General features: G+C 69.5%; 45 protein-coding genes and 1 pseudogene (1 of these 46 cut by a window edge). 29 read left to right on the top strand and 17 right to left on the bottom strand.

Annotated elements, in window-relative coordinates:
- From ACFUO4_RS38010 to ACFUO4_RS38000, 3 genes are all read left to right on the top strand, one after another.
- Nucleotides 1-876: the 3' portion of an alpha/beta hydrolase gene (locus ACFUO4_RS38010; RefSeq protein ID WP_383493625.1), read on the top strand. Its footprint begins 129 nt before the window's first position; only the last 876 of its 1,005 coding nucleotides appear in the window; the start codon falls outside the window, past its left edge; its stop codon occupies nucleotides 874-876.
- A gap of 35 nt (nucleotides 877-911) precedes the next feature.
- Nucleotides 912-3,191, top strand: coding sequence for an MMPL family transporter (locus ACFUO4_RS38005; RefSeq protein ID WP_079312212.1), 2,280 nt, complete (start codon nucleotides 912-914; stop codon nucleotides 3,189-3,191).
- A 109-nt stretch (nucleotides 3,192-3,300) separates the two neighbouring features.
- Complete coding sequence (locus ACFUO4_RS38000) at nucleotides 3,301-4,914, top strand: AMP-binding protein (protein WP_079312210.1); 1,614 nt, start codon at nucleotides 3,301-3,303, stop codon at nucleotides 4,912-4,914.
- A gap of 499 nt (nucleotides 4,915-5,413) precedes the next feature.
- Here ACFUO4_RS38000 and ACFUO4_RS37995 read toward each other — a convergent pair whose 3' ends face one another.
- Entirely contained in the window at nucleotides 5,414-6,010 is a 597-nt protein-coding gene (locus ACFUO4_RS37995; protein WP_383493622.1) for a TetR-like C-terminal domain-containing protein, read from the bottom strand.
- A gap of 217 nt (nucleotides 6,011-6,227) precedes the next feature.
- Between ACFUO4_RS37995 and ACFUO4_RS37990 the strand changes: the two genes are divergently transcribed.
- The 4 genes from ACFUO4_RS37990 (at nucleotide 6,228) to ACFUO4_RS37975 (ending at nucleotide 11,365) form a co-directional block, all read left to right on the top strand.
- The gene (locus ACFUO4_RS37990; RefSeq protein WP_383493619.1) at nucleotides 6,228-7,472 is read left to right on the top strand and encodes a cytochrome P450; all 1,245 of its coding nucleotides are present in this window, start codon (nucleotides 6,228-6,230) and stop codon (nucleotides 7,470-7,472) included.
- 34 nt (nucleotides 7,473-7,506) lie between these two features.
- Entirely contained in the window at nucleotides 7,507-8,250 is a 744-nt protein-coding gene (locus ACFUO4_RS37985) for a nuclear transport factor 2 family protein (RefSeq protein ID WP_079312206.1), read from the top strand.
- A 225-nt stretch (nucleotides 8,251-8,475) separates the two neighbouring features.
- A complete protein-coding gene (locus ACFUO4_RS37980) occupies nucleotides 8,476-9,384 on the top strand; it encodes a bifunctional transcriptional activator/DNA repair enzyme AdaA (RefSeq protein WP_383493616.1) in 909 nt (302 codons plus the stop codon).
- A 298-nt stretch (nucleotides 9,385-9,682) separates the two neighbouring features.
- Nucleotides 9,683-11,365, top strand: coding sequence for an FAD-binding oxidoreductase (locus tag ACFUO4_RS37975; RefSeq protein ID WP_383493613.1), 1,683 nt, complete (start codon nucleotides 9,683-9,685; stop codon nucleotides 11,363-11,365).
- Between the two features lie 93 nt (nucleotides 11,366-11,458).
- On the opposite strand, the gene ACFUO4_RS37970 is transcribed toward ACFUO4_RS37975, so the two are convergent.
- On the bottom strand, nucleotides 11,459-13,423 hold the full coding sequence (locus ACFUO4_RS37970) for an FAD/NAD(P)-binding domain-containing protein (RefSeq protein ID WP_079309989.1): 1,965 nt from the start codon (nucleotides 13,421-13,423) through the stop codon (nucleotides 11,459-11,461).
- A gap of 336 nt (nucleotides 13,424-13,759) precedes the next feature.
- Here ACFUO4_RS37970 and ACFUO4_RS37965 point away from each other — a divergent pair, with 336 nt between their 5' ends.
- A complete protein-coding gene (locus tag ACFUO4_RS37965; RefSeq protein ID WP_079309988.1) occupies nucleotides 13,760-14,050 on the top strand; it encodes an acyl carrier protein in 291 nt (96 codons plus the stop codon).
- A gap of 10 nt (nucleotides 14,051-14,060) precedes the next feature.
- Here the strand turns inward: ACFUO4_RS37965 and fdxA are convergent, their stop codons facing one another.
- The 3 genes from fdxA to ACFUO4_RS37950 are packed head-to-tail and all read right to left on the bottom strand — an operon-like array spanning nucleotide 14,061 to nucleotide 17,313.
- Nucleotides 14,061-14,381 carry a ferredoxin gene (fdxA, locus tag ACFUO4_RS37960; protein WP_079309987.1) on the bottom strand — a complete coding sequence of 107 codons (321 nt, stop codon included), beginning with the start codon at nucleotides 14,379-14,381 and terminating at the stop codon, nucleotides 14,061-14,063.
- Nucleotides 14,382-14,429: 48 nt separating this feature from the next.
- Nucleotides 14,430-15,455 carry a 2-oxoacid:ferredoxin oxidoreductase subunit beta gene (locus tag ACFUO4_RS37955; RefSeq protein ID WP_383493610.1) on the bottom strand — a complete coding sequence of 342 codons (1,026 nt, stop codon included), beginning with the start codon at nucleotides 15,453-15,455 and terminating at the stop codon, nucleotides 14,430-14,432.
- Nucleotides 15,445-17,313, bottom strand: coding sequence for a 2-oxoacid:acceptor oxidoreductase subunit alpha (locus tag ACFUO4_RS37950; RefSeq protein ID WP_383493607.1), 1,869 nt, complete (start codon nucleotides 17,311-17,313; stop codon nucleotides 15,445-15,447). Before ACFUO4_RS37950 ends, ACFUO4_RS37955 begins: the two co-directional genes overlap by 11 nt.
- A gap of 321 nt (nucleotides 17,314-17,634) precedes the next feature.
- On the opposite strand from ACFUO4_RS37950, the gene ACFUO4_RS37945 reads away from it, so the two are divergent.
- Together ACFUO4_RS37945 and ACFUO4_RS37940 are read left to right on the top strand one after the other, a co-directional pair.
- On the top strand, nucleotides 17,635-19,998 hold the full coding sequence (locus ACFUO4_RS37945; protein ID WP_383493604.1) for an ATP-binding protein: 2,364 nt from the start codon (nucleotides 17,635-17,637) through the stop codon (nucleotides 19,996-19,998).
- Nucleotides 19,998-21,557: an AMP-binding protein gene (locus ACFUO4_RS37940; RefSeq protein WP_383493601.1), complete on the top strand. Its 1,560-nt coding sequence runs from the start codon at nucleotides 19,998-20,000 to the stop codon at nucleotides 21,555-21,557. Before ACFUO4_RS37945 ends, ACFUO4_RS37940 begins: the two co-directional genes overlap by 1 nt.
- A 419-nt stretch (nucleotides 21,558-21,976) precedes the next feature.
- Here the strand turns inward: ACFUO4_RS37940 and dxs are convergent, their stop codons facing one another.
- The 6 genes from dxs to ACFUO4_RS37910 form a co-directional block, all read right to left on the bottom strand.
- Entirely contained in the window at nucleotides 21,977-24,301 is a 2,325-nt protein-coding gene (dxs, locus tag ACFUO4_RS37935; protein ID WP_383493598.1) for a 1-deoxy-D-xylulose-5-phosphate synthase, read from the bottom strand.
- Between the two features lie 66 nt (nucleotides 24,302-24,367).
- Nucleotides 24,368-25,306 (bottom strand): Gfo/Idh/MocA family protein, encoded by a 939-nt coding sequence (locus tag ACFUO4_RS37930; protein ID WP_383493595.1) that lies wholly within the window; start codon nucleotides 25,304-25,306, stop codon nucleotides 24,368-24,370.
- On the bottom strand, nucleotides 25,303-26,412 hold the full coding sequence (locus tag ACFUO4_RS37925; RefSeq protein ID WP_383493592.1) for an Ldh family oxidoreductase: 1,110 nt from the start codon (nucleotides 26,410-26,412) through the stop codon (nucleotides 25,303-25,305). Before ACFUO4_RS37925 ends, ACFUO4_RS37930 begins: the two co-directional genes overlap by 4 nt.
- A gap of 96 nt (nucleotides 26,413-26,508) precedes the next feature.
- Nucleotides 26,509-27,825, bottom strand: coding sequence for a M20/M25/M40 family metallo-hydrolase (locus ACFUO4_RS37920; RefSeq protein WP_383493590.1), 1,317 nt, complete (start codon nucleotides 27,823-27,825; stop codon nucleotides 26,509-26,511).
- Entirely contained in the window at nucleotides 27,806-28,762 is a 957-nt protein-coding gene (locus tag ACFUO4_RS37915) for a sugar phosphate isomerase/epimerase family protein (RefSeq protein WP_079309980.1), read from the bottom strand. The genes ACFUO4_RS37920 and ACFUO4_RS37915 overlap by 20 nt, the downstream gene beginning before the upstream one ends.
- Nucleotides 28,752-29,798 (bottom strand): Gfo/Idh/MocA family oxidoreductase, encoded by a 1,047-nt coding sequence (locus ACFUO4_RS37910; RefSeq protein ID WP_383493588.1) that lies wholly within the window; start codon nucleotides 29,796-29,798, stop codon nucleotides 28,752-28,754. Before ACFUO4_RS37910 ends, ACFUO4_RS37915 begins: the two co-directional genes overlap by 11 nt.
- A 615-nt stretch (nucleotides 29,799-30,413) precedes the next feature.
- Between ACFUO4_RS37910 and ACFUO4_RS37905 the strand changes: the two genes are divergently transcribed.
- The 5 genes from ACFUO4_RS37905 (at nucleotide 30,414) to ACFUO4_RS37885 (ending at nucleotide 36,710) form a co-directional block, all read left to right on the top strand.
- Nucleotides 30,414-31,121 (top strand): succinate dehydrogenase, encoded by a 708-nt coding sequence (locus tag ACFUO4_RS37905; protein WP_383493585.1) that lies wholly within the window; start codon nucleotides 30,414-30,416, stop codon nucleotides 31,119-31,121.
- 2 nt (nucleotides 31,122-31,123) lie between these two features.
- Nucleotides 31,124-33,073 carry a fumarate reductase/succinate dehydrogenase flavoprotein subunit gene (locus ACFUO4_RS37900; protein ID WP_383493582.1) on the top strand — a complete coding sequence of 650 codons (1,950 nt, stop codon included), beginning with the start codon at nucleotides 31,124-31,126 and terminating at the stop codon, nucleotides 33,071-33,073.
- Nucleotides 33,070-33,822, top strand: coding sequence for a succinate dehydrogenase/fumarate reductase iron-sulfur subunit (locus ACFUO4_RS37895; protein WP_383493579.1), 753 nt, complete (start codon nucleotides 33,070-33,072; stop codon nucleotides 33,820-33,822). The genes ACFUO4_RS37900 and ACFUO4_RS37895 overlap by 4 nt, the downstream gene beginning before the upstream one ends.
- Nucleotides 33,823-34,032: 210 nt before the next feature.
- On the top strand, nucleotides 34,033-35,562 hold the full coding sequence (locus ACFUO4_RS37890) for an FAD-dependent oxidoreductase (RefSeq protein ID WP_383493576.1): 1,530 nt from the start codon (nucleotides 34,033-34,035) through the stop codon (nucleotides 35,560-35,562).
- A 377-nt stretch (nucleotides 35,563-35,939) separates the two neighbouring features.
- Nucleotides 35,940-36,710 (top strand): sigma factor-like helix-turn-helix DNA-binding protein, encoded by a 771-nt coding sequence (locus tag ACFUO4_RS37885; protein WP_383493573.1) that lies wholly within the window; start codon nucleotides 35,940-35,942, stop codon nucleotides 36,708-36,710.
- Nucleotides 36,711-36,725: 15 nt separating this feature from the next.
- Here the strand turns inward: ACFUO4_RS37885 and ACFUO4_RS37880 are convergent, their stop codons facing one another.
- The 3 genes from ACFUO4_RS37880 to ACFUO4_RS37870 all read right to left on the bottom strand — a co-directional run bounded on the left by ACFUO4_RS37880 (nucleotide 36,726) and on the right by ACFUO4_RS37870 (nucleotide 38,478).
- Nucleotides 36,726-37,301 (bottom strand): TetR/AcrR family transcriptional regulator, encoded by a 576-nt coding sequence (locus tag ACFUO4_RS37880; RefSeq protein WP_079310896.1) that lies wholly within the window; start codon nucleotides 37,299-37,301, stop codon nucleotides 36,726-36,728.
- 9 nt (nucleotides 37,302-37,310) lie between these two features.
- On the bottom strand, nucleotides 37,311-37,748 hold the full coding sequence (locus tag ACFUO4_RS37875) for a GtrA family protein (RefSeq protein WP_383493570.1): 438 nt from the start codon (nucleotides 37,746-37,748) through the stop codon (nucleotides 37,311-37,313).
- A gap of 223 nt (nucleotides 37,749-37,971) precedes the next feature.
- Nucleotides 37,972-38,478, bottom strand: a complete 507-nt coding sequence (locus ACFUO4_RS37870) for a carboxymuconolactone decarboxylase family protein (protein WP_383493567.1) — start codon at nucleotides 38,476-38,478, stop codon at nucleotides 37,972-37,974.
- A gap of 218 nt (nucleotides 38,479-38,696) precedes the next feature.
- On the opposite strand from ACFUO4_RS37870, the gene ACFUO4_RS37865 reads away from it, so the two are divergent.
- The 11 genes and pseudogenes from ACFUO4_RS37865 (at nucleotide 38,697) to ACFUO4_RS37815 (ending at nucleotide 47,637) form a co-directional block, all read left to right on the top strand.
- Nucleotides 38,697-39,137 (top strand): helix-turn-helix domain-containing protein, encoded by a 441-nt coding sequence (locus tag ACFUO4_RS37865; protein ID WP_383493959.1) that lies wholly within the window; start codon nucleotides 38,697-38,699, stop codon nucleotides 39,135-39,137.
- Nucleotides 39,138-39,176: 39 nt separating this feature from the next.
- Complete coding sequence (locus tag ACFUO4_RS37860) at nucleotides 39,177-39,308, top strand: hypothetical protein (RefSeq protein WP_383493564.1); 132 nt, start codon at nucleotides 39,177-39,179, stop codon at nucleotides 39,306-39,308.
- The gene (locus ACFUO4_RS37855; protein ID WP_383493561.1) at nucleotides 39,305-39,442 is read left to right on the top strand and encodes a hypothetical protein; all 138 of its coding nucleotides are present in this window, start codon (nucleotides 39,305-39,307) and stop codon (nucleotides 39,440-39,442) included. The genes ACFUO4_RS37860 and ACFUO4_RS37855 overlap by 4 nt, the downstream gene beginning before the upstream one ends.
- 309 nt (nucleotides 39,443-39,751) lie before the next feature.
- On the top strand, nucleotides 39,752-43,126 hold the full coding sequence (locus tag ACFUO4_RS37850; RefSeq protein WP_383493558.1) for an RHS repeat-associated core domain-containing protein: 3,375 nt from the start codon (nucleotides 39,752-39,754) through the stop codon (nucleotides 43,124-43,126).
- Nucleotides 43,127-43,706: 580 nt separating this feature from the next.
- Nucleotides 43,707-43,901, top strand: a pseudogene (locus ACFUO4_RS37845) (hypothetical protein); the annotation flags it as partial.
- A 46-nt stretch (nucleotides 43,902-43,947) separates the two neighbouring features.
- Nucleotides 43,948-44,331, top strand: coding sequence for a hypothetical protein (locus ACFUO4_RS37840; protein WP_383493555.1), 384 nt, complete (start codon nucleotides 43,948-43,950; stop codon nucleotides 44,329-44,331).
- 3 nt (nucleotides 44,332-44,334) lie between these two features.
- Nucleotides 44,335-44,889, top strand: a complete 555-nt coding sequence (tpg, locus tag ACFUO4_RS37835; protein WP_383493552.1) for a telomere-protecting terminal protein Tpg — start codon at nucleotides 44,335-44,337, stop codon at nucleotides 44,887-44,889.
- Nucleotides 44,890-44,916: 27 nt separating this feature from the next.
- Nucleotides 44,917-46,542, top strand: coding sequence for a hypothetical protein (locus ACFUO4_RS37830; RefSeq protein ID WP_383493549.1), 1,626 nt, complete (start codon nucleotides 44,917-44,919; stop codon nucleotides 46,540-46,542).
- A gap of 157 nt (nucleotides 46,543-46,699) precedes the next feature.
- Nucleotides 46,700-47,005: a DUF6247 family protein gene (locus tag ACFUO4_RS37825; protein ID WP_383493546.1), complete on the top strand. Its 306-nt coding sequence runs from the start codon at nucleotides 46,700-46,702 to the stop codon at nucleotides 47,003-47,005.
- Complete coding sequence (locus ACFUO4_RS37820) at nucleotides 47,002-47,262, top strand: hypothetical protein (protein ID WP_383493543.1); 261 nt, start codon at nucleotides 47,002-47,004, stop codon at nucleotides 47,260-47,262. Before ACFUO4_RS37825 ends, ACFUO4_RS37820 begins: the two co-directional genes overlap by 4 nt.
- Nucleotides 47,263-47,508: 246 nt before the next feature.
- Nucleotides 47,509-47,637: a hypothetical protein gene (locus tag ACFUO4_RS37815; protein WP_383493540.1), complete on the top strand. Its 129-nt coding sequence runs from the start codon at nucleotides 47,509-47,511 to the stop codon at nucleotides 47,635-47,637.
- Between the two features lie 1,262 nt (nucleotides 47,638-48,899).
- Here ACFUO4_RS37815 and ACFUO4_RS37810 read toward each other — a convergent pair.
- On the bottom strand, nucleotides 48,900-49,868 hold the full coding sequence (locus tag ACFUO4_RS37810; RefSeq protein WP_383493537.1) for a hypothetical protein: 969 nt from the start codon (nucleotides 49,866-49,868) through the stop codon (nucleotides 48,900-48,902).
- A gap of 348 nt (nucleotides 49,869-50,216) precedes the next feature.
- On the opposite strand from ACFUO4_RS37810, the gene ACFUO4_RS37805 reads away from it, so the two are divergent.
- Complete coding sequence (locus ACFUO4_RS37805) at nucleotides 50,217-51,458, top strand: hypothetical protein (protein ID WP_383493534.1); 1,242 nt, start codon at nucleotides 50,217-50,219, stop codon at nucleotides 51,456-51,458.
- A gap of 466 nt (nucleotides 51,459-51,924) precedes the next feature.
- Here ACFUO4_RS37805 and ACFUO4_RS37800 read toward each other — a convergent pair whose 3' ends face one another.
- Nucleotides 51,925-52,299, bottom strand: a complete 375-nt coding sequence (locus ACFUO4_RS37800; protein WP_383493531.1) for a hypothetical protein — start codon at nucleotides 52,297-52,299, stop codon at nucleotides 51,925-51,927.
- 841 nt (nucleotides 52,300-53,140) lie between these two features.
- On the opposite strand from ACFUO4_RS37800, the gene ACFUO4_RS37795 reads away from it, so the two are divergent.
- Both ACFUO4_RS37795 and ACFUO4_RS37790 read left to right on the top strand, forming a co-directional pair.
- Nucleotides 53,141-54,673, top strand: coding sequence for a phage/plasmid primase, P4 family (locus tag ACFUO4_RS37795; protein ID WP_383493528.1), 1,533 nt, complete (start codon nucleotides 53,141-53,143; stop codon nucleotides 54,671-54,673).
- Between the two features lie 145 nt (nucleotides 54,674-54,818).
- Nucleotides 54,819-55,202 carry a DUF6009 family protein gene (locus ACFUO4_RS37790; protein WP_383493525.1) on the top strand — a complete coding sequence of 128 codons (384 nt, stop codon included), beginning with the start codon at nucleotides 54,819-54,821 and terminating at the stop codon, nucleotides 55,200-55,202.
- Nucleotides 55,203-56,145: 943 nt separating this feature from the next.
- Here ACFUO4_RS37790 and ACFUO4_RS37785 read toward each other — a convergent pair.
- A complete protein-coding gene (locus tag ACFUO4_RS37785) occupies nucleotides 56,146-56,922 on the bottom strand; it encodes a peptidoglycan-binding protein (RefSeq protein WP_383493522.1) in 777 nt (258 codons plus the stop codon).
- Nucleotides 56,923-57,671: the final 749 nt, after the last annotated feature.

Genomic DNA, 57,671 nt, shown 5'->3' with positions numbered 1-57,671 from the left:
GGGTCGGACACCGTCCAGGTGCTCATCCCCGGTCTCACCTACGACCGCCGCTACTGGACCGTGCCCGGCGCCTACGACTACAGCGCCCACATGCTGCGCGCCGGATACGCCGTGCTGCTGCTCGACCGCCTCGGCACCGGCGCCTCCAGCAGGCCGCACGGCGACGACGTCAACCTCGACAACCACGTGGAGAGCATCCACCGGGCCATCGCGCTGCTGCGCTCGGGCACCCCCGGCGGCCACCGCTTCACGCACGTGGTGAGCGTCGGCCACTCCTACGGGTCGGGCATCGCCCTCGTGGAGGCGGCCCGGCACGCGGACGTGGACGGCCTGGTCATCACCGGCATGCTGCACACCACGACCGACTTCTACGAAAAGGTCGACAAGGTCCACGACTTCTTTCACGAGGCGAGCAAGGATCCCCTGCTCGCCGGTCTCGGCGCGCCCGCCGAGTATCTGACGCAGCGTCCCGGACGCCGCGCCAGGATGCTCGAGTTTGCGGGCGGCATCGAACCGGAACTGTCCGCGCACAACGAACTGATCAAGTCCACCGCCACCTGGGGCGAGGGCAATTCACTGCCCGAGACCTACCGGCCCGAGCATTCGCGGGCCGTCAAGGTGCCCGTCCTGGTGGTGGTCGGGGAACACGACGCGCTCTTTTCCAGCCCGGCAGTGGGCTTCGCCGCCCACTCCGAGTCCGTGCACACCTTCGAGCGGGAGTACTACGCACCCGAGGCCCGGCTGGAGACCCACGTGGTCGCCGGCGTCGGCCACTCGCTGAACGTGCACCGGGGAGCCCCCGAGTTCTACGACCTGGCACGTGACTGGTTCGACCGCACTTTCGCGGCCGTGAGCGGACCCTCCCGGGCGGCGTGAAGCCGAAGTTCTCACCCACACATAGGAGGAATACGATGTTCGACAGGCTTTCACGCCTGGTGCTGCGCTCACCGCGCAAGGTGGTCCTCTTCACCTTGCTGCTGGTGTTCCTCGCCGGTGCCGCAGGCGGCGGCCTGCAGGACCGGCTCACCTCAGGCGGCTACGAGGCCACCGGCACCGAGTCACGTGCCGCGGCCGAGGAGCTGGAGAAGACCTTCAAGCAGGGCGAACCGAACCTGCTGCTGCTGGTCGAGGACAAGCGGAGCGTCGACGACGCCTCCGTCGCCGCGGCCGGCCGTGACCTGACGCAGAAGCTGGCCAAGGAGTCCGACCTCACCGACGTCGTCTCCTACTGGACCACCGGCAGCAAGGCGCTGCGCAGCAAGGACGGCCACAAGGCCATCGTGCTGGGCCGGATCAACGGCGACTTCGACGACCAGATCGACTGGGCCAAGAAGATCGACGAGAAGTACTCCGGCACCTTCCAAGGCCTCGAGGTCAAGACCGGTGGCTCGGCCATGATGTGGCACGAGAACATCGAGACCTCCAGCAAGGACGCCTCCAAGGCCGAGGGCATGGTCTTCCCGCTGGTCCTCATCGTGCTGGTCATCATCTTCGGCAGCGCCCTGGTCGCGCTGCTGCCGGTGGCCGTCGCCTTCGGAGCGATGCTGGCGTCGATGGGCGCGCTGTTCGCCATCACCTTCTTCAACGACACCTCCAGCGTCGTCGTCAACACCACCACGTTCCTCGGTATCGGTCTGGGCATCGACTACTGCCTGCTGTTCGTGACCCGCTACCGCGAGGAACTGCGGCTGGGCAAGGACATCAACACCGCGATCACCACCACCCTGCGCACCGCCGGACGCACGATCCTGTTCTCCGCGCTGACCGTGGCCGTCGCCTTCGTCGGTCTGCTCGTCCTGCCGTTCACGATGCTGCGCTCGCTGGCGATCGGCTGCATGACGACCGCCCTGGTCGCCGCCGCGGTCACGCTCGTCCTCGCGCCCGCGGTCCTGCGCTGGATCGGCCCGCGCGTCGACAAGTGGAGCCTGGGCAAGCGCAAGCAGGACCCGGCCAAGGACGGCGGCGGCTTCTGGCACCGCACGTCCACCGCGGTGATGCGCCGCCCGGTGCGGGTCGCCGTGCTCGTCCTGGCCGTCGTCATCACCCTGGGCCTGCCGGCCCTGAACATGAAGCTGCGGCTGCCCGACGAGGCGGTCCTGCCCTCCGACGCCAAGTCCGCCCAGGTCGCCCAGGTGCTCCGCGCCGACTTCGACACCCGTGAGCAGCAGGCGCTGACGGTGGTCGCGGCGAACGCCGGCAACCCGCAGGCGAAGACCGCCGCCATCGACACCTACGCCAAGGACCTCTCCAAGGTCGCCGACGTCAGCCGCGTGGACGCCCTGACGGGCACCTACGTCGACGGCGCCAAGGTCGCCGACGCGACCGAGGCCAACGCCCGGTTCGGGGTGGCCACGGGCACCTACCTGTCCGTGGTGCCGTCGGTCGACGCCTACGGGTCGCAGGGCGAGAAGCTGGTCGACGCGGTGCGTGACACCAAGGCACCGTTCGACGTGAAGGTGGGCGGTCCGGCCGCGGTCAGCGTCGACACCTTCGACACCCTGCGCGACAACCTGCCGCTGTCCGGGGCGATCCTGTTCATCGGCATGTTCCTGCTGCTGTTCCTGCTCACCGGCAGCGTGCTGCTGCCGCTCCAGTCGGTCGTGCTCACCGTGCTCAGCCTCACCGCCACCTTCGGCGCCCTGGTCTTCATCTTCCAGGAAGGCCACATGGCGAGCCTGTTCGGCGACTTCATCATCACCGGCAGCATCACCTGGACCGTGCCCATCATGTGCTTCGGCCTGGCCTTCGCCCTGTCGATGGACTACCAGGTGTTCATGCTGTCGCGGATCAAGGAGGAGTACGACCGCACCGGCGACAACGAGCTGGCCGTCGCCAACGGTCTCGAGCGTGTCGGCCGGGTCGTCACCTACGCGGCGGTCCTGCTCTCGCTGGTCTTCCTGGTCCTCATCACCTCCGGCATCAGCTACATGAAGGCGATCGGCCTCGGCATGGCGCTGGCGATCCTCATGGACGCCACGCTCATCCGCGGCGGTCTCCTGCCGGCACTGATGAAGCTGTTCGGTCGCGCCAACTGGTGGGCGCCCGGCCCGCTGCGCGCCTTCCACGCCCGCTACGGCCTCAGCGAGGCCGAAGCCGAGGCCGAGGCGGCGGAGGCCGCGCCGCGCATCCCCGGCGCCCGCAGCGGAAGCGACAGCGACAGCGGCACCCCGGTCACCAGCCGCCCGCACTGACGCCACACCGGCCGCCGCCGGCCCCGCCCCCGCGCACCGCGGGAGGGGCCGGCGGCGGCCCCGGCTCCAGGTGCCCCCCGAGAGGTCCTACGACGGAAGAGAACGGCCGATGCCCAAGACCAAGCGCCCCAAGAACATAGGGGCCCACTTCGACCACTTCGCCGGCAAGCCGGGGCCCATCTGGCACCTGGACCGGCCCTTCGACATCGCCCCGGACGCGGGCCGCGCCTACGACTCCACCTCGCTGGCGCACCTCGTGCAGGACATGTCGGGACGCCTGTACGCGGCGGGACTGCGCCGCGGGGACCGGCTGGCGATCATCAAGCACAACCACATGGACGTCGTCCTGCTGGCCGCGGCCGCGGCCCGTATCGGCGCCCTGCCCGCCATGATCACCTCGACCTTCCCGCCGGACACCCTCGGCAAGATGATGGACCGGCTCGATCCGAAGGTGATCGTCGCCGCCGACGACGTCCTGGTGGCCGCCGAGGAACAGGGCGTGCAACTGGCCGGTCCCGACACCCGGGTCCTGGCCGTCGAGGGCGAGCGGCTGCCCGCCGACGCCACCCGCCTCGCCGACCTCGCCGGCAGCGACATCCCGGCCCCCGACCTGCGCCCGGACTCCGAGCCGATGCTGCTCACCCACACCTCCGGCACCACGGGTGTGCCGAAGTTCGTGATGCACTCGGCGGACACCATCGGCGTGTACGGGGTGATGGAGACCATCCGCATCCCGTTCCTGTCGACGCGGCCCGACGACACCGTCGCCTCCTGCATCGCCTTCGTGCACTCGCGCGCGGTGACGTGGGTGATGGCCCAGTCGGTGCTGATCCCGTCCAAGGTCGTGGTGCTCGGCGGTTCCGACCCGGACGTGGTCGTCGAGACGCTCCAGCGCAACCGGCCCACCACCCTGGAGGCCTGCCCCAATATCTTCCAGCGCTGGGAGCACCTGCCCAAGACACACCCGGAGCTCTTCAGCGACGTGCGGATGTTCGTCTCCACCTTCGACGCCATCCACCCCAGCACGATCCGCGCCTTCATGCGGACCAGCCGCCGGCGGCGCCCGGTGTGGGCGCAGAGCTGGGGGCAGAGCGAGATCGGCCCCGCCACCCTCGCGCAGTACCCCAAGCGCAAGGTCATGCGCCAACGGGCCGACGAGCACGGCACGTTCACCCGCAACGTGGGCCGGCCGGTCCCCTTCGTCACCAAGATCAAGGTGGTCGACCCCGAGACCCGGCGCCCGGTCCCGCGCGGCAAGAGCGGCCTGGTCCTGATCAACGGCAAGGGCCGCTGCCTGGGCTACCTCGGCGAGCCCGAGCGCTACAAGGAGAAGGTCTGGGACGGCTGGTGGAACACCGGTGACATCGGCGTCCACCGCTGGAACGGCACCGTGGACATCCTCGACCGCGAGGTCGACGTCATCCCCGGCACCAGCGGCATCGAGCTGGAGAGCCTGCTGCTGGAGCGCCTGGAGGACGCCTCCGAGGTCATCGTGCTCGGCAACCCCAACGGGCTGCCCGTGCCGATCATCTCCACCCACAGCGGCACCCTGGACCGCGCCGCGTGGGAGCGTGCCACGGCCGGACTGATCCCGCTCGACGAGCCGCGGATCATCGACTGGGAGGAGTTCCCGCGCACCGGTACCTGGAAGGTGCGCCGGTTCGACCTGCGCGCGAAGGTGCTCCAGAGCCAGGAGACCTTCGGCAGCGGCCGGTGGACGTGAGAGCCTGCGTCATATCTCCGGTCGGATCAGCGCGCGGCGTCTGGTGCGTGCGATCGCAAGGCGCCGGAGCCGCCCGCGATGGGGGTGCCCCCGCGCGAGCCGTGCGAAGCGCGGTTCGAGCGTGGGGGAGGAGTCACGTGGGCGGTTCGGCAACGCGGCGAGCGTGCGTGCCAGACGTCGCGCGCCCGGCCGGGGATATGACACAGGCTCTGAGCGTGCCCGACACCTGACCGGGCCCGCGAGCCCTGAACACGGCGTTGCCCGGCCGACATCGGCCGGGCCACGCCCGGGTGGGGGGGGGGGTGTGGTGGGGGGGGGGGGGGCGGGGGGGGGGGGGCCCCCCGGGGGGGGGGGGGGCCCCCCCCCCCCCCCCCCCCCGGCCGGGGATATGACACAGGCTCTGAGCGTGCCCGACACCTGACCGGGCCCGCGAGCCCTGAACACGGCGTTGCCCGGCCGACATCGGCCGGGCAACGCCGTGTTCAGGGGGTGTGTTTCCTCATGCGGCCGGCACCGCCAGGCCGGCCAGCGCATGCTCGGTGATCGAGGCGGCCAGCTGCGGTGTGAGCGGGCCGGTGGCCAGCAGCAGCCGGAACCACAACGAGCCGAAGACCAGGTCGACGGCCGTGTCCAGGTCGATGTCGGGGCGCAACTGCCCCTGTTCCTGGGCGAGTTCGAACCGGGCGCGGGCGACGGTCCGGTTGGGTGTGTACACCTTGCGCAGGAAGGTCTCGGAAAGACGGGCGTCGGTGTGCATCTCGGAGATCACCGCCCGCAGGTGCGGGCCGATTCCTGGGTCGGCGAACAGCCGTGCTGTGGCGGCCAGTTGCTGCTCCAGGTCGGCCCGGATGTCACCGGTGCGCGGGAACCTCATGTGCGGCGCGACGGCATGCAGCAGCGCTTCCATCACGACGAGGTTCTTGGCGGGCCAGCCGGCCCGCACCGCCTCCTCGTCCACCCCCGCGCGGCGGGAGATGTCGCCGACGTCGAACGCGTCGTAGGCCCGCTCACGGCACAGGCCGAGCACGGCCTCGAAGATCCGCTCACGTGTCGTCACATCGTCTGCCACCAGGGCGGATTGCTCCACGCTTGTCATGCGCAAAAGCGTATGGCCCAAGTCCTCCACGGCCCGAGCCGAGCCCCCTGACAACAACTGGCCATGCAGGAAATGCCAGCTCCCCCACCCCCTGCCCGCTGTGGTTCCGTGAGGCCCACTGGCCGAAAGAGACAGCGAGCCCGCGCGGAACGGCGTGGGCGGAGCCGAATGTCCTGCGCGTCTGCGACAGGGGACAGCAACTCCATTCGGAGGACATGTGAGCGGCACGACGACAACGCGGGCCGGCGCCGGGGGCATGCTCGGCTTCGATCCCACGGACCCCGAGTTCCAGAAGGACCCCTACCAGCACTACCGGCGGCTGCGTGAGAGCAGCCCCGTCTTCCGCAGCCCGGCGGGCTTCTGGGTGCTCACCCGGCACCGGGAGTGCGACCTCGTCATGCGGGACCAGCGGTTCGGCTACCCCTCGCCCGCGGCGGCGACCCAGGAGGCGGCCGGCGAGGGGGCGCTGCCCGGCGGGTTCGCCGACCAGCGCCACATGCTCATCTTCATGAACCCGCCGGACCACACCCGAATGCGCCGCGTCCTGCGCGACACCTTCGGACCGCGGGTGATGCGCAGCGCCAACGGCTACATCGAGGAGCGCACCGAGCAGCTCATCGACGAAGCCCTCGGCAACGGCCCCGAGTTCGACCTGATCGCCGCCCTCGCCCACCGGCTGCCGTTCGGCGTGATCTGCCACCTGCTCGGCGTGCCGGAGCCCGACCACCCCATGATCGAGAAGTGGGCGCAGGACTACCTGGCCGGCGTGAGCCCCTCCTTCACCGTCTCCCAGGCCAACCACCAGGCCAGGGACGAGGCGCTCGCCGCGCTCAACGACTACTTCAGCGCGCTGGCGGCCGAGCGGCGCCGGACACCGGGGGAGGACGTGCTCAGCCGTCTCGCGGTCGCCGCCGACGCCGGGGAGATCAGCGAGCAGGAGCTTCTGGGCACCTGCATCCTGCTGTTCATCGCCGGACACGGCACGACCACCAACCTCATCGGCAACGGTGCCCTCGCCCTGCTGCGCCACCCCGACCAGCTCGCCCGGTTCCGCGCCGAGCCGGAGCTGGCGGGCAGCGCCGTGGAAGAGCTGCTGCGCTACGACTCGCCGTCCCACCTGTCCATCCGCGTGGCCTTCGAGGACGCCGACCTGGGCGAGGGGAACGTCGTCAGCGCCGGCGAGCAGGTCATCATCGTCCGGGGCGCCGCCAACCGTGATCCTGAGGCCTTCCCGGACCCCGACACCCTCGACCTGGGCCGCACCGACAACCGGCACCTCAGTTTCGCCTCCGGCCTGCACGTGTGCTTCGGCGCGCCCCTGGCCCGCACCCAGGGCAAGACCGCCCTCGGCACGCTCTTCCGCCGGGCCCCCGGCTTGAGGCTGGCCACCGACCGGTTCGCGTACAAGCCCAGCCTGCTCTCCCGCGCGCTGGAAGCCCTGCCGGTCACCACCGGCAGCTGAATTCCCTGGCCACGATCACACCTTGGAGATTCGTATGAGCACGAAGAACCTCATCGTGGAGGGCGTGCTGGCGCTGACCGGGGGGCCGGACACCGACGGTGCCCTCGAGAAGTACTACGCCCCCGACTTCATCCAGCACAGCCCGCTGACCGCGGGCGGGCACGAGGGCCTGCGCCAGCTGACCGAGCGGGCCAAGGGCGCGGGTGCCCGGTACGACCTGCTGCGCTCGCTCGGCGAAGGCGACATGGTGCTGCTGCACGCTCGGGTCACCGGTCTCGCCGAGGTGCCCCTCATCCTGTTCAACCTGTACCGCGCTGGCGACGGCAGGGTCCAGGAGCACTGGGAGGCGGTGGCCCCGGAGGTCGGTCCGACCGCGTCCGGCCACGACATGGGCGACGGCGTCGCCGAGGTCACCGACCTCGACCGCACGGCCGCGAACAAGGAACTCGTCGGCCGCCTGGTCGAGGAGGTCTTCGTCGGCGGCGATCTGCAGGCCCTCGACGGCTACACCGAGGGCGGCGAGCTGATCCGGCACGCCCCCGGAGCCGCCGACGGCGTGGCCGCACTGCGCGAGACGCTCACCGGTACCCAGTACCTCAAGGTCCACCACGTCGTCGCCGAGGGCAACTTCGTCTTCGCCTACTCCGAGGGCACCCGCGACGGCAAGCCGCACGCCTTCGGTGACCTGTTCCGCGTCGCCGACGGCAAGGTCGTCGAGTACTGGGACGTTCGGACCGAGGTTCCGCAGAACCTGGCGCACGGCAACGGCATGTTCTGAGCGGGGAGATCCGACCATGACCGATCCAGCGGGTCACACGTTCTGGAACACCCCCTCGGCACACGCGTATCAGGAGCGTCCGCCGGCGGACGGGCTCCCGGCCGAGGGCGACGACACCAGGGCGCGCGACACCGGGGCCGCTGGCACCTTTCCGCGCGACCCGGGCCGCGGAACGTCTCCGTGTCACCTCGCGGAGACCCCCGCGCCCGGCCGCGGGGGCAGCGGATGAGGGCGGCGCCGGCCCGGCTGCCGGCGGCCGCCGACGCGCACGCGTACGCCAGCGACGAACAGCGCTGGCGTGCGGTGCGCGAGCGCGACGACGCCGCGGACGGGGCGTTCTACTACGCGGTGACCACGACCCGGATATACAACCGGCCCTCCTGCACGGCACGGCTGGCCCGCCGGGAGAACGTGGAGTTCCACGCCTCGCTGGAGGAACTGCGCCTGCGGGGCTACCGGCCCTGCCGCCGCTGCCGGCCCGGCGAGCCGGAGCCGACCCGGGAGCACGCCGCCCTCGTGGCCCGTGTCTGCGGGCTCATGGACACCGCGGCCGCGCCCTTGAACCTGGACGAGCTGGCGCAGAGCGCCGGCTACAGCCGGTTCCACTTCCACCGCATGTTCAAGTCGCTGACCGGGCTGACGCCGCACACCTACTGGAGCGCCGTGCGGGCCCGACGGGTCCGCGAGGAGCTGCTCCGCGCGCGGACCGTCTCCGACGCCATCTACCAGTCCGGCTTCACCACCACGGGCCAGTTCTACGCGGTCTCCTCGTCGATCCTGGGCATGACCCCGCAGGAGTTCCGCGCGGGCGCGGCCGGCGTCGAGATCCGCTTCGCCCTGGCGGACACCGACGAGTCGCCGGTGCTGGTGGCCGTGACGCAGACCGGCGTGTGCGCGGTCCTGGAAGGCCCCGAGCAGGCGGCGCGCGAGCGGCTCGCGGAGCTCTTCCCGTACGCGGTACGGCGAGCCGACGACCGGTGCTTCGAAGCACGGCTCGGCCAGCTACTGGCGCGCCCCGCGGCCCTGCATCCGGTGCATCCGCTGCTGCCGCGGGAGGTCCGCCAGCTCTGCCGGGACGAGCGGATCCGCCAGTTGCTCCGGACCCCTGTGCACCCGGCCCCCGCCTCCAGGTAGTCACTTTCACACGCCACAGTGCCGGTGCCCGACACATGCCGTCGGGCACCGGCACTGTGGCGTGATCTTTACTGTGGAAAACCGCCGTCCGAGTCCGTGACCGGCTGAAAAGGCCCCCCACGTGCACCCCTTCACCTGGGACGAGCCCCCTGTGTTCACCCGCTTGTCGGCCGCTGTGCCAAGGCTCGGGGACGGCGTGAAAAGCCGCCGAGTACGAGCGCAATTTTCTGAGTGCCCGTGGCGTGAACCGATCTATAGCGTGGCCGTATTGACTCACCAGGACAAAGGGGTTGGCTCGATGGCTCGCCACGCTGAAGGCATCCACAGACGGAACTTCCTCACCGGGGGCGCGGCTGCCGGCGGCGCCGCCCTGCTGACGGGTACGGCCATGGCCGCACCGTCCGCGGCCGCGGAGAACGCCGCGAGCACGGTGTCACCGATCACCTCGGTGGGCCCCGGCGACAAGCGGTACAAGGACCTGAGCCAGGGCTGGAACCAGCGCTGGGCCGCCACACCGGAGAGGATCTGCCTCGCCGAGACGACCGCGCAGGTCCGCTCCGTCGTCCAGGCCGCCGTGACCGCCGGCAAGCGCCTGACGGTGCGCAGCGGCGGTCACTGCTTCGAGGACTGGGTCTACAACCCCGAGGTCCAGGTCATCCTCGACCTGAGCCGGATGGACCGGATCTACTACGACGCCGAGAAGAACGCCGTCTGCGTCGAGCCCGGCGCCCAGCTGCTGAACCTCTACGAGCGCCTGTACCGCACCTGGGGCGTCACCGTCCCCGCCGGCACCTGCTTCCAGGTCGGCGTCGGCGGCCTGGTCAGCGGCGGCGGCTGGGGCCTGCTGTGCCGCCAGCTCGGCCTGGTCGTCGACCACCTGTACGGCGTCGAGGTCGTGTGCGTCGACGCCGACGGCACCGCGTCGGTCAAGGTCGGCACCCGCGACCCGGGCGACCCCAACCACGACCTGTGGTGGGCCCACACCGGCGGTGGCGGCGGCAACTTCGGTGTCGTCACCCGCTTCTGGTTCCGCTCACCCGGCGCGACCGGCACCAACCCCGCCAAGCTGCTCCCGCAGCCTCCCGGGGAGGTGTTCCTGCACGCCACCGCCTGGCCCTGGGCCGACATGACCAAGGACCGCTTCGCCCGGCTGGTCAAGAACTTCGGCGACTGGCACACCAAGAACGTCAAGGCCGGCACCGTCAACGACAACCTGACCAGCGTGCTGTGGCTGAACCACAAGTCGGCCGGCTACATCGGCATGGTCACCCAGGTCGACGCCACCGTCCCGGACGCGCGGAAGATACTCGACGACTACCTGGGCGCCATCACCGAGGGCCTGGACGTGGCCAACGAGCCGATGAGCGTGCCCATGGGCGAGGTGGCGGCGATGCCCGAGCTCGCCGAGCCGCGCCGGATGCCCTGGCTGCAGGCGACCCGCTACATCGGCACCACCAACCCCACCCTGAACGACCCCACCTTCAGGTCCGACTTCAAGTCCGCCTACTACCGCAGGACTATGCCGACGGCGCACATCGACGAGTTCTACAAGCACCTCACGCGGGACGACCTGGTCAACCCCACCGCCGCGGTGCAGGTCAGCTCCTTCGGCGGTCAGGTCAACGCGGTCGCCCCGGACGCCACCGCCGCCCCGCACCGCGAGGCCGCGTACAAGGCCGCCTGGGGCCTGTGGTGGAACGACCCGGCCGCCGAGGAGATCTCGCTGCGCTGGATCCGCGAGTTCTACCACGGTGTCTTCGCCGCCACCGGCGGTGTACCGGTCATCAACGACCTGACCGACGGCGCCTACGTCAACTACGCGGACATCGACCTCAGCGACCCGAAGTACAACACCTCCGGGGTGCCCTGGCACGACCTGTACTACAAGTCCGGCTACGCCCGGCTCCAGAAGGTCAAGAAGGCGTATGACCCGCGGGACTTCTTCCGGCACAGCCAGTCGGTGAAGCTGCCGACCACCTGAGCCCCGTCACCCGCCCCGGCCGTCGGCCACCGGCACCCCACCGGCGACCGACGGCCGACTCACGCCGGGGCCGGTCCCTCGCGGCGGCGGTCGTCAGGCGGCCTCGGTCCCGGCCGCCGCACCCGGCAGCGTGTACGCCGGCGTGGCCGCCAGCGCCAGCACGGCACGGGCGATCGCGTCGGAGTCGCCCAGCGTCACCGAGTTCACCCCGGGCCGGATCCCGGCGGCCGTCACCCAGTGCACGGACTCGGTCGGCACGCCGTAGGCGAAGCGCCGCGGATGCGCCCGGCCCGAGGCGTCCACCAGCCGGTAGGGCCGCTCCGTGACGGCGAGACCACCGGTCTCGTACGTCCGCGAGCCGGGACCGTGGATGCGGTAGCGGCTGCACTGACCGGTCCGGCGCAGATGCAGCAGCAGCGGGTCGGCGGTGCGCCGCAGGTCGATGTCGGGCAGTCGGGCCTCGATCAGCACCCGCGCCCGCACCTCCGAGCCCGGCACCTTCGGCGAGGACGCCACGAACTGCCGCGCCTCCTCGTCCAGTTCCATCCGCACATCGGGCCCGACGACGGACAGCACGCCCGCCTCGATCAGCGCGATCATCTCCCGGATGCGGGAGGCGGGCGGCCCGATCGACAGGAACGCGTTGAGCGGGGTGTACCAGCGGTCCAGGTCGTCGCGGTGCGAGTCCGCGGTCAGACCGTTGTGGTCGATCAGCAGCCGTATCTCGTTGCGCAGATCCCGCAGCGCGTCCAGCGCCGCCTTCACCGGCCCGGACACATTGCCCTCGAGGGCGTCCGCCACATCCTGCCCGAGCCGGGAAAGCAGCCACTTGCGCCAGGCTCCCGCACTGTCGAAGGCGGCGCCCTCGTCGGGACGGGCGACCCGCGCCCAGTCCCAGCGGTCGGCGGCGGCCACCCCGTACGCCTCCAGCACCGCGCGCTCGGCGTCGCTGTCCCACGGCGTCTCCAGCAGCCGCTCACGGAAGGCGTCCACGACGTCCGCCTTCTCGGTACGGGCCAGCAGCGCGGTGTAGTAGACCGACTCCGCCTCCTTGGCGATCAGCGGCCAGATGTCGGCCCTGAAGTCCAGGCCACCGCGGAAGACGGCCCGTGCCCGCAGCTCGGCCACCTTCGCCTCGGTGAGCAGTGCCGGGTGGTACCGGCCGTGCGCGCCCTTCTCGTTCTCGCCGCGGGCGTGGTACGGCACCCCGCGCCGGGAACCGGCGTGCAGTGCCGGCTCGCGGCCCGAGGGCCGGTAGACCAGCTTCCCGTCGACCTCCTCGTACACCCCTCCGCGCCCCTCGGTGAACAGCGCCATGTAGTCGAAGAAGTTCAGGCCCAGCCCGCGCAGCAGCACCGGCTCGCCCGGCTCGACGAAGTCCAGGTCGATGTCGGCCGGGTTGACGGGCCGCACATGCCTCAGCCCCAGAGCGCGTGCCTTCTTGTGCAGCCGGGCCAGGGCCTCGGGGTCCTCGGCGTCCACATGGCCCAGGGAGAGCACCACCGCGTCCAGGTCGGTCAGTTCGCGGCCGTTGTCCAGGCGCACGGTCTGCGAGGGATCGCCGTTCTCGGCCGCGTCGTCCAGGGCGACGGCGCGGGCGTGGTGGACGACGACGTCGACATGGTCCGGCGCGAGTGTGACGACCCGGTAGAACACCCACTCCAGATAGTGGCCGTAGAACGCGCGGGTCGGATACGTGTCGGGACCCATCCTGCGGGCCTCCGCGAGCAGGCCGTCGTCCAGACCACACTCCCCTGGCTCCAACGACGCCATGAGTTGCGCCCATTCGTACAGGCTCGGCCCGGTTTCCAGCGGTCCCTCCATCTCCACCGACTCGTCGGTGAAGAGGGTCACCTGCGAGGCGACGGTGTTCATCAGCAGATGTCGGGACTGATCGCCGCGCCAGACACGTCCCGAGCCCGGCCGCTCGGATTCGACCACATGCACGGTCACCCCGGTGTCCGGCTCGAGGGCGGCGTTGGCGCAGACACGTGCCAGCACCGACAACCCCCTGGGCCCGGTGCCGATGATGCACATGGTCAGTCGCTGGTTCCCCATTGTTGCTCCTGCTCGGCGTGGAAAGGCACGGAAAAGGCATGGAAGAGGCGGCTCCAGTACGAGGGAAGGAAAACCGCTGCGCCGAACGGGGGTCAACGAATGACCGCCCCGAGCGCCGTGCCGGTGCCGACGACCGGAAAAACGTGCCAGTGTTCTGCCGCATCGCCCCTGCCGAGCGGGTGTCTTGTGTGCCCCCGGGCCCCCGTCCCGGCACGCCTTGCCATACGACTGTCATGCCGACCCTCTTCAAGCCCGGCTTTAGCCCCTTCGCGGACACTGGCCGGACCCCGCGCCTTCAGGGACCGGACCCAGGCCGCCATCGCCGAGGAGCTCTCCATGACGACCCGTACCTCCGGGCAGGCCGCGCTCGCCGCAGCACTGCGCGGCTGGCTCACCGCTCGTCTCGCGCTCTACCTCGACCGCCCCGAGGCGTCCCTGGACGACCGCACCCCGCTCGTCGCCTACGGCATGGACTCGGTGACGGCCCTGAGCCTGTGCGGCGACCTGGAGGACGAGCACGGTCTGATCGTCGACCCGAACCTGGTCTGGGACCACCCCACCATCGCCGACATCGTCGACCACCTGACACCGCGTCTGACCACGCGGGGCACGGACCCGGACCGGTAGGCCGTGCGGGTCAGGCGCTGACGGCGGACGTCTCCTCGACCACCGGGTGGTCGGCGCCCAGCGGGCCCGTCGCACTCGCGCCGCCCGGCGAGCCGACCGTCTCGAAGATCTCGGCGCCGGCCGGACCGAACGCGCTCCACTGCTCGGGCAGGTCGTCCTCGTAGAAGATCGCCTCGACGGGGCAGACCGGCTCGCACGCCCCGCAGTCCACGCATTCGTCCGGGTGGATGTACATCATGCGCGGCCCCTCGTAGATGCAGTCCACGGGGCATTCGTCGATGCAGGCCTTGTCCTTGACGTCGACGCAGGGCTGAGCGATGACGTACGTCATGACGGGACTCCTCGTAAGGGGAAGGAAGACGGGGCGGGCAGGGGCGGGCTACGCGCCGACGGTCCAGGTGTCGTTGCCGGCCAGCAGGGCGGCCAGGTCGCCCTTGCCGTACCGCTCGATCGCCGCGTCGAGCTGGTCGGCCATCTGCGTGTCGTACACGGGCCGTTCGACGTCACGGAACACCCCGATGGGGGTGTGGTGCAGGGTGTCCGGGTCGGCGAGGCGGGACAGGGCGAAGGCCGTGACGGGGGAGGGGGAGCGGGCGTCGTGGCGGAGGATGTCCGCCTCGTTCCCGGGTGTCACGTCGACCACCTCCAGGTCACCGGTGCCGGCGTCGCGGATCACGCCTCGTGAGCCGTCCGCGCCGAAGCGGATCGGCTGCCCGTGTTCGAGGCGGATCACCGCTTCCTCCGCCTGCTGCTTGTCCTTGAGGACCTCGAAGGCGCCGTCGTTGAAGATGTTGCAGTTCTGGTAGATCTCGATCAGTGCCGTGCCCGGGTGGGCGGCGGCCTGGCGCAGCACCTCCGTGAGGTGCTTGCGGTCGGAGTCCACCGTCCGGGCGACGAACGATGCCTCCGCGCCGAGCGCCAGGGACACCGGGTTGAACGGGGCGTCCAGCGAACCCATCGGCGTCGACTTGGTGATCTTGCCGACCTCGGACGTCGGGCTGTACTGGCCCTTGGTCAGGCCGTAGATCCGGTTGTTGAAGAGGAGGATCTTGAGGTTGACGTTGCGGCGCAGGGCGTGGATGAGGTGGTTGCCGCCGATCGACAGCGCGTCGCCGTCACCCGTGACCACCCACACGCTCAAGTCCCGCCTGGACGTGGCCAGTCCGGTGGCGATGGCGGGGGCGCGGCCGTGGATGGAGTGCATGCCGTACGTGTTCATGTAGTACGGGAAGCGGGAGGAGCAGCCGATGCCGGAGACGAAGACGATGTTCTCCTTGGCCAGGCCGAGTTCGGGCATGAAGCCCTGGACGGCGGCGAGGATCGCGTAGTCCCCGCAGCCGGGGCACCAGCGGACCTCCTGGTCGGACTTGAAGTCCTTGGGCAGGAGGCGGAGTTCAGTGGTCATGGATCGTCGCCTCCAGCGCGTCGGCCAGTTGTTCTTCCTTGAACGGCATGCCGTTGACCTGGGTGAAGGACCGTATGTCGGTCAGGTAGCGGGCTCGCAGCAGTCCCGACAGCTGGCCCAGGTTCATCTCCGGGACGACGACGTGCTCGTACCGCCCCAGTACGGCGCCGAGGTTCTTCGGGAAGGGGTTGAGGTGGCGCAGGTGGGCCTGGGCGATGGACTCGCCGGCCGCGCGCAGTCTGCGGACGGCGGCGGTGATGGGCCCGTACGTCGATCCCCAGCCCAGGACGAGGGTGCGCGCCTCGTGCGGGTCGTCGACCTCGATGTCGGGTACGTCGATGCCGTCGATCTTGGCCTGCCGGGTGCGGACCATGAAGTCGTGGTTGGCGGGGTCGTAGGAGATGTTGCCCGTGCCGTCCTGCTTCTCGATGCCGCCGATGCGGTGTTCCAGGCCGGGCGTGCCCGGGACCGCCCAGGGGCGGGCCAGGGTCTGCGGGTCGCGCTTGTACGGCCAGAAGACCTCGGTGCCGTCGTCCAGGGTGTGGTTCGGTCCCTGCGCGAACTGCACGGTCAGGTCCGGGAGTTCGTCGATGTCGGGGATGCGCCAGGGTTCGCTGCCGTTGGCCAGGTAGCCGTCGGAGAGGAGCATCACCGGGGTGCGGTAGGTCAGTGCGATCCGGGCGGCTTCGAGGGCGGCGTCGAAGCAGTCGGCCGGGGTGCGGGGGGCGACGATCGGGACCGGTGCCTCGCCGTTGCGGCCGAACATCGCCTGGAGCAGGTCCGCCTGCTCGGTCTTGGTCGGCAGACCGGTGGACGGACCGCCGCGCTGGATGTCGATGACGAGCAGCGGCAGTTCCAGGGAGACCGCAAGACCGATCGTCTCGCTCTTGAGTGCCACCCCCGGACCACTCGTCGTCGTCACCGCCAGGCTGCCGCCGAACGCGGCACCCAGCGCCGCGCCGATGCCGGCGATCTCGTCCTCCGCCTGGAAGGTGCGGACGCCGAAGTTCTTGTGCCGGCTCAGCTCGTGCAGGATGTCCGAGGCGGGGGTGATGGGGTAGGAGCCGAGGAAGAGCGGCAGGTCGGCCTGGCGGGACGCGGTGATCAGTCCGTAGGACAGGGCGAGGTTGCCGGAGATGTTGCGGTAGGTGCCGGTGGGGAAGGCGCTGGCGGCCGGCGCGACCTCGTAGGAGACGGCGAAGTCCTCGGTCGTCTCGCCGAAGTTCCAGCCGGCGTGGAACGCGGCCAGATTGGCCTTCATGATCTCGGGCTTCTTGGCGAACTTGGTCCTCAGAAAGCGCTCGGTGCCCTCGGTGGGCCGGTGGTACATCCACGACAGAAGGCCCAGCGCGAACATGTTCTTGCTGCGCTCGGCCTCTTTGCGGCTGAGGTCGAACTCCTTCAGCGCCTCGACGGTCAGTGTGGTCAGGGGGACGGGGTGGAGGCGGTAGCCGTCGAGCGAGCCGTCCTCCAGGGGGCTTTGCTGGTAGCCCACCTTCTGCATGGCCCGTTTGGTGAACTCGTCGGTGTTGACGATGATCTCGGCGCCGCGCGGCAGATCGCCGATGTTGGCCCGCAGGGCCGCCGGATTCATCGCGACCAGGACGTTCGGCGCGTCACCCGGGGTGAGGATGTCGTGGTCGGCGAAGTGGAGCTGGAAGGAGGAGACGCCCGGGAGGGTTCCGGCCGGTGCCCGGATCTCGGCGGGGAAGTTCGGCAGCGTCGACAGATCGTTGCCGAAGGAGGCCGTCTCGGAGGTGAAACGGTCACCGGTGAGCTGCATACCGTCACCCGAGTCCCCCGCGAAGCGGATCACCACTCGGTCGAGACGCGTAACTGGCTTGGCCTGAAGGCTCACTGTGGTCGGCCCCTCGCTTCATTCCGGACTCTCACGCGGCCGCCCATTCGACCGTCCCGTACTTGTGAAGGGCTAAATCCGCCAGGAGGCGCCTTGATTCGACGCCATCGCGAAATGGCTGGATCGAACCCCCTTCCCGGGTTTTCGGCCTGGTCGGAGCGGTCGGAGCGGGCCACGGGACTCAAACGGACGTCCGGATTCTTCAGAGGGCCTTAAGTCAAGGTCGAGTCGTGGTCCCTAGCGTGCCGTGGCACACCGTGGAGTACCGGGAGTACCCGAGCCTGTGGCGCATATCGGCGCCCGGTGGTCCTGAGGGGAAACATGCTGACCGATTTGCCGGTGTACGAGCCGACGACGGAGATAGTGGGCCGCGAGCTGGAGCTGACGTCGGTGTGCGGACGGCTCGAGGACGCCGGCCTGCGGCTGATCACACTCGCGGGAGCCGGAGGCGTGGGCAAGAGCCGCCTGGCCGCCGAGGCCGCCCAGCTGCTGGACGGCGCCTTCCCTGGCGGCGTCCGCACCGTGGACCTGCCCGCCTGCCCCGGCCCCGAGGAGGCGGTGGCCGCCGTCGCCCGGGCCGTCGACGCCCTGGGCGGGCCTCCTCCCGGGGCGCACGAGCCCTCGACGGCGGGCGACGCCGCTGCCGCGCACCGCCCGGCGGGCGGCCCCGCGCCCCGGCCCCGGGCGCTGCTGATCCTCGACGGGGTGGAGCACATCGCCGCCCGGCTGGCCCCCGCCGTCGCCGACCACCTGGCCGCCCACCCCTGGCTCACCGTCCTCGCCACCGGCCAGGAGGTGCTGCGCATCTACGGCGAGCAGGTGGTCCCCGTGACAGCGCTGCCGGCGCCCGGCCCGCTCATCGAGCCCGACGTCGCCGACGTGCAGGACAACCCGGCCGTGCAGCTGTTCACGCGCCGCGCCCACGAGGTCAACCCCGGCTTCGCGCTCACGGCCGAGAACGTCGCCTGCGTCGTCGACATCTGCAACCTGCTGGAGGGTGTACCCCTCGCCCTGGAACTGGCCGCCCGCCGGCTGCGGTTGTTCCCGCTGCAAGAGGTGCAGTCGTGGCTGCACCGGGCCGGCGACAGCCACCTGTCCGGGCTGGTCGACGTGCCGCCCCGGCAGCGCTCCCTGCTCGCCGCCGCCGAATGGAGCTGCCGGGGACTGACCGCCGGCCAGCGGGCGCTGCTCGCCCGCCTCGCGCTGTTCCGGCAGGGCGCCACCCTCGCCACCGCCGAGAAGGTCTCCCCGCTGCCGCCCGCCGAGACCGCCGCCGCGATCGAGGAACTGCTCGACCGCAACCTGCTCCGACTCGACGAACGCCAGCACACCGACAGCCGGTTGACGATGTCGCGCACCATCCGCGTCCACAGCCTCGCCGTCCTCGACAGCGACCCCGAGGAGGCGATGGCGGCCCGCCGGGCCCACGCCCAGCACTACCAGAAGCTGATGCACTCCCTCGAGGGCCGCTTCTACGGCTCCGAGCAGCAGCACTGGCTGCGGCTGGCTGTCGCCGAGCACGACAACGTCCTGGCCGCCCTCGACCACATGGCCGAGGGCACCGACCTCGCCGCGCGGGCCGCCCTGGTCGCCGCGTGTCTGCGCCCCTGGCTGGTCAGAGGCGAACTCAAGGTGGGCCTGCACTGGTTCGACTCCACCGCGCAGGCCCTGCACGAGGCGGCCGACCGGTCCGACGGCGGTGAGAAGGAGAGCGACCTGCGGCTGCGGGCCCGGCTCCACACCGGCGCCGGCCTGCTCGCCGCCGCCCTGGGCGACCACGACGGCGCCGCGCACCGGCACCGCAGAGCCGTCGCCCTGTACAAGCGCCTGCGGGACGCGCGCGCCGGGGCGCTGGCCTCGGCCCGCATGGGCCACGCGCTGTTCCGGTGCGGCGACCAGGCGGTCGGCCGGTCCCTGCTGACCGCGTCCCGCGCCGCCCTGGAGGGACAGGGCGACACCGTGGGTTCCGCGGAGGCGGCCGCCTGTCTCGCCGAGGTGGCGGCGGCCTCCGGCCAGCCCCAGGAGGCCCTGCCCCTGCTGGAACGGGCCGAGCGCATCCAGCGCCAGAACGGCGAGATCCGCGACCTGGCCCGCACCCTGCATCTGCGGGCCCAACTCGCCTGGGACGAAGAGGACGAGGCCGGCGCGCAGGCGGCGCTGCGGCAGAGCCTGACCCTGTACGACTCGATCGACGAGCGCACCGAACTGCCCACGGCGCTCGACACGTTCGCCCTGCTCATCCAGCGGGGCGCGGGCCAGCCGCAGCGCGCCACCCGGTTGCTGGCCGCCGCCGAGAACCTGCGGCGGCGTACCGGGGTGAAGGTCGACGGCGAACGCTGGGGCCGGCTCCAGAGCGCGGTCACCGACCTGCGCGGCCAGCTCGGCTGGAGCGTGTTCGCCACCGCCTGGGTCGAAGGACTGCGGATGCGGCCCGAGGCGATGGTCGCCGAGGCGCTCGCCGCGGTCGAGCCCGGCCAGGGCACCGAACGCAGCGAGGCCGCCGCCCTCACCCCCCGGCAACTCCAGGTGGCCCTCCTGGTCGCCGAGGGCATGACGAACCGGCAGATCGCCGCCCGGCTCAAGATCGCCGAATGGACGGTCGTCAACCATGTCCGCAACGTGATGCGCAAACTCGGCTGCCGCTCCAGAGTCCAGGTGGCCTGGGCCGTTGGCAGGCGACGCTGATGACGGCGTCCCGGCACGCACCGCAGGACCTCTTCCTGCGCACCGGTCTGTGGGCGGCGCAGCCGGCCCCCGCCGCCGAGGCACCCGCCCCCCGCGACGGCGGCGTCCCGCTCGCCGACCTGCTGGCCGCCGTACGGCCCCCCGCCGAGCAGCGGGCCCGCTTCACCGCGGAGGGCCACTGGCGCACCGGCACCCTGCTGCACGACCTGTACCGCCACGCCGCCGCACACCCGCACCGCACCGCGATCGTCGCCCACCGCGCCCACCACCCCGCCGCCACCCGCGTGCTGCGCATCTCCTACGGCCAACTCGCCCGCTACGTCGACCGGTTCGCGCACGCCCTGGACGCCCTCGGGGTCCACGCCGACGACCCCGTCGCCTTCCAGCTGCCCAACCGGTGGGAGACCTGCGCGCTGCTGCTGGCCTGCCTGCGGATCGGCGCCGTCGCCGTACCCGTGATGGCGGGATACGGCGCCCGTGACCTGGAGAGCGTCCTCGGGGCCGCCGAAGCCCGGATCTGTGTCGTCCTCGACCGGTGGGAGGGCACCTCGCCCGCCCGGGTCCTGGCCGAGCTGGCGCCCGCCCTGCCCTGGCTGCGCCACCGCGTGGTGCTCGGCGACGCGGCCGACACCGGCGCGGTCGACTTCACCCGGCATTTCGTGCGCACGCCCCACGAACGCTACCGGCGCCACGGCTGGCTGCCGCTGCCCGCCCACCTCGCCGACCGGATCACCCTCGCCGTCACCTCGCTGGGCCTGCACTCCGCGCACAGCATGGCCCTGCACACCCCCAACACCCTGCACGCCGGCCTGGACCCGCGGGCGCACACCACCGCGTTCACGGCACTGCCGCTGGCCGCGCTGCCGTCGCTGTTGCACGCGGTGGTCGGCCCGCTCACCCACGGCTCCACCGTGGTCCTCCAGGACGTGTGGGACCCGGAGACGGCACTGGAGCTGATGGCCGCGGCCGAGGTGCGCGCGGCGCTGGCGACCTCCGCGCAGTGGGCGGAACTCGTCGTCGCCCAGGAGCAGCGGCTGCGCCCGCCGGACGCCCTCGAGCACGCGCTGCTGCCCGGCGGGTCCGGTGCCACCGGGCAGCTGGCGCTGCAGGTCCGCGAGACGCTGCGGGCGCCGCTGGGGGCGACCGCCCGCGAGGAGGGGGACGGCGGGCCCGGTCCCGCCTCGCCCGTGGCGCTGTGGCGCCGCGAGGCTGGTGGGCTGCGCCCGGTCTGGGAGCGGGACCCCGGCGGGGTGAGTGCCGTCACCGAAGAGGTCGGCGGTGTCTTCCTGGTGCCCGTCACCGAGGTCGAGGAGCACCTGCTGGCCCATCCGAACGTCGCCGAGGCCGCCGTCGTCGCCGGCACCGACCCCGAACACGGCGAACTGGCCTGCGCCGTCGTGGTCCCCGAGGGCGACCCGCCCACCCTGCTGGACCTGCGCACCCATCTGCTCTCCCGCGGCATCCTGACCGCCCACCTCCCCGCCCGCCTGCAACTGGTCCCGTCCCTGCCCCGCTCCACCACCGGCCGAGTCCTGCGTCACCACCTCCCCACCCCCTGACCCACCCCGCCTCAACTCCTCCGGGGCCCACTCGAACCCCCACCGGTCGCCCGACACCGGCGCCGCCCCACCTCGGGTCCACCCGCCGCACGGCCGTCCGCCCGCCGCATGGCCGTCCGGCTGCCGCCGGTCGACCGGCGGGACCGCCGCGCTCTCGTCCGTCCGCCGCCCGTCGACCGCCACCGGCGCCGCGCGTCCCGCTTCACCTCCTCCGGGGCCCACTCGAACCCCCACCGATCGCCCGGCACCGGCGCCGCCCCGTCTCGGAGTCGTCTGCCGCGCGGCCCGTCCGGCCGCCGCCGGTCGACCGGCCGCACCGCCGACCTCCCGCACGACCCGCGATGCCCGCCCGGTCACCCGGTCACCCGGCCGCCGCCCGTCGACCGGCATCCGCGTCTGTCCGCCGCGCCGCCCACCTCCTACGCCGCCCGTCCGGCCGTGGCCCGCACCCCGGTGCCGGCACGGTCGAGGGTGGCGCTGACCTGCAGGGCGATGTCGCTCGGGGTGATGCTCAACTTCCGCAGGATCTCAGCGCGTTCGGCGTGCTCCAGGAACTCCTGGGCGATGCCGAACTTCCGCAGCGGGGTGTCCACCCCGGCCGCCCGCAGCGCCTGCGCGACCGCCGAACCCACGCCACCGGTCAGCTCGTTCTCCTCGACCGTGACCACCAGCCGGTGCCGGCCGGCCAGGGGCACCAGACCGGGATCGACGGGCTTGACCCAGCGCGGGTCGACGACGGTGCAGCCGACGCCCTCACCCGCCAGCAGCGCGGCGGCGTCCAGCGCGGTCCGTGCCATCGAACCGACCGCGACGATCAGGACGTCCTCCCCGTCCCCGCGGTGCAGCACATCGATCCCGCCGACCGTGTCGACCGCGTCGAGATCCGCGTCCAGCTCCCCGTCGGGGAAGCGCACCGCGGTCGGCCCGTCCGCGGCCACCGCCTCCCGGAACAGCTCGCTCAGCCGCCTGCCGTCCCGCGGTGCGGCGATCCGCAGCCCCGGCACCACCTGGAGGATCGACATGTCCCACACACCGTTGCGGCTCGCCCCGTCGTCCCCGGTCACCCCGGCCCGGTCCAGGACCAGCGTCACCGGGAGCCGGTGCAGGGCGACGTCCAGCAGCGCCTGGTCGAAGGCCCGGTTGACGGACATGGCGTTCATCGCCACCACCGGGTGCAGTCCGCCCAGCGCCAGCCCGGCCGCCGAGGTCACCGCGTGCTGTTCGGCGACGCCCATGTCGAAGGTCCGCTCCGGGAACGCCCGGGAGAACTCCGCCAGCCCCGTCTGCTCCATCAGCCCGGCCGTCACCGCGACCACGTCACGGCGCCGCCGGCCCGCCGCCACCAACTCCTCGGAGAACACCGACGTCCAGGTGCGCACCGGGGCGGCCGCCTCGCGGCGGGCGCGCGCGGCGTAAGAGCCCCGGGCCCGGTAGCGCTCCGGGTCGTCGCTCTCCGCGGGTGTGTGACCGGCGCCTTTGACGGTCACGGTGTGCACCAGGACCGGCCCGCCGTGTTCCCGGGCCTGCTCCAGCGCCTTCTCCAGGGCCGGAATGTCGTGCCCGTCGACCGGACCGACGTACTTCAGCCCCAGCCCCTCGAACGGGTTCTGCGCGACGGCCACCTCCCGCAGTTGCTGCCGGGCGCCCTGCAACCCCTCGTACAGGGTGCCGCCGGGCACCGGGGTGCGCTTGGCGACGATCCGGCCCCACTCCAGGAACCGCTCGTAGGCGGGCGAGCCCCGCAGCCTGGTCCCACGCCCGGTACCCGGCGCGGGGGAGCGGCCGTTGTCGTTGAGGACGATGACGACCGGCCGGTCCTTGGCCGCCGCGATGCTGTTGACGGCCTCCCAGGCCATCCCGCCGGTCAGCGCCCCGTCACCGATCACCGCGACGACCTTGCGGTCCCGCTCGCCGTTGAGCTGGTGCGCCTTGGCCAGACCGTCGGCGTAGGACAGGGCGGTGGACGCGTGCGAGTTCTCCACCAGGTCGTGCACCGACTCGGCCTGCGAGGGATAGCCCGACAGACCGCCCGCCCGCCGCAGCGAGTCGAACCGGTCGGCGCGCCCGGTGAGGATCTTGTGCGCGTAGGTCTGGTGGCCGATGTCCCACAGGATCTGGTCCCGCGGTGACTCGAACACCCGGTGCAGGGCGAGCGACAGCTCCACCACACCGAGGTTCGAGCCCAGATGGCCACCCTTCTCGGGAACCTTGCGCACCAGCAGATCGCGGATCTCGCCGGCCAGCACCCGCAGCGCGTCGTGGTCGAGGCGGCGCAGGTCGCGTGGGGAGCCCACGGTGGCCAGCAGCGAACCCAGTTCCTCCTCGCGGGCCCGGTGCCCGGCCGCCGGCACGAACCGGATCCGGGCGCCCGGCTCCAGGCCGACGTCCGGGCCGGTGCGCGGCGGATCGCAGGCGATCAGGATGTTGTAGTGGTTGGGGAAGTGACAGGCGTCCCAGCCCAGGACCGTGCCGATGCGCTCCCGGCCCACCCACACCTCGTCACCGCGGTCCAGCACACCCGCGCCGGCGATCTCCGCGAAGCCGAGGAAGCCCACCCGGTCGACCCGGCCGCCGGGCGGGGTGTCCACCTGGTCGGTGGTGACCAGCTCGTGGACCTCGCCCTGCTGCACACACCGGCTGCGGTGCTCCTCCAGGACCATGCCCCGGTCGTCCCGGCGGTGCTTGAGGACCTTGACGACGGTGCCGTCGACGCTCTTCTTACGGCCGTTCTCCGGGTGTGCCATGACGTTCGGCTCCTTGGCGTTGCGTGAGGGGCGGTGGGGCGGAGGGACGGGCGGAGCGGACGCCGCTCAGCCGCGGGTGAGGGCGGACTCGGCGGCGTAGACCTGGCCGACGAGTTCGAGCGTGGCCAGACCGTCGGGCCAGCTGGTGCGCTCCCCGCGCAGGACCTCGCCGAACTCCCGCAGCACACCGACGTATTCGTGGGCCAGGGAGCTCTTGAAGGCCGGGTAGCCGGCGAGCATGTCGGCCGTCAGGACCCTGCCGTCGGCGAGGAGGATCTCGACGTCCTTGCGCTCGCCGTGCGCGTAGGCCCAGTCGAGGTCGACGACGGCCGTGACGCCCTCGGTGCTCTGCAAGGTGATGACGGCGATCCGGTCGATGCCGGTCTCGTCGCGGCCGACGCTGGCCTCCTTGAAGACCACGTCGTCGCCGAGGAACAGATGGACGACGTCGATGGCGTTGGGGCCGTTGTCCGCGACGCAGCCGCCGCCGCAGCGCTCTGGGTCGAGGTACCAGCGGTCCTTGCCGACGTGCTCCTCGATCTTCTCCCAGTAGCGGACCGTGAGCCGCTCGATCGGCACGTCGGCGGGCAGGGAGGCCAGCAGGTCCAGGACGTTGGTGTTGTAGCGGCGGTGGTAGGCCGTGAACAGCGCCACGCCCTTCTCCGCGGCGAGATCGCGCAGCGCGCGTCCCTGCTGCACGGTGATGCCGAGCGGCTTCTCCACGCACACCGCGACACCGGCGGCGAGCGCGTCCCGGCAGACCTCGTAGTGCACGTCGTTGGGGACGTTGACGACGACCGCGTCCAGCTCGGTGGAGGCCAGCAGCTCGCGGTGGTCGGTGAAGACCGGGATGGTGCCCCGGTGCGGGTCGAGCGTGGCCTCGTTCAGGTCGCACACGGCGGCCAGCTCGATGTCCTGGATCTCGCCGGCGAGCGCGTCGACGTAGAAGCGCGAGATGACACCCAGGCCGATGATGCCGATACGGATGCGGGGCTGCGTGCTCATCGGGTGCCTCCGAAGGGGGTCGGAACGGTCAGGGAGTGCTGGTCGGCGACGGCCTCCAGCTCGGCGTAGAGCGAGGCGGCCAGCGGGACACCGTGCTCACGGGCCTCGCGGGCGTGCTGCGCCTCGGGCCAGCCCGGGTAGCGCACGGGGGAGTCGGGGTCGAGGGCGGGGGCGTTGAGCAGGGCGCCGAAGAGGTCCTCGGACTGCTGGAGGAAGGTGCCCTGGTCGCGGAGCCTGCCCGGCGCGATGGCCAGGACGAAGAAGCCGATGTTGTCGTCGCGGCCCTTGGTGGAGGTGGGGCCCATCTCGGCGCCCGGCAGCAGCGCCGCGAGCGCCTCCACCATCAGGCTGAGCGCGTAGCCCTTGTAGGCGCCGGTCTCGGGCCGGCCGCCCAGCCACTGGAGGTGGGCCTCGCCGCGGTCGAACGCGGTCGGGTCGGTGACCGGCCGGCCCGCGTCGTCGATGAGCCAGCCTTCCGGTATCGACTTCCCGGCGCGGGCCGCGGACCGCACCCGGCCGGTCGGGACGACGGTGGTGGACATGTCCAGCACGTACGGCGGGTAGGGGCCGGCCGGCGCGGCGATGGAGAAGGGGTTGGTGCCCAGCAGGGCCTGGGAGGCGCCCGGCGGCCGGATGATCCGCTGGCCGCCGCAGTTCCCGGCGAGGAAGCCCAGCGCGCCCTGTTCGGCGGCGTGCGCGGTGAAGTGCCCGGCGCAGCCGAAGTGGGTGCCGTTGTACAGGGAGACCATGCCGACGCCGTGGGTGTCGGCGCGCTCCAGGGCCAGGTCCATCGCGGCCCGCGCGGACCACAGGCCGAGGGCGTCGTGCGAGTCGACGAGGACGGCCGCGCCGCGGTCGGCGACGATCTCCAGGTCGGCCGTGGGATCGGTGCGCTTGTCGTCGAACAGCGGCAGGTAGAGGCGGGTCAGGTTGGCCAGGCCGTGCGAGGTGACACCGGTCAGGTCGCCGTGGACCAGGGCGCGGGCGGCGATCTCGGCCCGGTCGGGTGCCAGACCACGGCGGGTGAACACCTCGGCGGTGAACCCGGCCAGCTCGTAGTAGTCCAGCCGCACGGTGGTGCGGTCGAGGGTCGCGGTGGTGGTCATCTTCTCCTCATTCGCATGACGTCACAGGGGCCGTGCCAAACCGGCGGGGCGTCCGTCGGGCGCTCGCCCGGGGCCGCGGGCCGGTCCGGTGCGCCCTCACGGCAGTTCGGTGTGCGCGGTCGCGGCGAAGGCGGTCAGCAGCCCGGCCACATCGCCCGCGAACGCCTCCAGTTCGGCCCGCTCGGCGAACTCGCTCTCGGCGTGCGCGTGGTTGGCCTCCAGGTCGCCGGGGCCGAGGACGGCGGTGAACACCCCCGGCAGATGGCCCGTCCAGATCGCGTCGCAGGTGAAGGCGGGCAGGTCGGCGGGCCAGCGGGGCAGGCCCACCCGCTCGGTGAGCAGCTCCTCGGCCCAGCTGTCGTGGGCGTCCAGCGTCGGCAGCCGCCGCTTGAGCCAGTCCACCCGGGTGATCAGGGGTCCGTCGGCGGCGGTCTTCGCCAGCAGCGGGCTGTCGGCGCACCGGTCCCGGAAGTCGGCGAGTCCCGCGCGCACCTCGTCGTGCAGCGCCTTCTCCAGGTCGGCGGCCTCGGCGGCGGAGCCGTACGACAGATTCAGCAGCAACTGCCCTCTGCCGTACACCTTGTTGTGCAGCGGCCCCGTCTGGAGCCCGGCCACGCACACCTGCCCGGTGCCGGCGTGGGCGGGCAGGGTCCGCGCCAGATGCCCGGCCAGATGGCCGAGGAGCACGCTGGCGTTGTGACCGGCGGCCGGGGCGTCGTCGATCGCGTCGTCGCCGTCGACCTGGACGCGCGCCGTCATCGCCGCGGTGGAACGGGTCAGCAGCCGGCCCCGGGTGGGCTCGCAGAAGATGTTCAGCCGACCCGTGTACCCCTTCTCCACCAGGGGCCGGGTGCCGCACACCCCCATGGCGCCGCCCTCCTCGCCGGACACCACCTGGATCAGCACACCGGTCTCGGTGCCGATCCGCGGGTCCGCGTCCGCCGCCGCACGGACACCGGCGAGCAGCGCCACCGCGGGGCCCTTGGCGTCGATGGCCCCCCGTCCGAAGAACGTCTGACCGTCCAGTCGCACCGGCTGCCGTCCGGCGACGGTGTCCATGTGCACGTTGAACATCACCGTCTGCTGCCGGGGCAGCCGCGGCCCGAGCCGCAGCACCAACGAGGGCTGCACCCGCAGGAATTCGGGATCGCGGGCGATCGCCGAGCGCACCGCGGCGGGCACCTGCTCGTCGGTGAGCTCCTCCGCCGCGCACGTACCGTGCCACTCGACGGTGAACCCCAGCGCCCGGGCCGCCTCGGCGTAGGCGAGCTGCGCCTCCCACAGCCGGACCTCACCGGTGGGCGTGCCCTCCAGCGGGCCGGCCGTGTTCAGCGACAGCAGGTGCAGCAGCAGCTCGTCGTCGGCCCGGGTCAGCGGCGCGTGACGCGTTCCCTCAGCGGTTCGAGCGGACACAAGGGGCCTCCTCTCTGGCGGTACGGCGGGGATCGAGGACTTCGGTGGTGACGAGCCGTTCCAGATGGCGGCCGTACTCGGCGAACAAGGCGGGCCCGTCGTCGCCCAGCTCGGTCCGGCTCTCGTGGGGCCGCAGCGCCAGATGCGGCTCGATCGACCACACGCCCGCGTAACCGGCCTCCAGCAGCAGCCGCAGACAGTCCGCGACCCGGCTCTCGCCCTCGCCCGGCAGGGTGTAGGCGGCCGTACCGCCACTTCCCACGGCGTCCTTGACGTGGACGTGCGCCACCGCCTCGGGGCAGACCTCCAGCAGCCGCTCCAGCACGTCGTAGGCCTGGTAGTGGTAGGCGGCGCCGTTGCCGGTGTCGAACAGCAGCCGCAGCGCCGGGCTGTCGACCTCGGTCAGCAGCCGCCACATCCGCTCCGCGCTGCGCCCCGCCCAGCCGGCACAGTTCTCGTGCAGCAGCACCAGCCCGTACTCGGCGGCCCGCGCGGACAGCACCCGCATCCGGCGGATCACCTCCGCGCCCCAGTCGGCGTCGTCCAGACCGTCGTTGGGATACGACATCACCCGCACATACCGGGTGCCGAGCGCCGCACAGCGCGGGCCGAGCCGTTCCAGCTCCCACAGGTCGGCGTCGATGCCCTGGCTGATGGGCCTGGACCAGTCGGCGATCCGCGAGTCCACGCAGGCGATCCCGAGCCCCGCCGCGCGCACCGTGCGCACACAGCTGTCGAAGGCCTCGCCGTCGAGGTCGGCGAGCGCGACGCCGTCGACGCTGCGCAGCTCGATCAGCTGCCAGCCCAGCGCGGTCACCGCCGCGACCTGGTGCTCGAGGCTGCGTCCGGCCTCGTCGCCGATGCCGGCGTAGAGGATCCCGGGCACCGCCTCCCCCCGCGGAAGCGGGCCGGAGGCCGCGGTCCGGTCAGGAAGCATGACGTACGACCTCCGGCTGGAAGGCCCCGACCTCGGCCCCCAGACGAGACAGCCGCGCATGCTCCTTCGCCTCGGCGAGCAGGGTGGTGACACAGGCGTTGAGCTGGAAGTCGGGCTCCAGGTCGGCGCCGTAGGCGAACTGCTCGTAGGCGTGCACCAGGAACCGGGACAGCGAGTCGTCCCGGAACACCGGCTGCGGCACCAGGCCATCGATCGAGGTGGTCAGGTGGGCGTGGTCGTCGCTCTCGCTGATGGGGTAGTGCCCCACCGCCCAGCCTCGGCTGAAGCCGAGCCGGATGACCCGCTCCCGCAGCGGCGAGGCGAGATCGGAGAAGATCTCCGTCTGGCAGCCCGTGGTGTGGTCCAGGAAGAGCCGCGCGGCCCCCATCTCGGGCACCACGATGTTCTGCACCCGCATGTCGCGCAGCTCGGCGCCCACCGTCTTGGCGTCGCCGGCCAGCGACAGCACCACGCCCACCGAGTGCGGAAGCTCCACGTCGAAAGCGGTCGGGTGCCCCTCGGTGGCCAGGGTGCGGGCGATACGGGGCTTGCGCTGGGCGATGAACACCGTCTCCAGCTCGCCCAGTTCACCGCCCTGTACCAGCTCGTGCAGGCGCAGGGTGAGCGCGCTCTGGAGCCAGTGCGCGACCACCATGAGCTCCAGCTTGCGCGTACGCCGCAGGTCGTCGATGTCGGGCAGCTCGCTGACCGTGGCCACCAGCGGCTTCTCCACGAGGATCTTGCGGAAGCCGAGGTCGGCGAGTTCCGTCAGCGGCCCCAGCCGGTGCGTGGGCGGGGTGCACAGGTGGACGATGGTGTTCTCGGGATCCAGCAACTCCCGCGCCCGGGCCAGGTTGTCCACGGCTATCACATCGGCGTCCGACAGCTGTGGTGTGCGTGGGTCGGCGTCGTAGACGACGGGCGGTTCGTCGGAGAAGAGACCGGCGTAGCGCTCCGTACGGCGCAGTCGGCGCAACACGCTCCAGTGCAGTCCGTGGCCGGAGCGGCCGAATCCGACGATCAGCGTCCTCAGCATGGTGGGTTCACTCCTCGAGCAGGCTCGGTCGGTGGTGGCCCGCACGGCGTTCGACCACGCGATAGCGAGGGTCATAACAGCCATTTCATAGTTTTCCGGGCGACCACAGGGCAGCGAGAGACAACGAGAGACAGCAAGGGACAAGAAGAGACAGCAAGGGACACGGGCACGGACAGACGAAACGAAGAAGAAGGAGGAGCTGGAGCAGCAGCGACGACGGCGCCGGTCAACCGGCTCTCATCCGAACCGGATCAGTCAGCGTCGCCCCGCACGGAACTCCGAGCGCGAGCAAGCAGGTGTGCGGGCAAAGGCAATCTCGTGTCTCCCGTTTCGGCGGATCGGGATGCAGCGAGCGTGCCGACCGACGTCGACACCCGTCAACGAAACCGCCCGCCGAGCCCCGCACTCGCCCGCCAGGACGGCTTTGCCCCCCTGCCCGCTGCCACGCCCGCCCGCAGCCGGCCCTTTCCTGTCATAGATGCTGCACACACGTACTCCGCCCTTGCCATGCGCTTGCCATCCCCCCGCCCCACCCCCGCGCGCCACGGCCACCCCACCCCCGCTCCAGCGTCCGTCAGGGATCTCTCTACCCGACCCTCCCTAATGTCTTGTGACATGGCTCTGGCAACGCGGACGAACCGACGACCGTCCACGGCACGCACCCTGTGGGACAGCTCCGTCGGCAAGAAGACGGTGATGGCCGTCAGCGGCCTGATCATGCTGATGTACCTCGTCCTGCACATGCTGGGAAACCTGAAGATCTTCTTCGGCCCCGACGACTTCAACGAATACGCCCACTGGCTGCGCACCCTTGGCGAACCGGCCCTGCACTACGAGTGGTTCCTGTGGGGACTACGGGCGGTGTTGATCGTGGCGGTCGTCGCCCACGGTGTCTGCGCGTACCAGCTGAGCCGCCGGGACATCAAGGCCCGCCCGTCGAAGTACGTGCACAAGAAGAGGCGGGCGAGTTATGCCACGCGGACGATGCGCTGGGGTGGGGTGATCCTGGGCCTGTTCATCGTCTGGCACCTGCTCGACCTGACGACGGGCACGGTCCATACCAGGGGTTTTGAGGAGGGCCGGCCGTATCAGAACGTGCTGGACACCTTCTCCACCTGGTACGGCAATGTCATCTACATCACCGCGGTCACGGCGCTGGGTGTGCATGTCCGGCACGGTTTCTGGAGTGCCGCGCAGAGCCTGGGGGCCGGCAGCCGCACACGTGACCGCGTCTTGAAGGCCACGGCGAACGTTCTCGCCCTTGTGCTCACGGCCGGCTTCCTCGCCGTGCCCGTGGCAGTGATGACCGGAGTGGTGAGCTGAACATGAGTGCTTTCGCGGAGTACCGGACCGGCGAGCCGCTGACGGACGGCAAGGCGCCTTCCGGCCCGGTGAACGAGCGCTGGGACAGGCGCCGTTTCGAGGCCAAGCTGGTCAACCCGGCCAACCGGCGCAAGCACACCGTGATCGTGGTCGGGACGGGTCTGGCGGGTGGTTCGGCCGGGGCCACGCTGGCCGAACAGGGGTACCACGTCGTCCAGTTCTGCTACCAGGACTCCCCGCGGCGCGCCCACTCCATCGCGGCGCAGGGCGGCATCAACGCGGCGAAGAACTACCGCAACGACGGTGACTCGGTCCACCGGCTGTTCTACGACACGGTCAAGGGCGGTGACTTCCGGGCCCGGGAGTCGAACGTGCACCGGCTCGCGCAGATCTCCGTCGAGATTATCGACCAGTGCGTGGCGCAGGGTGTGCCGTTCGCGCGGGAGTACGGGGGGCTGCTGGACACCCGGTCCTTCGGCGGCGTGCAGGTCTCGCGGACGTTCTACGCCCGCGGCCAGACGGGCCAGCAGCTGCTGCTCGGCGCCTACCAGGCGCTGTCGCGGCAGATCGCGGCCGGGAACGTGGAGATGCACGCGCGCACCGAGATGCTGGATCTGATCGTCGTCGACGGCCGGGCACGGGGGATCGTCGCCCGGGACCTGATCACCGGGAAGATCGACACGTACTTCGCGGACGCTGTCGTCCTCGCCAGCGGCGGCTACGGCAATGTGTTCTACCTGTCGACGAACGCGATGAACTCCAATGCCACCGCCATCTGGCGGGCGCACCGGCGGGGCGCGTACTTCGCCAACCCGTGCTTCACGCAGATCCACCCCACGTGCATTCCGCGGACCGGCGACCACCAGTCCAAGCTGACGCTGATGAGTGAGTCGCTGCGTAACGACGGCCGGATCTGGGTGCCGAAGGCCAAGGGTGACGACCGGCCGCCGAACAAGATCCCCGAGGACGAGCGCGACTACTACCTGGAGCGCATCTACCCCTCCTTCGGCAACCTGGTCCCGCGTGACATCGCCTCCCGCGCCGCGAAGAACGTCTGCGACGAGGGGCGGGGAGTCGGCCCCGGCGGGCAGGGCGTCTACCTCGACTTCGCCGACGCCATCCGGCGGATGGGCCGTAAGGCGGTCGAGGCCAAGTACGGCAACCTCTTCGACATGTACCAGCGGATCACCGACGAGGACCCCTATGAGGTCCCGATGCGGATCTACCCGGCGGTGCATTACACGATGGGCGGGCTGTGGGTCGACTACGACCTTCAGACCACCGTTCCGGGCCTGTTCGCGATCGGTGAGGCGAACTTCTCCGACCACGGCGCGAACCGGCTGGGCGCCTCGGCGCTGATGCAGGGTCTCGCCGACGGCTACTTCGTGCTCCCGGCGACCATCAACGACTACCTCGCCCGCAACCCCCGTCAATCCGAGGTCACGGACGAACACCCGGTCGTCCGCCAGACGGTGTCGGAGACACAGACCCGCCTTGCTCGACTCCTGTCGGTGGACGGCGACCGCACCCCGGACTCCTTCCACCGCGAAGTCGGCGAACTCATGTGGGAGTTCTGCGGCATGGCCCGCTCCGACGCCGGGCTGCGCAAGGCGTTGGAGCGCATCCCGCAGATCCGTGAGGAGTTCTGGCGGCGGATCAAGGTCCCCGGCACCGGCGAGGAGTTCAACCAGTCGCTGGAGAAAGCCAACCGGATCGTGGACTACCTGGAACTGGCCGAGCTGATGTGCCTGGACGCGCTGCACCGCGCCGAGTCCTGCGGCGGCCACTTCCGTGAGGAGTCCCAGACCCCCGACGGCGAAGCGGCCCGCAAGGACGAGGAGTTCGCCTACGCGGCCGCCTGGGAGTTCACCGGCACCGGCTCCGCTCCCGTCCTGCACAAGGAAGACCTGGTCTTCGAGTACGTCCACCCCACCCAGCGGAGCTACGCATGAGGCTCACCCTGCGCGTCTGGCGGCAGAAGAACGCCGACGCCGAAGGCGCCATGTCCACCTACGAGGTGGACGGCATCTCCTCCGACATGTCCTTCCTGGAGATGCTCGACACCCTCAACGAGGAGCTCATCCTGCGCGGTGAGGACCCCGTCGCCTTCGACCACGACTGCCGCGAGGGCATCTGCGGCGCCTGCTCCCTGGTCATCAACGGCGACGCGCACGGCCCGGAGCGCACCACCACCTGCCAGCTGCACATGCGGTCCTTCCAGGACGGCGACACCATCGACATCGAGCCGTGGCGGGCCTCCGCGTTCCCGGTCATCAAGGACCTGGTCGTGGACCGCTCGGCCTTCGACCGGATCATCCAGGCCGGCGGCTACATCACCGCCCCCACCGGAGCCGCTCCCGAGGCGCACGCGACGCCGGTGCCCAAGCCGGACGCCGACTTCGCCTTCGAGCACGCCGAGTGCATCGGCTGCGGTGCGTGCGTGGCGGCGTGTCCGAACGGGGCGGCGATGCTGTTCACCTCCGCCAAGATCAACCACCTCAACGTCCTGCCCCAGGGCGCGCCCGAGCGGGAGACGCGGGTGCTGGACATGGTGGCGCAGATGGACGAGGAAGGCTTCGGCGGCTGCACCCTCACCGGCGAATGCGCCACCGCCTGCCCCAAAGGCATCCCGCTCGTGTCCATCACGAGCATGAACAAGGAATGGCTACGAGCCACGCGCACCGCACCTCGCCGTCGCTGACGGCCCCACACCACGATCACCACGATCATCACCGCGACCACGACCACCACGGCGACCAGAGCAATCACGGCGACCATGCTCGAACGGCCAGCCGAATTAAGCGAGCTGCAAGAGCTATCGGAAAAACTCTCCCCCGTATCCGAGCCGACCCACGTGTACGGAACTTCGCAACGCCTTGACCAGGAACGCGACACAAGGGGGATCTGACCTGTGATCAGCAGACGCTCGCTCATACGCACCGGCGCAGGCGTCGGCGCGGCCGCCGCGCTGACCGTCTCGACCGGCGGCATGGTGCTGGCCGGAGCCGGCTCCGCGGCCGCCGCCCCCTCCTGGAGCACCCTGCGGGCCGCCCTGACCGGCACCCTCGTGCTCCCCGGAGAGTCCACGTACGACCAGGCGATCCAGCTCCACCAGGCCAAGTGGGACGTGATCCACCCCCAGGCGGTCGCGTACTGCACCTCCACCGCCGACGTCGCCACCTGTCTCCGCTTCGCCCAGGACAACAGCCTGGCCTTCTCGGTCCGCAGCGGCGGCCACAGCAACGCCGGCTACTCGACCACGCCCGGCCTGGTCATCGACGTCTCCCGCCTCAACTCGGTGCGCGCCACGGGATCCACGGTCCGCCTGGGCCCCGGCGCCCAGGGCGTCGACATCACCAACACCCTGTCCGCGCTGGGCCTCCAGGTCATCTCGGGCACCTGCCCCACGGTCGCGATGGGCGGCTTCCTCCAGGGCGGCGGCCTCGGCCCCGCCTCCCGCAAGTACGGCACGGCCGCCGACCGGCTGGTCTCGGCGCGAGTGGTCCTGGCCGACGGCAGGGCGGTCACGGCGTCCGCCAAGGACAACCCGGACCTGTTCTGGGCCCTGCGCGGCGGAGGCGGCGGTAACTTCGGCATCGTCACCGAGTACGAGGTACGCCCGGTCTCGGTCCCGTCGCTCACCCTGTTCAACCTGACCTTCGCCTGGTCGGACGCCGTGGACATCGTCCAGGCCTGGCAGCAGTGGATCATCAGTGGTCCGCGCGAGCTGAACACGCAGCTGCTGTTCACCCTGGCGACTGACCAGGGCGGCGAGCCGCACGTCATCCTCACCGGATCGTACGCGGGCGCGCAGGCCGCCGCCGAGAGCGCCCTGAACACCTTCATGGCCGCGCACGGCAAGGCGAGCGTGACCCGTCAGGTCGTCGAACTGCCCTACCAGCAGGCCATGATGACGATCTTCGGCTGCGGCACCCAGACCGTCAGCGAATGCCACCGCGTCGGCTACTCGCCGGAGGCCATCCTGCCCCGCGAGTACAACGCCACCTACCGCAACACCCTCTTCAGCAAGGCCCAGACGCGCACCTCCGTCCAGGACACCCTGGCCCGCATGGAGGCCTCGCTGCGCCCCGGTCAGTTCCGCGTCCTGGCCCTGCTCTCCTACGGCGGCCGCGTCAACGACTTCGGCGCCGGCTCGACCGCCTACGTGCACCGCACCACCCAGTTCGAGGTGGGCATCCAGCTCGCCCACACCACGGCGGCCCCCACCCAGGAGGACAGGGCCGCGGGCGACGCCTGGCTGAACACCACCTTCACCACGGTCGAGGCAGCCGGCAACCACGAGTCCTACCAGAACTTCATGGACCCGGCCCTGCCCAACTGGCAGCAGGCGTACTACGGCCGCAACTACCCCGTCCTCCAGGCCGTCAAGGCCAGCTACGACCCGTACCGCTACTTCACCTTCGCCCAGTCCATAGCCTGACCCACCCCCACCCAGTACCGGCGGTCCGCTCCCCCCTAACCCCTTTCCCCCCGAGCGGACCGCCGCCCCCCACCCCGCGCGCACACCAGGCGACCTTCGACGAGGCCGAGGACGCCACCGCGTGAGGGACGCCCATGCAGCTGAACTCGAAGTTCCCTAGCACAAGCGGGACTTGGTGACCCGTCGCACCTAACGTGGAACACGTATCCCCTTCCGTGGGTGTGCCCGCCCGACCCCCCGGGGCGGGCACACCCGCTTCTCCCGCCCGGTCCCGACGGCCGCCCGCACCCCCGGTGCCGGAGCGGGCGCGACGGGTCAGCCCGGGAGAGCCCCACACCCGGCGAAGGTGCCCGAGCAACGCCCAAGAAGGAGCCGGTGTGACCAGGACCGAGGAGTTCGAGGAAGTACGGCCGCTGCTGCTGGCGATCGCCCACCGGATCCTGGGCAGCGCGAGCCGGGCCGAGGACGCCGTCCGGGCGACCGGGCGGCGCTGGGCGGACAGCCTGCTGCGTCCCGCATCGGTCGAAAGTCATCTCGCGGCCGAGGTCACCCGCGTCTGCACCGAGGCCCTGCGCGCCGACCGCCTCGACCAGGACCCCTACGCCGTCCCCTGGACGATGACCCCGCTGCTCACCGACCCCGACCCGGAACGGCCGGCGGAGCTGACCGACTCCCTGCTCACCGCGGCCCTGCTGGTACTGGAGCGGCTCTCCCCGCTGGAGCGCGCGGTGTTCGTGCTGCGCGAGGCGTTCGGATGCAGCATCGAGGAGACCGCGGCGGCCGTCAGCTGCTCGCCGGAGGCGTGCCGCCAGCTCGTCGCCGCCATCGCCACCACCAGCGACGGCGGCCGCGAGCCGCTGCCCTGGCCCACCCACATCGTCGGCACCCACAACGTGACCCGGCTGCTCGCCGCGATCGTCCCGCCACTGCGCCGGATCGGCGTCACCGTCGAGCACCGCATGGTCAACGGCCGCCCCGGCTCGGTCTTCCGCGACCGCACCGGCCGTATTCTCAACGCCCTGACACTCGCCGCCCAGGAGGACCGCACCGCGGAGGCCCACCTGGTCATCAACCCCGACCTGATCCCGTACCCCGACCCCGTCGCCGAGGCCTACGCGATCCTGCGCGAGGCCAACCAGGGCCGCTGAACGCCCCTGCGCGTCTCACACGGCAGTCGGGGCAGGCCAGTTGCGCAACAGCGAGTCCAGGGCGTCAAGCGCCCGCGACCAGCTCTCCCCGCTCTCCGGGGCGCTGTGGCTGAACCCGCCCCCGGCCTCCAGGCTGACGAAGCCGTGAAAAACGCTCCCCAGCAGCCGGACGGCATGCGTCTGGTCCGGCTCCACCAGGTCGTACCCCCGCAGGACGGCCCGCGTCATCAACGAATGCCGCCCTCCGGCACTACGAGCGGCTTCCTCCGGGGTGAGCCGCAGCTGAGTCGCCGCATACCGCCCCGGATGCTCGCGCGCATAGTCCCGGTAGACGTTCCCGAGGGCGCTCAACGCATCTTTCCCGGCCCGCCCGGCGAGGGCGACGGCCGCCCGATCGGCGAGCTCCTCCAGGGCAAGCAGCGCGATCCGCACCCTCAGCTCATGCGAGTTCTTGACCTGTGAGTACAGGCTCGCGACGGTGACATCGAACCGCCGGGCCAGCGCGGACACGGTCACCTGCTCGAACCCGACCTCATCGGCCAGCTCGGCCCCGCCCCGCACCACCGACTCACCACTCAGCCCCGCACGCACCCGGACATCTTAGGCAGCGAGCCTCCACCCCCGCGCACTCGTACGCCGCTCACGCTGCCCGGCGAACACGAAGAGCCGCAGCACAAGAAACCGCCCCACACCCGCGAGCCCCGAGGCGCCGAGGTAGACGACCTGCTCGGTCGCCATGCTGTGCCCGCTCTGCACGACATCCAGCACGAACACGGCAAGGCTGGTCGCGAGATAAGCGCCCCCGGCCGACCCGGCGGACTGCCAGTGCTCCCGCCACCCGGCACCACGCTTCTTGCCGAAGGTGTAGCGGGCGTGGAGCTCGGTGCACAACACGGTGGACACCACGGTGACGACGGCGTTGGAGACCCCCCAGGGCACCCCCATGGCCAACCCCACCACGGCGAAGCTGCTGAGCACCCCGACACCCCCACCGAAGACCACGAACCGTATGAACGAGGCCATTGCCGAGGACTTCATGACGGCCTCCTTCCAACGAGTCGAGGATCTTTCTTATATACGAAACGCTACGTTGCATTTACAAAATCAGCAACAGAATAATTGCGAAGAGTACAAAAAACCCCAGCTCATAGCCCATAGATCATTGCAACGAGAGCGAGCTGAACGCAACGCCCGCCAAGTGCGGGCGTTGCAACGACTGAAAACGAACGCTACCCAGAAGGCCACCAGGGCCTCGGTCGGCTCAGTCCCACTGCTCGTCGGCGAGGGAGGCGACGGGCTGAGGCTTGCCGATGACGGCCAGGGCGACGAAGAAGTTGATCTGACCGATGGCGACAGTCAGCGTGGCGAGCGCCTTCTTGTCGTAGTGCCTGGCCACCTCGGCGTACAGCTCGTCGGTGACGCGCTCGCGGCCGTGCGGCGCAGGCTGGAGGGTGGCTTCCACCAGCGCGAGAGCAGCACGCTCGGCCTCGCTGAAGTACGGGGCGTCCTGCCACGAGGCCACCGCGGTGATGCGTTCCTCGGACTCCCCGCCCTTGCGCAGGAAACCGGTGTTGAGCACCGTCAGATACGTGTTGCCCACGATCTGCCCGGCCCGCAGATGAACGAGATTGATCGTCGCGCGCGGTACGGACTTGTTGCCGGTGGCCCGGAAGAGGGCGGCGCTGATGTCCTTCACCTCGGGCACGTACTCAGTCGGGTCGGACATCCGCGAGATCGATCCGCCTGCGTTCGAGGGCGTGTGCGTCATGGCTGCTGCTCTCCTTCACATCAACGTCGGTGTGTTCACTGCACTGACGGATGCGCGGAAGCAGTTGTGACAGAGAACGGGTACCGGTTACGTCCACGGAGATGGTGTACGGGTTCGACCTGATCCGGGGGTTTGCTCCGGCGTTGGGATGGTGCCCGCATAGATGAACGGCCACCGGCTGATCAGCGCAATGCGCCTCGGTCCGGGGCCAGCGCCGCCTGGACCAGTACGCCCCCGGACACGCGAGCACCCCGCCGCCCGACCCCGAGCCGGCGGCTCCGGACGACGGCGAGCCCGCACCCGCGCAGCCTCCGGTCGGCCCGGCCCTGCGGGCCGCCAACCAGCTCGCCACCGTCCTGTCTAAGCTCCAGGTCGCCAGCGGCATCCCGCTGCGCCAGCTCGGACTGCGCACCCAGGTCTCCGCCAGCTACCTCTCCCGCGTGCTGAGCGGCGAGAAGTTCCCCACCTGGGACCTCACCGCGAAACTCGCCCGCGCCCTGGGAGCCGACTACGACGTCGTACGCAGAGTGTGGCTGGCCGAACGCGAGCGCAACGGGCACGCGCACCCGCCAGCCACGTCCTCAACCCTCCGCTCTCGAGACCGAGTTGAGCTCAGCCCTCCCGGCCGCCCTACGCACCCTGTACCAGCGCGCCGCTAGCCCCACCCCCTACAGCCTCGCGGCAGCCACCGCACCGAGATGCGCGGCACCTGGGACCAGGTCGAAGCCCTCATCCGCGCCCTGGACGGCGAGCCGAGCTTCTTCCGCCCGCACTGGAAGGAAGCCCAGCAAGCCACACCACCTCCACCCACCGCCTCGACCGGCTGGTGAGCACCTTCGGCGGCGCCTTCCACGACACCCGCACCCTGGAAACCTCACGCACCACCGCCGCCCGACGCCGCGCCCTGCGCCAGCGACTGACCCACGCGGCCCGCCTCTCCCCTGACACCCGCCGACGCCGGTAGCCGACTCGCCTCCAGGCTGTGGGGGACTGACCAGCGAGCACGGTCTGGTCGGCGAGATGCTCCAAACGAGCTGTTGCAGCCAACTTCGCCCGCAACAGTGACAAGCGGGTTGGGGATTGCGCCTGCTAGGACCAATGATTCGCCCTCTATGTTTAGTTTTGCCGTGCTGAAGGGGTGGGGCTGGTTCCGGCACGTGTGCACAGGAGGTCTGGGGGAACGCCCGGCCCGTTTGTGTGTTTCTTGTGTCAGCTTGTGTGCTGCTGGTGACCGTTGGGGTCGCCGGGTCTGACTTCCTGTGGGGGGAAGCTGATGCATTCGCGTGCTGCGCGCACGCCGTTTCGGCGTGCGCGAAAAACCTGCAGAACCGCTCTTCTCTCGGCCGTGACCACCGCCGCAGTGGTACTTGCGGCGGCTCCGGGTCTGGCGGCGACGCCGAAGCCGGAGTTGCCCGAGCCAGCAAGTCCCTGGACGAAGCCGACGAAGGTCGAGGCGCCACCAACCCCGACCGGCGTGACGAAGCCGCCGGCGTCCAAAGCGGAGGCGGCGCCGTCGGCTGAGGTGGCCGCCTGGCGGACGGCGCAGAAAGCCCGCACCACTGGGGGCACGGCAGCCGGCTCCGCGTCCCGGTCGGCAGCCGCCGACGCCGGCAGCGGCTATCTGCCCGAGGGGCAGGGCCGGGTGCCGTGGCATCGCATCATCGACACCCGTCTCGACGATGCGCTGGTGGCGCGGGTCAATGTCTCCGACGGCAACCTGATGCTGGCGGCCACGGACTTCGACATCGCCGGTGTGGGCCACAAACTCCAGCTCACCCGCACTTACAACTCCCTGGAAGCCCCGTGGGGGAAGGTGTCCCGGCACTGGTGGCAGGCGTATGAGCGCTACCTGCAGGTCAACGGCGGCGAGGTGGACGTCTTCGACGCCACCGGCGAGCTGCTGCGCTTCACCGCGAACACAGACGGCACCTACACCACCCCGACTGGTTACTCCAAGGACCTGAAGAAGAACGCGGACGGCACCTACACCCTCACCGACCGCAAGTCGGGCAGCCGCGACACCTTCAACCCGCAGGGCACGCTGCTGAAGACGGCGGACAAGAACCACGGCACGATCACCGTCGAACAGCACGACACCAGCGGCGAGCACAAGGGCTTCAAGCTCACCGAGACCCGCTCGGGGCGCTGGATCGACCTGGTCAAGACGGACGCGAGCCAGTGGCAGGCCAAGGACCACACCGGCCGCACGGCCGTCTTCGACCTGGACAGTGCGGGCAATCTGGCCAAGGTCACCGACACCGACGGCAAAGCCACCGTCTACGACTACGACTCCAGCGGCCGGGTGACGAAGGTGACCACCCCCGAAGGCACGGCCACGGTCTTCACCTACGACCCCTCCAGCCGGGTCACCTCGATGCAGCGGCTGACCGGTTCTACGGGCCCGACCTGGTGCTTCATCTACGGCACCGACTCAACCGGCAAGGAGACCACCACCGTCACGGACCCGGACGGCGACGACACCGTCTACACCCACAACGACGACGGTGAGGTCACCAAGGTCACCGACCCGCTCGGCCACTCCCGCCACGCCACCTACAAGAATCACCTCACCCAGACCGCGGTCGACGCGATGGGCACAGGCGCAGACGGCACCGGCGGCAACACCACCACCTACGGCTGGGACGCGCGCAACAACCCCACCTCCGCCAAGCTCCCCCTGGGGGCGACCGCGTCGGTGACGGCGTATCAGACAGTCGCGGGCACCGACCTGCCCAACGACTTCACCAGCGCGGACGGCCGCAAGGACTCCTTCTCCTACGACACCAACGGCAACACCAAGTCGGTGGCGACCTCGGGCACAGCCGGCGGCACCCGCTCCTACACCTACAACTCCGCCACTCCCACCTGCGGCGGCTTCGAGGGCCAGCGCTGCACGGCGAAGGACGCCAACGGCAAGGTCACCTCCTTCACCTACGACAGCGAGGGCAACCTGAAGAAGGTCACCCCGCCCACGCCGCTCGGCGAGACCACCTACACCTACGACGACCTGGGCCGGGTGGAGACCGTCACCGACGGCCGCAGCATCACAACCGTCTACGGCTACGACAACCGCGACCGGGTCAAGACGGTCTCCTCCACCAACGACACCGTCACGTACTCCTACGACGGTGACGGCAACCTGAAGGTCCGCACCGACGCCTCAGGCACCACCACGTGGGACTACGACAAACTGAACCGGGAGAAGGTCCGCACTCTGCAGAGCGGCGCACAGACTGCGCTGGCCTACACCCCGGGCGGGGACGTCGACTACTACACCGACCCCACCGGCACCACCGACTACACCTGGGACGAGGCCGGCCGTCTGGACTACCTCACCGACCCGTCCGGCAAGAAGACCGACTTCGACTACAACAACAACGACAAGCGCACCCAAACCGTCTACCCCGGCGGCACTACCCAGACCGTCGGCATCGACGAGGACGGCCGCCCCAAGTCGGTCAAGACGACATCCGGCACGACCACCCTGGTCGACCTGACCTACAGCTACACGAGCGCGGGCAAGGACACCACCAAGATCCGCACCCGCACCGACAACAGCACCAAGTACAAGACCAGTTACACCTACGACTCCCAGGACCGCCTCACCTACGCCCTGGAAGCCGACTCGGCCGGCACCCGCAAGGCGTCCTGGCTGTACTGCTTCGACAAGGCCGGCAACCTCACCTCCCAGGACGGCACCGCCTCCACCTGCCCGGGCAGCGCGGTCTTCACCTACAACGACGCCAGCCAGCTGACCGCCCAGACCGGCTCCACCACGCCGTGGTCATACGACAAACTCGGCAACGAAAAGGCTGGCGGACGCGTCACGGCTTCCGCGCGCACGAACGAGACCTGGACGGACTACAGCCAGCTCTCCGCCATCACCACTGGCGGCACGGCCTACGACCTGGTCCACGCGGGCACCGACAACTCCGAACGCACCAAGCTCGGTTCGACCTGGTTCCACCACACCGCCCTGGGCCTGGCGTCCACGACCACAGGCGGCGTTGACACCGGATTCATCCGTGAACCTGAGGGCACGTTGAACTCCATGACGACTGGGGGGAAGTCCTACTACTACCTCACCGACGCCACCGGCAACGTCCTCGGCCTCGTCGACGACGCGGGCAAGCGCACCCACACCTACGCCTACGGTCCTACGGGCCTGCCCCGCGGGACCACCAGCGAGGCGGTCCCCCAGCCCTTCCGCTACAGCGGCGCCTACCTCGACCCCACGGGGCTGTACAAGATGGGCGCCCGCTACTACGACCCCCAGCTCGGCCGCTTCACCCAACCCGACCCCTCCGGACAGGAACAGAATGCGTACCTGTACGCGGGCGGCGACCCGGTAAGTAGGGCTGATCCCAGCGGCCTTTTCGGTTTCGGTAGTTTCGTTGACAGCGTCTTCGGAGGCAAGGATCTGGCTGAAATCTGGCAGAACCGAAACGATCCCGAAGCTCTGTTCTCGCAGGCCGTTGGCATCGCCGCAGGAGCCGCATTCGGAGGTCTCTGTACAGCTGGAACCTCCACGATGGCGACTGCCGCAGGGGTCCCCTTTCTCATCCCTCTCGCCGTAGCGGGATGCGGGATCGCGGCCGACACCGTAAGCAATGCAACCGCTGGCGCAATGCAGGACTCTCTGTCCTGACAGCACTGACAGGAGGCGATCACGTGAATGCAGGCCGCGACCAAGGAAGCACGCTGGGCCCCGGCGATGAGGCCGGACGGGCTGTAGCTGCTGCTGGTCTGTGGATCGCGCTGGTTGCCGCAGTCGCCCTCGTACTCATTGGCATCTTCGGCATGCTGGCAGGCATTCAACCAGCCGTTTGGGTCGCCGTCGCCGGTTTGGTCATCTCACTTGGAACAGTGGTGGCCATTCGCGCAAGAAGGAGATGACGACTGATGGCGATGGGACCGGGTGGGCCATCCCATTCGGTCCCATCGTCCAGCGCACTCGGTCTGGCGACCACGGAAACACTCCATTAACCCGCGGACGCCTTAGCTCGTTCTTCATGTTCGGCGTTCTTCGCTGTCGGCGGCTAGGGCACGGTGGGTGCTCCGATCCAGGCATTTGCCTACGGGGTGATCTGCTTTCGGTCGGTCTCGACTTTGTGGATCTGTTCCCAGATGCCCTGCAGAAGATCGTGAACGGTCAGCCGGTCGGTGTCATTGAGTACGAGCCGTCACGTGTGTCTTCGCACGTATCGTGCGTCCGCGCTGAGTGCGCGAGCCCGCTCGACTTCCTGCCCTACGCCGCGTCCGGCAAGCCGCAGCCGGGCGGCTTCCGCCTCGGACCCACCCCGGGCCTGGCAAAGCTCGAGGGCGTCCAGGAGATGGCCTGGGCGGTCGACTTGATGGAGAAGGGGCTGAATCCGGCCCGCCACATCAAGGGCGGCGACGCCGTCCTCGAAGACGGCGAGTAACCCCGATCCCTCTGCCCCGCCCGACTCCACACGAAGGACCGCACCGATGACCTCCCCCGACAGCATCCGTCCCCGATGGGCTCTGCCTACCCACCCGCCCGAGCACGACCCCATCCTGTTCGCCCGGGCCATGCGCGACATGCGCCTGACCTGGCGCGCCCGCGGTGTCCTGGCCGAACTCGCCACCGGCTATACCGACGACGACCGGCCCCTGATGCACCAGTTGACGTCACTGACCCGCGCCGAGCGCGGGGCCGCCGAAGGCCGAGAAGCGTTCCGCACGGCCGTCGCAGAGCTGCGCGCGCTGGGCTACCTCGAGCCGGAGGGCGATGGTGTTGCCGAGCGCCTGGCCGTAAACCTCGATGCGGCCAGGGACGCCCGCCCCGTTCACGACCGGTTCCACCCGGATGACGACCTCGACGGGAGCTAAGACGTGAACGAGATCGACGACGCGATCGAGCGCGCCGACCAGGAGGCGTTCACCAAGGACCCGCCCAAGACCCTCAAGGGCCAGGTCGCCTTCCTGCGCAAGTACCTCAGCGCCCAGGAGATCGGCGAGCAGGTCGGGGTCACGGCCGACTCGATCAACCGCTACCGGCGCGGGGCCCGCAAGCACGCGCGCCCGGACGTCGCCGCGAAGATCGAGGCGATGGTTCGCGCGCGCTGGCAGCCGCTCAACCGCAAGCGCCGGCAGCGCCAGGCCGCCACCACGGGCGGGATCACGGTGGAGACAAGGGCCCGCTTCGGCTACACCGCCCCCATCGGAACAACCGACGACGGACGGTTCCGGCGACTGACCGTGCACCTCCCCCCGGAGTACGCCCGCCGCCTGTTCGACGCCCGCGACGCGGGAGCCAGCGACCAGCAGATGCGCGGAATCATCGCCGAAGGGTTTAAGGAAGTGTATTTCCAGGACGGCGGCGGTCGCGCTATGGGACTGTCGGACGTGGAAATCAACGACATCGATTACCTCGACCTGGATTACTGAAAGTCGATTCGGAGAAACGGCGGCGGAATGAGCGGGATCGATTGGCCTGATGACCCCAAAGCCTTCGAGAAAGGCATTGCGGTCCTGCTGAGCCGCATGCACCCCAGCATCCAGAGGATCGACGGCGCTGGCGGGGACGGGGGCCGGGACGCGCAGTTCACCTCTCCGGAAGGGCTGCACGTCTTCGAGATGAAGTCGTTCACCGGTCGGATGACCGACGGACGCAGGGCGCAGGTGGAATCGTCCCTCGCCCGGGCGGCCCGGCTCCAGCCCCTCACGTGGGACCTGATCGTCCCGATCGATCCGACGCCGGGCGAGCTGAAGTGGTTCGAGGGCCTGCAGGCGCAGTACCCCTTCGAGCTGGAGTGGCGCGGCGCCACATGGATCGAGACGCGGCTGACCGAGCATCCGCAGGTCCGCAGGTTCTACTTCGCCAATGCCCTGGCTGAGACAGAAGACCTGCTGCGACAGCTGATCCCTGAGCGGGCGCCCATCGCTAACACCGGCGAAGCCCTGCACCGCATGCGCAGCATGATCGACCGGCTGGCGGAACTGGAACCGCACTACCGGTTCAAGCTGACCGCAGGACCTGAAGGCGACTCCTCGGTGGAGATGCTGCCCGCCTACCCCGGCGCCGAGCAGGACCGGCCGGCAGGCTTCTGGGTCGCGTTCGCGGACACTCCCGAAGCACAGGAGACCGCGCGGGCCTGGGAGCGGGCCCTCGCCTTCGGCGACCCGGTCGAGGTGCCGGGCGAGCACATCGCCGATCTCCAGATGAACGGCCCCGCGGTCCTTGGCCTGTCCAGCGGACAGCCCAACCCGGGGATGAAACTGCGAGTCTCAGGACATGAGGTCCCCGCCGACCACACCGCGCAGCTCCTCATCGCCGACGAGCAGGGCCGACGCGTCGCAGTACTCGGGCTGCAGATGACGGCGCTGCGCATGGGGACCAGCGGGAGCGTCCTGAGCGGTACCGATCTGACCGGGTCTTGCGAGTGCCACCTGCGGATGGACTACAGCATCGGCGCGCTCCAGGTCAGATTGAAGTACGAGCTCGCTGACCGCCTGCGTCCTGCGGCCAGCCTGGACCTTGTCCGCTTCGCCGCCGCGCTTCAGCCTCATCACACCCTGCAGGTCATGCTCGCCGGCCAGCCGGTCACCGAGCGCGTGCCCATGCCGGTGACCGACGGAGCCGACCAGCACTTCGCCGACACAATGATCGAATTGCTGGAGCAGCTGGTCGCGATTGAGAGACTGGCCGTGACCACGTTCGAGGTCCCGGTGACCATCCCGAGCGCCGACAAGGCGGCCATCCGCACCGCCTACGCGCTCCTCACGGGCAGTTCCGCGGAAATCGGCGCCAATATGACCGCCACGATCACCGCCAACGACACTCCGCAGATCCGCGCACTCGTGGAAGCCCAAGGTCTTATCAACATGACCGGCTTCGTCACGGACCACCAAGTAGAAATCCTCGGCCAGGCCATCCAGGTCGGCCCCGTCATGGTGGAGTCACCCCCACTGCAGATCACGGGAGCTCACGCATCAGATGACGGTCTTGAACTCTCCGTACGGACCGCACCCGATCATGCTGACCAGCCCGTCCGTCTCACTCGCCACAACCCCGCTGACCCACAGCTTCGAGGGACCTGATGTTGGCAACGGCGACCGTCTCCGGTCGGGCTGAAGACGCCGCTGTGCGTGGGCCACGATGTCGGCCAGCTGTTCCTAGAAAGGGGATCACCGTATGTCCGTCCACACCGCGCGTCACCGCGCGTACGGTGGCGATACGACCCGCCGGGAGGTTCCGATGAGCGCGCAGCCCGACCACGCACCCGTCACGCCGTACGCCCCCGCGCCGGGAGCTCCGGCAGAACTGCTCACCCAGCTGCGCGCCAGCACGCGCTCGGAGCGGTGGGTGCCAGCCTTCGAGCAGGAATGGGCGGCGGCACTGGAGGAGTCGCGCCGGACGTTCTCCCTCGCCCACCTGTACGAGGTCGTCCAGGTCTGGCAGGCCCGCGTTGCTTCCGCCCCGGCGGTCGACGCGTTCCTCGCCTCCGGCCACGACGAGACCGGTTTCGTGGACCTGGAGGAAATCCGGAGCAGGCGCCGGTGACCGGACAGCCGTACGCGGTCCGTCTCTCCGCGCAGGCCGCGAAGGTGCTCGCCGCCCTGCCCGAGCGCGCGGAGCAGATGGCCTGGGACGTCCTGGACGCCGCGGCCGGGAACCCCTGGGGCTTCCCGCAGTGGGACGCCAGCGACCCCGAGGGCGAGGACATCAGAATCGCCTCCATCGGCCAGCTGTCCGTCATCTACTTCACCAACCGCGTCCTGCACCACCTGTCGGTCCTGGACATCGTCTGGCTCGGCTGATCTGTCACCCCTGCGAGACTTGACGCCGATGGTCAGCGGCAGCATCCCGAAGATGCCGCCGGCGCCGTACTTCCACTGGACGGGCTGCTCGAATGTGCGCCGTTGTTGCAGGTGTGGCAGGCCCGCATCGCTTCCGCGCCAGCGGTTGACGCATTCCTCACCTGCGGCGTCCGTGAAGGTGCTTGCCACGCTGCCCGAGCACGCGGAACACATGGTGCAGGGCGTGCTGGACGCCGCGGTCCCGCAGTGGGATTCCGGCGGGGCTTGGAGGGCGAGGACGTGCGCATCGCCTCCGTCGATCAGTTGTCCGTCGTCTACTTCGCCAATCGCGAGCTGAGCCACCTGTCAGTGCTGGACGTCGTCTGGCTCGACTGATCTGTCACTCCTGCGGGACAGAAGCTGGTCAGTTGCTCCGGGCAAAGGGGTGCCTCCACACGTGAGCGTGTGGAGGCACCCCTTTGCCTTGATGACGATGGTGAGCAGCAGCATCGCGATGATGCCGCCAGCGCCGTACTTCCACTGCACGGTCTGCTCGACGACTGGGCCGCGCTGCTGCTACCACAGAGCGGCTAGGCACACCTCTGAGCCCCATTCGTCACGGAAGTAAAAATTCCACCATCTGCATCAAGTTGGCGACCAACTCTATCCTTGTTGTTCCCGCTTGGAAGGCTCCAATAAACAACTTCGAAACAACTCCCCGTAGAAGGATTGCAGTTGTAGCGTTTGGACGTGGGCACTGGATGCGCCGCGCTGAGGGTCGGGGACGCTTTCCGTTGGGGCTGGTGATACCGCTGAGCTGACGGTCGGTGCGGGTGCTCGTGCAACACGGGCCACACGTGTTGCGCGGCGACCTGTGCCGACAGGGCTCGATGCACCGAACCTGCTCAGGCCAGGAGCGGCCTGGTAGAACCACCGAGCCAGCACCTCATGGCGTATTCCGGCAGGTGACCAACTTCCCCCTACTTATCTCCGCTTGGAGTTGGCTTATAACCGCCTACTCGGGAACTGCCAAAAGATGGCGGGAAGTACGAATCTTGAGGCCCTTGTTGCTTCTGAGGCTGACGACACTGAAAACGTATCCAGGTCAAGAAAGAGGCTAAAGATGCCGGAAAGGGGCTGCCAACTCCCCCAAGCGTGCGTCTACTTGAAAGTTGCCGAGGGCTGGCACGCGTTGGTTTCCAACACGTCCAACTAGGGCACAAACCGGCGTAAGCGATAAGCACGAAAACGGGCAGGGGCGCCACGAGTGTTGCTACCACTCAGCCCCTGTCTCTCAACGTGAATACATGCACACCTCTGAGCCAAAGGAAAATCAGGTGACCGACACTTCTTCCGACCCGGAACCAAGCATTCCCACTCTTCACTGGATCCCGGTGATCACCGCACTCGGACTCGCGCTTGCTGCTCTCACGGCGGCCGTCATCATGACGGTCCTCCTCCCGCAGGAGCCGGCCGTCTTCACAGCCGCCTCCACGATCGGCGCATCCGGTCTCGCAGCGGCAGCGAGTGTTGCCCTGCCTCGGCGCTAGAAGAGGCCTAATGAGCGGATTCCGCCCCCGGCATGTCAGTTGCCGGGAGCGGAATCCGTTGGCATCGTACGTACCGCTGGTTACGCGCCGGAGGCTGTGAGCAGTCGCCTACCAGCGGTCGTGTGCGTAGAGGTCCGGCAGGCTGAGTCTGATGGTGGCAAGGCGCTCCACCGGGCCTGCTGTCTCCGTCACGATCCACTCCAGCACGTCCTTCGACTCCGCGTACCGGACGGTGTTCGGCAAGCCGATCGCCTCGACCTCAGCAGTGCTGGAGAGGCGGAACCCGCACAGCCCGCACAGGAGACCTTCGGCCGTCAGTTCCATGTCGAACAGCAGGGAACCCTGGTCCACGGCCAGGAACAGAGCGGCCGCCTCCCGGTCACAGGCAGGACACTGGCTCAGAGCCTGGAACAGCGCCTTCGCCGGGCCAACCTCGACCACGACCAGCCCGTGGTGGCTGACGGCCTGCTGCACACCGTCGACCGCTCCCTCCGGAAGGTCCGCGAAACGCGTCCGGAACCGGTAGCGGGCCTGGTTGATCCGCAGGCGCACGTCCCTCTGCAGGCGGTCCGCCCGGTCGTCCAGAACCACTCGGGCCGTGTCCGACCAAGACTCCCAGAAGGAGCTGGCCTCCTGTTCCAGGTGCAGTAAGAGCCGGTCCACGGTCGCGATGAAGGTCCCGAGGTAGTCCTCCACATCGTCTGTCCCGAGGTGGGCGACACCGTTGCGCAGCTCGATCAGGCCGTCCAGATCAGCGGCTTCGCTGCTGGGCTTCTGCGGGAGGATGTCCATCTTCCGCAGCCGGCCGATCGCCGTCGACGCGCCGATCGTCCTCAGTCGGGACGGCGGTGTGGCCACCGCTCCCGCGAAGTACAGCAGCATGTCGTCCTTGCCGCTCATCTCGGTGAGCAAGGTGGGATGGACGCGGGCCAGCGCCGCCTTCGCCAGGCGCTCCACGCTGACGCCGGCGTGCAGAAGGAACACCTCCTGGTCCTGCTCGGCGTGGGCTTCCATCGCCAGGCGGGCGAAGCGCTGGGCGCCTTCAAGGAGGCGATCGAACGTGACCGGCGAGTCCATGCCGGGACCATACCGACAGCTCAAGGGCGTGGGCTGGTGAATTATCACGCAGGCCTCAACCCGCCCCCAGCGGCTGTGAAGTCTGTGAGGCTCACAGCCCATTTTCCCAGGTGAACAGGGTGAACTGTGAGGTTGTGAGGGTGTGAGGAAGCCCGTGACACCGTCGGCTTCCTCTGCCGGTTCCATGTCACCAAGGACGCCGCGTCGCCCCTCGTGCGGGTGAATCCCTCGCCCGCGGTTCCCCTCGTTCCCTCGTGTGGGTGACGGGATGTCAGTGCCGCTTTCTACCGTCCAAACCGTGACAACCCCGAAGCGCTTCGATGGCGCTCGCTGCCCAAGGCGGTGTTCATGAGCCTGACTTCAGGTATCCACTGTCCGCGCACTCCGCTGCGCCGCTTCCTTGACCGTGAACTGTCGGCTGGCGCTCACCTGTTGCGCAAGAACTACCGGGCCCGGCATCACGACTACCAGCTCCTGCTGCCCGGCCCGGGCGTGGGCACGGAGGCCGGTACCGTCGGCACCGCGATCGACTACCGGCTGCGCCTGGCCTTCACCGCCGTCAAGCCCGTCGACCCGGCCGCGATCCTCGGCATGCTGCACCTCAGCGCGGAGGGCACAGGTCAGGCGATGCGCGCCGTGGGCGAGGAACTTGCCGACCGGCTCAAGGAGACCGTGCTGTGCCTGGAGCTCGAAAACCGTGACCTGCCCATGGACCGGGGCCAGGACGAAGAGGAGGAACTGGCCCGCCTGCTGATCGCTACGGCCTGGTACCAGGTCAACTACCGCACCCCGATCGGGTTCGCCTACACCCCGCTGGCCATCACCGCCCGCGAGGACCCGGGCGCCTTCACCCTCGAACGGCTTCGCCAGCTGCCGCACCGCGACATGGTGGCCGACGTCGTCGCCCAGCTCTACAAGGCCGCCGACGGCCCCCTGAAGGGCCTGCGCGACCGTTCCCGGCCCGAGGACTGCACGCCCGGCCCCACGTTCCCGACCCCCCATCTCACCGCGGACGCCGACCTCGCCCTCGACGGCCTGCTGCTGGACTTCAAGAGCACCCGCGCCACCCGCACTCTCCGCCAGGCCGAAGCGTGGCAGCTGGCCGGCTATCTGCTGCTCGACACTGAGGACCGCTACCGAATCGACACCGTCGGCCTGTACCTGACGCGCTCCGGCACCTTCGCCAGCTGGCCCGTAGAGGACTACCTCGATCTGCTTGGGGCCTGCCGCCGCGACCTCACCGTCTTCCGTGCCTCATTCACCGAGCTCATCGAGGGCTGCACCTCCGACGGAGTACCGCAGGGGATGGAAGAGGAAGCCCAGGTTCGCCGACTGCTCCAGCGCCTGGCACCCGTCGCCGACCCGGGCCACTGCAAGGTCTGCACCCAGCCCTGCCCTGGCTCCGGGCGCCGGCCCCGGGAGTTCTGCTCATCCTGGTGCCGCGCTCGCGCCCGAGTCCTGCAACGTCGCGGGCTGCTGCCCGGTGGCCCGGTGCCACTGCTCCCCGCCCCGCGCAAGCCGCTCCTGGACCTCCCCGACGACGCGGAGATTGTGAGTCTCACACCCCGTTTCCCCAGGTGGGCGACATGAGCTGTGAGGTGCGAGACGAGGGCCTGCGGCAGTGGCGTGACACTACTCCTGGCTGTGCTGCTCCAGGTCCTGGCGGTGGTCGCCGGAGAGAAGCACTGGAGTGCAGCGGCCGTCGCGCAGCATTTGCATGGGCCCAGGCAGAACAAGGCTGCTGCTCGTGCAGCGGCATCCTTGCTGCATCAGCGTCCTCGCCTCAGCCGGTCACCCGGGTGTTCTGCTGCTCCAGAACGACCCGGTTCACCTGGTGCTAACGCCTACTCGCTCGTCCCGACCGACGTCGCTCGTGGGAAGCCCCTGCTTTGTTCTGCTCTCCCCCTTCACCGGCAGCGGCGGTTGTTCTGCTGCCCCAGAAGAGGCCGGTTTACCGGGTGCTACCGACCGCCCGCCGTTCGGCACCGGCCCGGAGCCCCCGTCAAACGCACCTTCCTCCGGGGCTGCACTCTCGCTCGACTGCAACGGTCGGCGGCTATGCGTTCGCGCCTGCTGCCAACGGCGCTCTGCCAGCCCGGCCGCTGCCACGCGAGCACGCCCTCAGCGCGCAGCCGAAGAACACGTCGACGTCGACGTCGACGCTGGAGTCCCGATGGGGGATCTCGTGGTGCGCCTCGGTCTCCACGTGGTGGGGGAGCGGTGGGGTCCGGTCCCGCTCTGCGGTCTCCACGCTCTGGTGGGCCTTGCAAGCCGCCTCGAACCACCGTGCTGCGTCGTCCGTGCCCAAGGTGTTGACGACGATCGTGAAGAAGGGGGGCACCTGCTCCGCGCTCGTGGGCCAGCTGTCGGTGTGGGAGCCGAAGCGTTTGCCAAGCTCCTTGGTGAAGTGGCCGCCGAAGTCGTGGGTCATGCCTCGACTCGTACCGCGTCGGCTCACGCTCGGGCGGCGGCGCGCGGCGCTACCGTCCGGGAACGCTCGTGCGGGCTGTCCTGCCTGCAGCCTCACCCGAGAGGGAAAACGGTGTACCGCTCGGAGCACCCGAACGGCGCCGCCCCCGCAATCTTTCATGCCGGTGCAGGCCCCAGCCGCCGTACTGGTGGGCTTCCCTTCCGAGGGCTTCAGTCCCGTTGAGTCCCGCTGAGTCCCGCTGATGAAAGGCCAGGTCAAAGCAGGCTTTGTTACCTCTACGGGACTGACGGGACTGAGAGTTGCAGTTATAGCCATCAGGCGTGTGTGTATGCGCGTGCGCACGTAAGTACCAACCTCATGCGCTCTATGCCGCTCATAACTGCAACTTTCAGTCCCGTCAGTCCCGCGATGGGAAGGACGAGAGCTCTGACCTGCACGTCTCGTACGGGACTCGTGCGGGACTGAGTCCCGCTCCTTCAGTCCCGCGAGTCAGTCCCACTCCCCAGCGGGACTGACGGGACTGAACTTTCGACACGCCGGACCCATCGCGCCCGCCCCCCGGGAGGCGTGCGCTACTGTCTGTGCCGCATGTGAAAATCTCAGTCCCGTCAGTCCCGTCGGTCCCGCAACAGCACTCTCCGTGCTGCCGGTGCTGTGACTGGCTGCTGAAGACCAGCCCCAACGGGGATCCCGTGGTACGCCAGGTTGCGACGCACTCGATGCCCGACTCGACACACGCGTCTGCGGTGAGTCCGCGCCTCGCGGGTCGTCCCTCCTGTTCGCGTCCCCTCTCGTCTCTGCCCGCCGGCGCGCAGCGCCCGTTCCTGATCCGAGGACGTTCATGAGCAGCGCCGAGCCGGGCCGCTTCGATGCAGTGGCGGCCGCCGAGCAGATGCGCCAGCTGAGCATCCCTACAGCCGATGGGCAGCCCCTGCTCCCGGCGCAGGCGGCCCCCGCGCCTGCCCGGCCTCCAGCTGATCCGGTGCTCGGACTGCTGCCGGAGGAGCTGACCGACCGGGCCAACGCGCGGCTTTTTGCCCGGCTGTTCAGCGACCGCTTCCGGCACGTCGAAGGTCTGGGCTGGTATGTGTGGGACCAGTACCGGTGGAAGCGCACGGGGGGTGAGAAGAGTGCCATCTGGGCCGCGGGAGACATGGCGGAGCAGATGCCGCGCACTGACCCCCGCGGGATTTTCAGCGACCGTGAGCTCGCGGCGCACCGACGCCGCACCCAGTCCACCGCGGGCGTGAAGGCGCTGCTGCAGCAGGCGCAGGCGGCTCCCGGGCTCAGCCTGGACCCGGACGTCCTGGACGGGGACATCTACGTTCTGTGCACCCCGGGCGGCGTCGCCGACCTTCACACCGGTGAGCTGCGCAAGCCCGACCCGTTTCAGGACATGCACTCGCGCGCGACCACGGTCGCCCCGCAAGCCATGCCGATCCCTCGCTGGCAGCGCTTCCTGGAGGAGACCTTCGGCGACGACGACAAGGGCCGCGAGACCATCTCGTTCTTGCACCTGCTGCTGGGCTACTCCGTCACCGGTGATGTCGGCGCGCAGATCCTGCCCTTCCTCTACGGGGCCGGCGCCAACGGCAAGTCGGTGCTGCTCGAGGTGATGATGCACATCCTCGGCGACTACGCGAATGCCGCGCCGCCGGGGTTCTTGATGGAGAAGGGGAAGTTCGCCGAGCACTCCACGGAGCTCACCGAGCTGCATGGCCGGCGGATCGTGGTGTGCAGTGAGCTCAAGCCGGACGACAAGTTCAACGAAGCCCGCGTCAAGCTCCTGACCGGCGGCGACACGATCACCGCGCGGCGGATGCGGCAGGACTTCTTCACTTTCACTCCCACGCATAAGCTGTGGCTGCTGGGCAATCACAAGCCCGAAGTCGGCACCGGCGGCTACGCGTTCTGGCGCCGTATCCGCCTCGTCCCCTTCGAGCGGACGGTCTCCGACGCCCGCAAAATCGACAACCTTGGGCACGAGCTCGTCCGCGACGAGGGTCCCGGCATCCTCAACTGGCTCATCGAGGGCGCCCGCCGTTACCTGGCTACCCGTGATCCCCTTCATGGTCCCGCGTCTGTGCGCCTGGCCACCGAGGCGTACGAGAAGACCGAGGACCACATCGGGCGGTTCCTGACAGAGCGCTGTACCAAGGGGTCCGACCTGCGCGTCGAGCAGAAGCTGCTCTACGAGACCTACGGGTACTGGTGCTCGGACGAAGGCATCCGTCCCGCGACCAGCAGGGCGTTCGCCAGCCGCATCCGTCAGGAGGTCGGGCTGTCCTCCCCGTCCGAGATGATCAAGAGCAACGACGTCAAGCTCTACCCTGGCCTCGGCCTGCTGCCCAGCACCGGCGAAGGCGCAGCATGAGCGCACGCGCACGGCTGCACGCGGTGCGAACCGGCCCGTACCATGAAAACCGCGACCCCAGCTCCACCCCCACGCACCGCACGAGCGGCGCACCCGCCGCCCCAGGCCACCCACCGGCCGCGCACACTCAGGAGGGTCTTCGGCCATGAGCTCGATGCTCAAAGACGCCCAGCTCACGGACGAAGCCGAAGTGGTGTGGCTGGAAGACATCGACGACCTCGACTACGTCCGCCAGGCCCTAGACAAGGTCACCACCCGCCGCGGCAAGCCCCGCTACTCACGCGACGGACGCATCGTCGGCTACACCAACCTCAAGGCCGGCGCCGACAGCGACCCCGACAGCGGCCTGTTCCCACGCCGGGTCTTCTTCCTCCTGCCACACGACCGCGACACCGAACCGGCCGGCCCCTACACCGTCGGCGCCCCCGGTGAAGCGGTCGACCCGCGCACCATCGAGGCCGGCAAGGTCGGCATGAAGACGACCCGCTCGCAAGGCCGCTCCGTACAGATAGCCTCCGCTGGCCGGTAACTCTCACGACCCACGCAGGCGGTAATCGGCGCTGCCGCACGCCCCAAAACACGGGTGCTATTCGAGGAGCTTGCCGAAAAGACGCGGCAGGGAAGCTGTGCAGCAGGGTCCTGAGCAGCCCTTCCAGAAGCTGGCATGGCGCTTCCAGCGCCAGCGGTACTCAACCCCACACAACGCGACCTAACCAGTAAATGTCAGTCCCATCAGTCCCGTAATCGGTACCTTCGGTACCGCTGACCAGCGCCTTTCTACTGCGGGACTGATGGGACTGAAAGGTCGTTTGGCGTCGTCCAGGCTGAGGTGCAGGAGTTCCAGGCCTCGGTAAGCGGCACTAGGGGGCCGATGGAGCGGCGTGACACGATCGTGTTGTCCCTGCACCAGGACGCCATCAAGACGCTTTCCCGGTACCCGTACGAGTGCGCCATGCTCGTCTATCTCGCCCTGGAGGAGCGGCAGGATGCCGGAGCATCCCTGTCACGGAAGGCGCAGTTCACAGACGAATCGACAGCTGTCACGGGACTGACGGGACTGAACTTTGCGCTTGGGCCGTCAAGAGCCTCTGCTCTCTCTCGCCACTTGGACACAAAAGGCAACATTTAGATATATTCCGGGCGTGAGCGGTCGCTACAGACCCCAGCGCAAGACGTAGAAGTTGCCCTGCCAAGGATCACCGTGGATCGTGCGGGCTGGCTGACAGTCACCGCCTCGCCTGCTTGGTGGCGCCGCACCGCGGCGGCATCGAACTGGCCGGAGATCGTTGAGGACTGGCGGCCGAGGGGGAGAAGGCGGTCTCGCCGGGGCTGTGCCGCGTCATCGGCGTCACGACTGGGACGCCCTGTTCCTCAGTGTTGCCGCGTTCATGAGGCAGCCGCGGTCTCGTCGGCGCCCTGTTCCGCATAGCGTTTGGTCAGGCCATCTGGCCCAACCGACGGAGTCTGGTGCCTCAAAGTCCGACGAGCCTTTTCCACGTCTTGTTGCCTACGATGCCGTCTGCGGCAAGAAAATTCTTTTGCTGGAACCATTTCACAGCCTTATCGGTATTTGTGCCGAATATGCCGTCAACTACGAGAGGAGGGGTTCGGCCGAGATCGTTGAGCCGCCTCTGGATGTTCTTGACCCCTTCCGACTGGGGTACCCCTATCTTGGCAAACGGCTGGTCGGCAGCCGCGCGCTTCGCCCGAGTAGGATGTTCAGTCAGCCATTCACGCACGTCTTCCGGCAAATTGTCTGGGTTGAATTCCTGTCCTGGAATCCATTGCTCCACTTGCTTGATTTTCTTGGCGAAATCGACGATCTGCGCGTCTGACAGATCCTCAATCCGCGTTTCTGTATCGACTCCCAGCGAATCTGCTATTTGCTGAGCATACTCCTCAGGGGAGTTTGGCCCGTGCCCACTGGGAGCGTATATCTTCATCATCCCAAGAATCGTCTTCGTGCGGCGATTAGGGTGTCGAAGGAATCTCTTGACGGCCTCGAATCCTGTCGCTTCGGTCGGGAAAATGGCGAACAAGTAGTTGTACTTGCCGCGGTATGCGCCATAGGATTCCGCTTCTCCGGAGCGCACGATGTTCCCAGGGTTCTTGTTGGCCCAGGATATCGTCTCGCTTGGGGGAGTTGTCAGGCGCACAATTCGCATGCTGTGCTCGTAGAAGACATGAGCAATTCCGAGGATGCTGACCACGTCGCCGGGTTCCATGTCGTCAGGCATTTTCCAGTTCATAACTTCCTCCTCGGGTCCTACGTCAATGTGAAACTGATCGGCGATCGCACTGTGCGGAGAATAGTAATTTTGTTGATTGTTGACCTGTATTCGCCGCGGTCTCTGATTGGCCCGTCGTGAAGGGGCGGCTGAATTTTAACTGGAAAAAGGGCTTCACTGTGGGCGTTCTGGTGCACCGGTTTTTTGGGCCGCCCGCACTTGTGATCGAGGCCCCGCTCTCGAGGCCTGGAGGGAAAGGGCGGAAATTGGGGCCCGCCCCGCCGGGCCCCAATACGAGGCAGGTCAGGAAACGTGCCATCGCGTGTCAGAACGTGTCCGGCAAGCCTTGCCGACCGGGGTCAGGACCCGGGCTGGCACGTGATTGCCTCCGCGTCCCTGCACTGCCACGGGCTCGGATCGTTTGGGTCATGGCCGTAGGCGCCACCCACTTGGTGCCTGAACAGGGCCGGGGTATCACCGTCCTTGAAAGCCGACAGCACCATGTAGGGCTCGTACGGCACGGAGCGATTGATTACCGTCTGGACCGGCAGGTTAAGTGCCATGATTCGTCACTTCGCTTCCTCAACGAGGCTGCTCCGGGCGAGCCCGGCTCAGCCGGGACCGCGCCGGTGGCCGGAGGATCCCGGCGACGCCGGCGCGGGGAGACTTCAGAGGAAGTCGAGGACTGTCTTGGCGACCTTGCCCCAGTCGAAGCTGGCTTCGACGCCGGAGGTTCCGTCGGTGTGCGTGGGCGCACTGCGGGTGCGGTC

The organism is Streptomyces sp. NPDC057280 (genome assembly GCF_042668605.1).
Lineage (GTDB): Bacteria > Actinomycetota > Actinomycetes > Streptomycetales > Streptomycetaceae > Streptomyces.
Note: the sequence above shows the minus strand (reverse complement) of the source record. Positions and strands in the feature narration are given on the sequence as shown.

Excerpts from the sequence above, each read along its gene's own strand:
- ACFUO4_RS37825 (WP_383493546.1), top strand. The coding sequence starts at position 46,700 with ATGAGCGCGCAGCCCGACCACGCACCCGTCACGCCGTACGCCCCCGCG.
- fdxA (WP_079309987.1), bottom strand. The coding sequence starts at position 14,381 with ATGACGTACGTCATCGCTCAGCCCTGCGTCGACGTCAAGGACAAGGCC.
- ACFUO4_RS37810 (WP_383493537.1), bottom strand. The coding sequence starts at position 49,868 with ATGGACTCGCCGGTCACGTTCGATCGCCTCCTTGAAGGCGCCCAGCGC.
- ACFUO4_RS37790 (WP_383493525.1), top strand. The coding sequence starts at position 54,819 with ATGAGCTCGATGCTCAAAGACGCCCAGCTCACGGACGAAGCCGAAGTG.
- ACFUO4_RS37800 (WP_383493531.1), bottom strand. The coding sequence starts at position 52,299 with ATGACCCACGACTTCGGCGGCCACTTCACCAAGGAGCTTGGCAAACGC.
- ACFUO4_RS37970 (WP_079309989.1), bottom strand. The coding sequence starts at position 13,423 with ATGGGGAACCAGCGACTGACCATGTGCATCATCGGCACCGGGCCCAGG.
- ACFUO4_RS37965 (WP_079309988.1), top strand. The coding sequence starts at position 13,760 with ATGACGACCCGTACCTCCGGGCAGGCCGCGCTCGCCGCAGCACTGCGC.
- ACFUO4_RS37900 (WP_383493582.1), top strand. The coding sequence starts at position 31,124 with ATGAGTGCTTTCGCGGAGTACCGGACCGGCGAGCCGCTGACGGACGGC.
- ACFUO4_RS37805 (WP_383493534.1), top strand. The coding sequence starts at position 50,217 with ATGAGCCTGACTTCAGGTATCCACTGTCCGCGCACTCCGCTGCGCCGC.
- ACFUO4_RS37995 (WP_383493622.1), bottom strand. The coding sequence starts at position 6,010 with ATGACAAGCGTGGAGCAATCCGCCCTGGTGGCAGACGATGTGACGACA.
- ACFUO4_RS37940 (WP_383493601.1), top strand. The coding sequence starts at position 19,998 with ATGACGGCGTCCCGGCACGCACCGCAGGACCTCTTCCTGCGCACCGGT.
- ACFUO4_RS37945 (WP_383493604.1), top strand. The coding sequence starts at position 17,635 with ATGCTGACCGATTTGCCGGTGTACGAGCCGACGACGGAGATAGTGGGC.
- ACFUO4_RS37870 (WP_383493567.1), bottom strand. The coding sequence starts at position 38,478 with ATGACGCACACGCCCTCGAACGCAGGCGGATCGATCTCGCGGATGTCC.
- ACFUO4_RS37895 (WP_383493579.1), top strand. The coding sequence starts at position 33,070 with ATGAGGCTCACCCTGCGCGTCTGGCGGCAGAAGAACGCCGACGCCGAA.
- ACFUO4_RS37915 (WP_079309980.1), bottom strand. The coding sequence starts at position 28,762 with ATGCTTCCTGACCGGACCGCGGCCTCCGGCCCGCTTCCGCGGGGGGAG.
- ACFUO4_RS37830 (WP_383493549.1), top strand. The coding sequence starts at position 44,917 with ATGAGCGGGATCGATTGGCCTGATGACCCCAAAGCCTTCGAGAAAGGC.
- ACFUO4_RS37925 (WP_383493592.1), bottom strand. The coding sequence starts at position 26,412 with ATGACCACCACCGCGACCCTCGACCGCACCACCGTGCGGCTGGACTAC.
- ACFUO4_RS37860 (WP_383493564.1), top strand. The coding sequence starts at position 39,177 with ATGCGCGGCACCTGGGACCAGGTCGAAGCCCTCATCCGCGCCCTGGAC.
- ACFUO4_RS37955 (WP_383493610.1), bottom strand. The coding sequence starts at position 15,455 with ATGACCACTGAACTCCGCCTCCTGCCCAAGGACTTCAAGTCCGACCAG.
- ACFUO4_RS37875 (WP_383493570.1), bottom strand. The coding sequence starts at position 37,748 with ATGAAGTCCTCGGCAATGGCCTCGTTCATACGGTTCGTGGTCTTCGGT.
- ACFUO4_RS37985 (WP_079312206.1), top strand. The coding sequence starts at position 7,507 with ATGAGCACGAAGAACCTCATCGTGGAGGGCGTGCTGGCGCTGACCGGG.
- ACFUO4_RS37795 (WP_383493528.1), top strand. The coding sequence starts at position 53,141 with ATGAGCAGCGCCGAGCCGGGCCGCTTCGATGCAGTGGCGGCCGCCGAG.
- ACFUO4_RS37905 (WP_383493585.1), top strand. The coding sequence starts at position 30,414 with ATGGCTCTGGCAACGCGGACGAACCGACGACCGTCCACGGCACGCACC.
- ACFUO4_RS37850 (WP_383493558.1), top strand. The coding sequence starts at position 39,752 with ATGCATTCGCGTGCTGCGCGCACGCCGTTTCGGCGTGCGCGAAAAACC.
- ACFUO4_RS37840 (WP_383493555.1), top strand. The coding sequence starts at position 43,948 with ATGACCTCCCCCGACAGCATCCGTCCCCGATGGGCTCTGCCTACCCAC.
- ACFUO4_RS37930 (WP_383493595.1), bottom strand. The coding sequence starts at position 25,306 with ATGAGCACGCAGCCCCGCATCCGTATCGGCATCATCGGCCTGGGTGTC.
- ACFUO4_RS38000 (WP_079312210.1), top strand. The coding sequence starts at position 3,301 with ATGCCCAAGACCAAGCGCCCCAAGAACATAGGGGCCCACTTCGACCAC.
- ACFUO4_RS37910 (WP_383493588.1), bottom strand. The coding sequence starts at position 29,798 with ATGCTGAGGACGCTGATCGTCGGATTCGGCCGCTCCGGCCACGGACTG.
- ACFUO4_RS37975 (WP_383493613.1), top strand. The coding sequence starts at position 9,683 with ATGGCTCGCCACGCTGAAGGCATCCACAGACGGAACTTCCTCACCGGG.
- ACFUO4_RS37785 (WP_383493522.1), bottom strand. The coding sequence starts at position 56,922 with ATGAACTGGAAAATGCCTGACGACATGGAACCCGGCGACGTGGTCAGC.
- dxs (WP_383493598.1), bottom strand. The coding sequence starts at position 24,301 with ATGGCACACCCGGAGAACGGCCGTAAGAAGAGCGTCGACGGCACCGTC.
- ACFUO4_RS37980 (WP_383493616.1), top strand. The coding sequence starts at position 8,476 with ATGAGGGCGGCGCCGGCCCGGCTGCCGGCGGCCGCCGACGCGCACGCG.
- ACFUO4_RS38005 (WP_079312212.1), top strand. The coding sequence starts at position 912 with ATGTTCGACAGGCTTTCACGCCTGGTGCTGCGCTCACCGCGCAAGGTG.